Source organism: Variovorax sp. TLI9-5A (assembly GCF_056867935.1).
Window position 1 is genome coordinate 3,069,903 of the sequence record NZ_CP200310.1, and the last position, 57,671, is coordinate 3,127,573.

A 57,671-nucleotide genomic window follows, 5' to 3' on the forward strand; every position below is an offset into this window, starting at 1 on the left:
GGCACGTCTCGCAACGTGGTGGTCCAGCCCTCCAGCTACGGATTGGACAACCGTGTTCTCGTGGCCGGCCTGAAGGCGTTGGGCGACAGTGCCAGAGGCGTTGCCGTCGTCGATCCGACGGCAACCGCGTCGCAGCTGCGCGATCTCGAGGACGCTGGCGTCGTCGGAGTTCGATTCAACCTGGTGCAGGCCGGTGCCACGCACGAGCGCATGCTCGAAGATGTCGCCGGACTCATCCGGCCCTTTGGATGGCACATCCAGATCCATGCCCACGCAGCCACGCTGATCGGCCTCGCTGACCGTCTCATTCGACTGCCGGTTCCGGTCGTGATCGACCACTATGCGCGTCTCAATGTGTTCCCGGAGCTGAGGCCAAGCCTGGAAGACAGCGTGTTCCGACTCCTGTCCACCGGCTGCGCGTGGCTCAAGCTGTCGGCGCCGTACATTGCGTCGCCCCAGTCGACGGCCTACGAGGATCTTGAGAGTTTCGCGCAGAGGCTATCTGCCAAGTACCCCGACCGGCTGGTGTGGGGAACGGACTGGCCCCATGTGACCGAGGGTGGGTACAAGCCGGACGACGCTGTGCTCATGGGGCTGCTCTCGCGATGGTTCTCTGCAGGCGAGATCACCAGAATCCTGGTCGACAACCCACGCGCCCTGTACGGATTCGACATCTAGTTGAACGGCAGCCGCAAGAAGGTGCTCCGCAGCGCCTCCTGGCCCGCGCCGGGCTTGCTCCAGTCACACACGCCTGCAGGGAAGATGGTCTGCAGCCGCGCCAGGTCGGCGCCCGCAATGGTCACCGAGTAGTCGGCCGCATTGACAGGCTTGAGCTGGCACTTGAGCACGTCGTTCACCAGCGGCGAGCCGGCCACGATTCGCGGCGTGCTGAAGCGCGGATAGACCGCGTTGCAGGCGGCGGCCGGGTCGGTCGACGCAGCTTCGTCGATGCGCTTGCCGGTGGCGTCCCAGCAGGCATCGTTGGCGCCCGCGGGCTTGTTGCGCACCACCTTGTCGATGGACGGCGCGGACGTGTCGGCGGCCATGTTGTCCAGCCACTTGTTGATGAGGTCGAGCGAGGCCGACATGTAGTCCACCGGCGTCTTCGAGCCCAGCGTCCAGATGATCTGGTTGTCGCTGCGGCCGTTGGCGCGCTGCAGGCGGGCGCGGATGATCAGGTCCTGCATCGTGTCGTGGATGTCGCCCACCAGGTCGGCGTTGCCGCGCTGCGTGATGATCGGAATGTTCGCGAGGCCCGGCCCCTTGAAGCTGTTCTTGAAACCGCCCGAGTAGGTGAGCTTCAGTGCGTCGGGGTCGGCCTCGGAGCGCGCGGCCTGCGTGTTGCCGTCGCCGTCGTAGCCGCCGACCTTCTCGTTGAGGTCGAGGAATTCCTTCACCGAGATCGCGCCGCTGTTCAGCGCGGCCAGGCCGTACTGCACACCGATGTTGTCGATCGGGCGGCGCGCCTCCTGCGTGCCGGTGCGCTTGCCCAGCAGGTTCACATTGGTCTGGAACAGGTCGCAGCGGATGCCGTTGGGGTTGCTCGCGCGGTTGAACACGTTCGACGCGTTGGCCGGCTCCAGGAAGCCGCAGCCCGCCGCGTTGTCGGACTTGATGATGCTCGCGAAGGACAGGTCCCAGCTCGTGCAGGTGTTGGTGTTGAAGCCGTTCACCGCGTTCTGCTTGGCCGTGGTCCAGGTGGCGGTGTCGAGCTTGTAGACGTTGTTGAGCAGCCGGCACTCCATCACCTCGGGCATCAGCGTCTCGGGGAAGGACACGATGGGCTGGATGCCGTCGAGCAGGCCCGGGTAGAGCTGCGCGATCAGGTACTGCTGGATGGCGCCGCCCGAGCCGCCGAAGCCGACGGTCCACTTGGGCACGGTGCCGAATTCCTCGATGACGTGCTCCTTCAGCATCATCAGCGTCTCGCCCTGCAGGTGCGGGTTGGCGTGCTGGTTGTTCCACAGCTCGGTCGAGTTCATGAAGGCGAAGCCGCGCGAGAGTTGGATGTGGCCCGCGTCTCCGAGGATCGACTCGATGGGATGCACGCCCTGGTTGTACTGGGCGGAGCCGCAGCAGTCGAAGTACACGACCAGCTTCCTGTTCCAGCCTGGGCCGGGCTTCCAGGTGGCGGGAGCGTCCTTGGCCGGGTTGTCGAGCACCGCGAGCCGGTACACGCCGCGGTTGATGGTGCCGGACTCCACGCGCACGATGTAGGGCACGGTGTTGCCGTCGTTGGTGGTCGTGGTCGCGAGGTCGGCCGGCCGCGTGCCCGTCGGGTCTGAAAGCAGTTTGAAAGTATTGGAGGTGCTGCGGTAGTACCAGACCACCTGCGTCGCGGCCGAGCAGTCTGCATCGAGCGGCGAGCCCAGGCCGTTCTGCACCGTGCGGCATTCGTAGGGCGAGATGTGCGGACCCGAAAGTATCGGTCCGGTGATCGGGTAGTTGACCAGCTTGACCTCGGTGCGCTGCGCTGAGTTGTCGGCGTTGCTCACCACCAGCGAATTGCTGCTGCCCGTGGTGCTGGACGCATCGGTCGTGAGCCCGGTGACGAGGCCGCGCAGCACGCGGGCCGTGCTGTCGGCTACGGGCACCTGCGAACTCACGTCCTTGCCGTTGAGGCTCACACGCACCTTGTCGAGCGCAACGCCCACGGGCGCGGTGATCTCGAGCAGCGTGTCGCCGCCGCTGATCATGTCGGGCGACGACGAGAGCGTCTTCACCTGGAACGCGGCCGGCGTCGGCGTCGAGGGCGGCGGGCTGGCGCCGGGAATGAACGAGAACCCGGGGCCGCTGTCGGAGCCTCCCCGCATGCGGCGACCAGCAGGGCGCCGGCCATCGCGACAAGCCCGGCTGCAACGGCGCGGGATGGGCGAGGCCACGGAAAAACCCGCTTGCGCGGGTGGCGGGGTGTAGCGAACATGGACGTCTCCTGTGTTGTATGTCCTTGAAAGAATACGAATGGACGTTCCGGGCCGCGGTCGTTGCGACGACAGATGACGCGCGAATTGCTACAGGTAATCCCTGATCCCCCTGATCCGACCGGCGAGCCTGCCGCTCCGCAGGCGATGGAGGAGATGGTGCGGCGCTCCAAATGGGCGGCGGCGCTTTCGCCCGCCGATCTGGAACACGTGCTCGGCAGCATGCAGGAGCGGCAGTTCGCGCGCGGCGGCTGCATCGCGCGCGCGGGGCAGCTGGTCGAGCACTGGATGGCGCTGATCGACGGCTTCGCCAAGATGTCGGTGGCGTCGGAGGACGGGCGCGTGTCGACGCTCACAGGCGTGTCGGCCGGCGTGTGGTTCGGCGAGGGATCGCTCTTCAAGCACGAGGCGCGCCGCTACGACGTGTTCGCGCTGCGGCCCAGCCGCGTGGCGCTGATGCCGCGCCGCACCTTCGAATGGCTGCGCGGCACCAGCGTGCCCTTCAACCACTACCTGCAGGACCTGCTCAACGCGCGGCTCAGCCTCTTCATCGGCGCGCTGGAGCACGAGCGCCTGCTCGACACCGATGCGCGCGTCGCGAACTGCCTGGCGAGCCTCTACAACCCGGAGCTGTACCCGGAAGCACCGCGCTCTCTGGAAGTGGGGCAGACCGAGATCGGGCTGCTCGCCAACGTGTCGAGGCAGCGCGTGAATGTCGCGCTGCAACGCTTCCAGGCGCTGGGGCTCATCCGCCTCGAGAAGCGCGGGCTGACGGTGCTCGACCTCGCGGGCCTGCGCGGCTACCGGGCATCGTGCAGTTGCGCGCTGGCCGGGGAGGGCGGGCGCCCCGGGTCAGGTGCTGCGTAGCTGGCGCGTGCCGGCGGGCGTGTCGGGGCCGGTGCGCACGTTGCGCTCGATGAACTCGCGCGCGATCGCATCCACGTTGGCAGGTGCCGGCGTGTTGAAGGACATGCGGTACTTCAGCAGCTTGCCGTTGCGCACCGCGAGGTAGGTGAACGAGTCGTAGGCCTTGCCGTCGCGCGCGTGCACGAGGCGGAACGAGACGGTGCGGAAGGTCAGCCCTTCGATGCGCACGTCCTTCGTGGGGCCGATCCGCGCGCTGGCATACACGCCCTGCGCGGCGGCGCGCTGCACCTCGGCGATGGTGCTTCGGAAGTGATCGTCGAACTGCGGATCGCCGACGCCCGGCTGCCAATTGCGCTTCATGTCGTAGACGTAGACGTCGATCCAGCCGACATTGCTCTCGAAGCGATGGCTGTTGCCCAGGCCGGCGTTCAGCGCTTCGTACGACTTGGAATTGATGTAGCGCCACTGGACTCCGGTGGGCTGCGCCGGTGCCGGTTCGGCGATCGCCGCTTCCGTGGCTGATGGCGCCGTGCCCGGGGCGCTGGCGCATGCGCACAGAAGCGCGCAGAGGAACAGGGCGATCAGCAGCCTCATGAACTGGCTCCGGGAGTGAGGAAGCCGGATGCTACGTGATCGGGGAGGTCGGGTGAAGGCGTCTTCGCGACTCGCTAGGCGGCATGAAGTCCTCGCAGCGGCATCTCCTCTGTGCGCGCATCGCGGCGTTGCGTCTTCCGCCGTTCGATCGCTTCCGCGAGGAACTCCGCATCCCGCGCCACGCCCGAGAAGCGCCCCGACCCCCAGGTGTGCAGCCACGGCAGCCCGAGGAAGTAGAGCCCCGGCTCGTTCGTCACGCCGCGCAGGTGCACGGGTGCGCCGCGTCCATTGAACACGGGGGCGTCGACCCACGCGAAATCGGGTGAGAAGCCGATGCACCAGACCACGCTGGTGATGCCTGCCGCCGCGAGGTCGAGCCGCGTGCGCTCTTCCGGCGGCTCCCACACCGGCGTGTAGACCGAAGGAGGCGGCGCCTCGATGCCCTGCGCGGCGATGTGCCGGTCGATCGATGCGTTGATGCGGTTGTAGGTGTCGTCGGCCTGGTCGAGGTTGTCCCGCAGGTTGGGTTGGAACTCGAAGCGGCCGCCATCGAAGCCTTCCAGCAGCCCGTACAGCTCCATGCCTTCGAGCGCGAAGCGGCGCAGGTCGATGTCGCGGCCGCCGTCGCGGCCGGTCACATAGTGGTTGGTGTTGTCGCGCACACCCTCGCGCAGCGGATGCTCGGTGACGGGCATGTCGTAGTACTTCATGTCGGCGAGCCAGTCGACCACCTCGCGGCCCCGGTAGAAGCGCGCGCACCGCGGCGCATTGCCCGTTGCCAGGTGAACCTTGCGCCCGGCCAAGTGGAGGTCTTCCGCGATCTGCGCGCCCGACTGGCCGCAGCCCACCACCAGCACCGCGCCTTCCGGAAGCTGCGCCGGGTTGCGGTACTGCGCCGAGTGGAACTGCGCCACACCTGCCGGCAGCTTCTCCGCCAGGCGCGGCACGATCGGCTTGTGGTAGCCGCCCGAGGCCACCACCACCTGGTCGGCGGTGTAGAGGCCCGCGTCAGTCTGCACGGTGAAGCGCTCGTGTTCCCGCCCGCCTGTGCCCGGTACGCGGAACACGCGCTCCACGGTCACGCCCTCGATGGCGGGCGCCTTCACGTGCTCGACGAAGCCCGCGAGCCATTCGTTGATCTGGTCCTTGACCATGAAGCCGTGCGGATCGCTGCCGATGTAGCCCCAGCCCGGCAGCTGGCACTGCCAGTTGGGTGTGACGAGGCAGAAAGAATCCCAGCGCTGCGTGCGCCAGGTGTGGACCAGGCTGCGCTTCTCGATCACCAGATGGTCGATGCCGCGCTGCTGCAGGCAATGGCTCAGCGACAGGCCGGCCTGGCCGCCGCCGACGATGACGACGCTGTAGTGGCTGCGTCCGCCGTAAGGGTGTGACATGGGTGCTCTTTCTCTATCTCGGTCTCTGGATGTGGCGTGGGGTGAGTCAGTCGTCGAAGGCGACGACGGTGACTTGCGCATCGGCCGTCGCTGAAAAGCGCGCGGCGATGCCTTCGATCTCGGCAAGCTGGTCCATCGCCTGCGAACAGGCGAAGCCGTACTTCGCACGCACCCGCTCCGAGGCAATGCCCAGCGCCTCGCGTGTGCGTTGCAGAAAGTCGTCGAGGGCGTAGCGCCGGCCGGGCTCGAGGTAGTCCCGCACCACCAGCGAGGGCGAATAGCAGCGGGTCTCGCTGGCATCGGGCCAGCGCACGTGGAAATGCATCACGGGCATGGCTCGGTCTCCTGCATGGCGGTGCGGTACAGCGCGACGTGGCGTTCGGCGCTGGCCTGCCAGCTGAAGCGCTTCGCCAGCCGCGAGGCAGAGCGCGCGATGCGCTGCGGATCGCGCGTCGATAGCGCGTGCCGCAAGGCGTTGGCGATGGAGGCTGCATCGGCTGGATCGGCCCAACTCACGTCGCCTTCCGCCAGGTATTCGGTGAACGGTGCGATGCGCGAGGCGACCACCGGCACACCACTGGCCAGGCCTTCGAGCACCACCAGGCCGAAGCCTTCGCGAAGCGACGGCATCGCGACCACGTCCGCCAGCCGGTAGAGCGATGGGATGTCCTCGTCGGGCAGCGGGCCGGTCAGCCGCACCGCCTGCAGAGGGCCTTCGTCGAGGGCCAGTGTTTGCATCCGCGCGCGGAAATCCAGCGCATAGGCCGAGTGATCGAGCAGGCTCGCGCCACCGGCAATGACCAGTTGCGCCTGCGGATGCGTGGCGCGCAGCAACGCGAAGGCGGAAAGCAGCCGCATCGTGTTCTTGCGCTCCTCGACTCCGCCCAGCGCCAGTACCACCGGCGCGCCCGGACGGATGCCCAGCCGCCGTGCCAGCAGTTCGTCGGCGGGCTGCGCATTGGGCGAGAAGCGTGCGGTGTCCACTCCGTTGGGCACTTCGTGCGCCTCGATCGCATATTCGCGCGCCAGGTGCTCGCACCACAAATGGCTCACGCACAGCACCTGACTCGCGCTCGCGAAAGCCGTGTGCTGCCACTGCGTGAGCTGCGGCACGTCGAAGGTGTCGAGATGGTGCACGGTGCGCACGAAGCCGGCGATGTTGCCCGCCTCGCGAAGCTGAGCCAGCGCATTGCCGCCGATGGAATCGTGCGTATGCAGCACGTCGAATTGCCGGTGCCGCAGCAGCCCGCGCAGATGCTGCACGAAGGCCGCGATGCGCGAGCGCACCATCTCCACCGTGTCGCGCGGCGTGCCGTGCACCGGCACCAGATCGACCGCGCAGGGCGGCATACGAAACAGCCGCTGGCCCGGCGCCGCTGGTGCGAGTACGGTCACCGCATGGCCCGCCTCGTGCAGCGCGGTTGCGAGTTCGAGCGTGTGCACCACGCCGCCGCGCGGGTTGACAGAGTGGGTGAGCAGGGCGATCCGCAAGGGGCGCTCAGACATAGGTCGCCTCGCGCGTATCGCTTGCCGGCTGGATGAAGGCATCGCTGCCGAAGTCCCACAGCAGCGCCTCCTCGCCCCTGGCGCGCAGCCGTACCTGCCGTGTGGCATCGACCTCGCCGATCACGCCGCAGGTGATGTCGCGGGCCGAGAAGCGCGCCATTACCGCCGCGACCTGCGCGGGCGCCACGCTGAGCACGAAGCCATAGCTTGGAAACGAAGACAGCCACCGCAGCAGGGGGACGCCGTCGGGCCGCGGCAGCGCGCCGAGGTCGATGCGCGCGCCCACGCCCGAGCATTCCAGCAGCATCATGGCCGTGCCCACCGCGCCGGCCATGCTGATGTCCTTGGCGGCGCAGCAAAGCCCGTCCTCGGCGATGGCCGGCAGCAGCTCCAGGTCGGCGCGCAGCCGCGCGGCGGGCGCGCGCGTCGAGGCGTTCCAGTACGGAAACGGCTCTTCGTAGGCGCCGCGCAAATCGGCCGCCATCACGAGCAGGTCGCCCGGTTTCGCGTCGAAGCTGGTCAGAAGCCGGCGCGCATGCCCGAGGATCGCGACCGCCAGCTGCGGCCTCTCGCTGCGGTTGTTGCTGTGGCCGCCCACAATGGGCACGCCGTAGCGCACGGCCGCTTCGGCGAGTCCGCGCAGCACGTCGTCGGCCGGGTTCATGCCGGTGCTCCACAGCGCGTCGACCACGGCCGTCGGGCGCCCGCCCATGGCGTAGATGTCGCTCACGTTGACCATCACGCCGCAGTAGCCGGCGAACCACGGCATGCGCACGATGAAGTCTTCCACCAGCCCCTCGATGGCGAACAGCAGGTAGCCGCCGTGGCCGTCGGGGATGGCGGCGCAGTCGTCGCCGATCGGTACCGCCTGCGCCAGCGCGCCGTGGCCGCCGGGCAGCGAGCGGCCCAGCGCCGACACCACGTCGCTGATGTCGCGCTTGTGGGCGAAGCCGCGCGTGGCGCGAAGGGCCTCGGCGATGTCGTGGACGTGCTGCTGCGTCATGCCGGCACCTTCGCGCGCGTGACGAAGCCGCTCAGCGGATCGTGGCAGGGCGGATACCGGCCGAGGTCCGCCCGCATGCGTGCGTGCGGGCGGCCGTGCACGGCGGTTTCCTCGAGCGCGGTCCAGCCGAGCTTCTCGAACAGCGGCACGTTCTGCATCTGCACCTGCGCGAGAAAGATCTTGCAGCCCAGCGCATGGGCGCGCGACACCGCGAGCCGGATCAACGTCGCGCCCAGGTGCCCCTGGCTGCGGAAGGCGGGGTGCACCGCAAGGCGCGAGCCCCGCCATTCGCCGGCCGCTTCGCCGCGATGGATGCGCACCGTGCCCACGACCTGGTCGGGCATGCCGCCGTTGCACGACATCGCCACCAGCAGCCGTGCGTGGTCGTCGACCGCATCGCGGTCGTCGCGCGCAAAGATGCCCTGCTCGATGCAGAACACCGCGCGGCGCAGCGCCATCGCTTCGTCGCGCTCCCATTGCTGGGCGGCTTCGCGCACCAGGTACTCGACGGGCGCGTAGCGGTCCGCCATCTCGCAGAGGTCGTCGATGCACAGCATGGTCAGCTCTCGCTTTCTTTTTCGTAGATGGAGAGCGATGAGCAGGCGCCGCACTTGCCGCAGCCGGCCTTGATGTCTGCCGAGCGCAGGCCCGCCGCCACCACGCGCTCGCCCAGCGGCGCGAGAAGCGACTTCATGAATTCCGGCGTGGGCGCCGGGTGGTCTTCCAGCGGCGTGCCGCTGATGGGCACGAAGGGCACGACGAAGGGGTACACGCCGCGCGCCAGCAGCTGGTCGCATGTGTCGAGGATGGCTTCGCGCGTGTCCCCCAGCCCGGCCAGGATGTAGGTGCTGACCTGCCCCCGGCCGAACACGCCCACGGCCGCCTCGAAGGCGCTCATGTAGCGCGACACCGGCACGCTGGCCTTGCCCGGCATGATGCGCTCGCGCACCTCGGGCGTGACCACTTCCAGGTGCATGCCGAGCGTGTCGATGCCCGCGGCCTTCATGCGGTGGAACCACTGGTCGTCGTCGGGCGGCTCGCACTGGCCCTGGATGGGAATGTCGACCGCCGCCTTGATGGCGAACGCGCTCTCGCACAGCACGGCCGCGCCCCGGTCGGTGGCGTTGGGCGTGCCGGTGGTCATCACCATGTGCTTCACGCCGTCGAGCAGCACGGCGGCGCGCGCCACCTCCGCGAGCTGCTCGGGCGTCTTGCGCGCCACGGTGCGGCCGGCCGCGAGCGACTGGCCGATCGCGCAGAACTTGCAGCTCTTCCTGCGGCTCTCGTAGCGGATGCAGGTCTGCAGCACGGTGGTGGCGAGCACGTCGCTGCCGTGCAGCGTGGCGATGTGCGAATAGGGCACGCCGTCGAAGGTCTGCATCGCGTAGAAGCGCGGCTGCTTCGGAAAACTGATGCTCGCAATGGGAATGCTGCCGCGCATCACGCGGCTGACGCCTGCGGCGTCGGGCGCCTCGGCCGTGAAGGGCGAATGCCAGGCGGTGGAGGTGTGGACCGGCACCATGATCGTGTGGCCGTCCACCGTCACGGCCTTGTGGTCCGAGGGGCCCGCGCCGCCGCGTCGGCTCGCGACGCCGGCCGAAGGGTCAACCAGCCGCAACCCGAAGGACTGGAGTTCGGTCATCAGCTGCCGGCTGTCGGGCTGCTGCATCGTCGAGGGTGTGGTCATGGTCGTGGCTCCGGTGAACGAGGGGTTGCGTGGGGTGCATCGGCACGGTGGTCTGCGCCGGCCGGTCGTTGATGGCGAGCGACAGCAGTTCGGGCCGCGCGTAGTGGCCGACCGAATCCATCATTCGCTTGCGCTTGGCGATCAGCGCCATGTCGAGGTCGGCCACCACCATGCCTTCGCCTTCGGTAAGCGGCGGCGCGAGGTGCTTGCCCTCGGGCGAGACGATGGCCGTGTGGCAGCCGCCGCGCAGCGCCTTCTGCAGGTCCGCATCGGGCGTGACCGAGCGGATCTGCTCGTCCGTGAGCCAGCCGGTGGCGTTGACCACGAAGCAGCCCGATTCGAGCGCGTGGTGGCGGATGGTCACTTCCATCTGCTCCGCGAAGATCGGACCGACCAGCGAGCCGGGAAACTGCGCGCAATGGATCTCTTCGTGCTGCGCCATCAGGCTGTAGCGCGCGAGCGGGTTGTAATGCTCCCAGCAGGCCAGCGCGCCCACGCGGCCGACGGCCGTGTCGACCACCTTGAGGCCGGCGCCGTCGCCCATGCCCCAGACCATGCGCTCGTGATACGTGGGCGTGATCTTGCGGCGCTTCAGCGCCAGCGTGCCGTCGGCGTCGAACACCAGCTGCGTGTTGTAGAGGCTGCCATGGTCGCGCTCGTTCACGCCGAGCACGACGACCATGTTCCGGGCGCGGGCCCGCTCGGCCACCGCCTGCGTGACGGGGCCGGGCACGACCACCGCGCGCTCCGCCAGCCGCAGGTGCGGCGCGCCCTGCAGCACCGGCGGCAGCACGAAGCTGAAGTAGGGGTAGTAGGGCACGAAGGTCTCGGGAAAGACCGCGAGCTGCGCGCCCTTGGCAGCGGCCTCGTCGATGGCGCCGCACACCCGCTCGAGCGTGCCTTCGGGGCGCTCGAAGTCGGGCGCGATCTGGATCGCCGCGGCGCGCACGATGCGGTGAGAAGAGGTCATGCTCATCCCCTGTCCACGACGGCTAGCGCAGCGAAGCCAATTCGGGGAACACCGCAGAACCGGCTTTGCCGGGCTGCAGGTGTTGCCCCCGGCGAGGGGGGTGGCGAAGCGACACGAAGTGCGCGAAGACTGGGGGTGGACATTTACAGTGTCCAGGTGTCGATGACGACCGCGCCCGCCTTCTTGTGCAGCAGCACGAGGTCGAGCACGTCCAGCGGGTTGATCGGCGTGATGCCCTCGATCAGCGCGCCTTCCCCGTGGCCGTACAGCGCCTGCAGCGCGAAGCGGCAGGCATACACCTTGCCGCCTTCCTCGATGAACTTGGCGATCTGCTTGTTGAAGTTCTGGTGGCCCGGGAAGGCCTCGTCGCCCAGCGTGGGAAAGCCGCGCTGCACGCCCAGCGTCACGCCGGGGCCGTAAAGCAGGACGGAGGTGTCGTAGCCCTTGCGCTTGAGCCGCGTGGCCTGAAGCAGGTTCACGAAGCCGATCGAGCCTTCGAAGGCCACGGTGTGGAAGGTGACGAGCGCCTTCTCGCCGGGCTCTGCCTTGACGTCTTCGAACACCTTCTCTTCGTAGTCGACGAGGAACTCGCCTTTTTCGTTGCGGGGGCGGGTGACTTTGGGCATGGGGTACTCCGGGTTGGGTGGTGGGTACGCAGGTCTTGCGTGCCTTCTCCTTCGCAGGCGATGTGCCAGCGCCTCGGCGGGCGCGTGCGATCAATGCGCGATCAACACGCGGCGGCGCGGGCCGCGCGGGTGAAAAAAATCTTTGGCAGCCCCCGTGAAGGCGAGGGAGGCGGCCCCGGAAGGCCTTTCGCGCACCGTGACGACGCGCATTCCATGCAATCAATGCACCCGATCAATGGGGTTGATCGCACCTGATCGAAGCATTCCTCTCCCGAGGAGCGGGCGCGGTTCCTGCATGTTGATCGGTGGCCGGATGCAATCAATGGATGCAATCAACTTCACCGGAGCGCCCACCATGACCACGATCACCGCCCACTGGCGCAAGCAACTGCGCAACACCTCGCGCCCGGCCTACCTGCTGCTGGCAGACCTGATTGCGGACGACATCAAGACCGGCCGCCTCGGCGTGCGCGACCGCCTGCCCACGCTGCGCGACCTGGCCACCGAGCTCGAACTGAACTACACGACCGTGGCGCGCGGCTATGCCGAGGCGCGCAAGCGCGGGCTTATCGACTCGCGCGCCGGCACCGGCACCTTCATCCGCTCGGGCAGCCCCAGCCTGCGGCTGCGTGGCGGCAGTGGCGCCGAGATGACGATGAACATGCCGCCCGAACCCGACGACGAGCACCTGATGGCGCGGCTGCACGACAGCGCCAGCCGCGCCTTCGCACAGGTCGACTTCCACGACCTGCTGCGCTACCAGGACTTCGGCGGCACCGCGCACGACCGCGCCGCGGGCATGCACTGGCTGCGGCGCTTCGTGCCCGACGCCAGCGTCGATCGCATCCTGGTGTGCCCCGGCATCCACGGCGTGCTGACCGCGCTGTTCTCGCAGCTCGCGCGGCCCGGCGAGCTGGTCTGCGTGGAGTCGCTCACCTACCCGGGCGTGAAAGCCATCGCGGCGCAGCTCGGTGTGCAGCTGCATGCGCTGCAGATGGACGACGACGGTCCGATCGCCGATGCCTTCGAGCACGCCTGCAAGACGCTCAAGCCCAAGGCGCTGTATTGCAACCCCACGCTGCTGAACCCGACCGCCGCGACCGTGTCGCGCGCACGGCGGGAGGCGCTGGCCGACGTCGCGCTGCGCTATGCGGTGCCGATCATCGAGGACGACGCCTACGGCATGCTGCCGCGCCAGACGCCTGCGTCGCTCGCCACATTGGCGCCGGGGCTGACGTACTACGTGAGCGGCTTTTCCAAGTGCTTCGGTGCGGGGCTGCGCAGTGCCTACGTGTGCTCGCCTACGGTGGTGCAGTCGCAGCGACTGGCGGGCGCGATGCGTGCGACCACCGTGATGGCTTCGCCGATCACCAATGCGCTGACCACGCTGTGGGTGGAGGACGGTACGGCCGAGGAGATGCTGCAGGCCGTGCGCGCGGAATCGGTGGCGCGGCAGGCGCTGGCCGCGCGCTACCTGGGCGACAGCGGGCTGCAGGCGCACCCCGAGGGCTTTCATGCCTGGTTGCCGCTCACGCCGGGCTGGAGTCCGGTGGAGTTTGCCTCGTACCTGCGTACGCAGAACGTGGGCGTGGTGGCTAGCGCGGCTTTCTCCACCGACGGCGATCCGCCCGACGCGGTACGCATCTGCCTGGGCGGGCCGATGTCGCGCGAGCAGTGCGACCAGGCGCTGCGGCTGATCGCCGACACGCTGGCGCATCCGATGCATCCGCATGCCACGCTTCGGGACAGCAATCACGGCGCGTGAGCGGCACCGGAAGGGTGAACTCACACGGGATTGATCACTTGCTGCTGCATCACGATTCGGGGTACAGAACTTGCGGCTCGGCTAGGGCAGCGCCAGCGTGCCGGCCGTCCGCGTGCTCTCGCGGTGCGTGGATGCGAGCCGCTCCCACAGCGCGTCGAGCGCCGACTGGATGCTGTCGAAGACCCGCGACCGGCTCTTGGGCGAAGGCAGGTAGTGGTTGAAGTAGCGCAGGCCCTCGGTCGGCACGCCGAGCAGCGTGAGCTGGCGCACCGGCAGGCCTGTCGCGTCGACCGGATGCCCGAGAGCGTCCGTGCGCGGAACCGTCGTTCGTTCGTCCGCCGGAGGCGGCAGCGCCGAGCCGGCGCACAGGCCCGAGCGGCACAGCGCGGCGAGCAGTGAATCGTCCGCGGTGTCGATCGCGCCGTGCCCCGCGCGGCCGTGCACCAGTTGGTCGAGGCAGGCGACGAAGGGCGTCTCGAAGGCGCTCGATCGCGCCCGCCAGATGCCGAGCGCCGCGTCGCGCTCGAGCGTGGGGGCCGGGCCGAGGTCGACGCGCAGCAGGCCGGCACGCATCAGCGCCAGCCATTCGAGCCCGCGCGAGATCGGCGGTCCCACGACCAGCTGCGAGATCCGCGGCGCCACCACGTCGAAGAACCGGCGGCGGGATGCCGGCGCGAGCGTATCGAATTCCACCGCCTGGCGGATGAAGCCGCGCAGCACGCGCAGCATCTCCACCGCGTACTTGTACGGGCTGTGCGCCTCGCCCTTGCGGGCCTCGTCCACGTCGAAGCGCAGTCGCGCCGCAAAGGCTGCGCTGAATTCCGCGCCGCTGCGCGGCGAAGGCGTGGGCGGAGGGACGGATTCCGATGCGAGCAGCGTTTCAGGCGAGAACCCTACCATCGATGGCAGGGTCTTCTCGCACAAGGCCTTCACTTCGGCCGGCGCGAGCAGGGCGAGCACGCGCCGGCAAGCCGCCGCCGCGTCCGCGCCTTGCGACAGCGTCATCGCTCGCATCAGGTAGGCCGCGCGCATCTCGGCCGCGAGCACGGTCAACAGGTCTTCCTCGAGCAGCAGGCCTTCGGGGCCGCGTGCCGCGCGCCGCAAGGCCAGGTAGGCATCGGTGCAGAAGATCGGCGCGAAGTTGCCCGACAGGTCGAGCGATTGCGCCGGCCGGCACGCGAACGGCATGCCGCTGCGGGAGTGCACGAACATGACGGGCTCACGGCCGCTCGGCAAGTACTGCAGCATGCCGTCGTCCTCGCGCACGAAGCGCCCGCCACGGCCCGTGGTGAGCGCCGCCACAACGTCCACCGCCACCAGGCCGGTGCCCGAGATGCCGACCGCCGACCCGGCCTCGATGTGCGCCTGCAGCCGTGCCGGCGGGTACGGGGCCATCGGCCTTGCAGGCGATGCCGGCCGTTCGCCGCCGGAACGTGCCAGACCATGGCCGGTGCAGAGGAAGACGTGATCCACCGTGAGCGCCGAACCGTCGCCCAGGCGCACACACACTCGCTCGTTGGCCACGAGCGAGACATCGAGCGCGCGATGGCGCACCTCCGAGACCCGCAGATGCGAGGGCGCGTTGTCGCACAGCACCGCGTACACGTGCCGCAGGTAGGCGCCGAAGAGCGCGCGCGGCAGGAAGCCGTTGGGGTCGGCCTCGATGTCGCGTTCCTCGCGCAGCCAGTCGATGAACGACATCGCGCCCGTGAGCGGCGCTTCGTCGAAATGGCGTGCGCCGAAGCTGTCGAGCTGGCCGGTGACGGTGTTGAGCAGCAGGAAGTCTTCCTGCTGCGGCTTGTGCAGGCCCGGGCCCGGCTCGTCGGGGTCGATCACGTGCACGGCGAGCGCGAGCCTTGGCTGCCGGCGCGCGGCGGTGATCAGCCGGTCGAGCACCGCCAGGCCCCAGGGGCCGGCACCGACGATCGCGATCTCAACCCGCACGGCGCAGCTCCCTGTCGGGCCTGCCCGGCAGCGTGACGAGCATCACCCCGGCGACGATCAGCGCGCTCGCGGCCAACAGGCTCCAGTTCAGCGGCTCGGCGAGAAAGACCACGCCGAACGCCACGCTCACCAGCGCCCGCAGGTAGGCGTTGCTGGTGGTGGTGACCGGGCCCAACGTGCGGATCAGCCTGAAGAAGATCACGCTGGCCAGCGCGGTCGACAGAACCGCGAGGGCCAGCAGGGCCAGCGTGGCCTCGAGACCGGGTGCAAGCGTCCAGGGCCGGTCCATGGCCAGGCTGAAAGGCAGCATGGTGAGCCCGCCGCACAGCAGGGAGCCGGCCGCGGTGACCACTGCAGGCTGGTCGCCGAAGCGATGGCCGAACACGGCCCCGCACGCATAGGACGCGCTCGCGCCCAGGACAGCCATGACCGCCAGAAAGTCACTGCCGCCCAGCGCTGCGAGGGAACCGAGGCCGGCGATCCCGGCGACGCCCGCGAGGCCGAGCAGCACGCCCACGAACTTCGTGAGCACGAAGGGCGCGGAGCCGACGACGAATACCGACAGCATGAAGGCGAACAGCGGCACTGTGGCGTTGAGCACGCCCGCGAGCCCGCTCGCGATGTGCTGCTCGCCCCAGCCGATCAGCGTGAACGGCAGCGCGCCCTGCAGCAGCCCTTGCACCCAGAGCGCCCCCCAGCGGCCGATGCGCGTCGGGAGCGCGAAGCCCTTCGCCAGGGCCAGCGAGGTCAGCAGCGCACCGCCGAGCAGGATGCGAACCGCTGCCAGCGTGGTCGGCGGATAGTCGGCCACCGCCACCTTGATCAGCGTGAAGGAGCCGCCCCAGAGGACCGCGAGCAGCACCAGCAGCATGTATTCGCCCGGCGGCGCCGGGGCCCTTGTCCGTTGTTTTTCAGGCATGGCTCAGCGCCTCCAGGTGTGAGCAGTAGTCGGTGAAGCACTCCTCGATCTCCGAGGGCGAAAGCAGGCCGGCGCGGTACTGGAACTCGACGTGCGTGGCGTCGTGCCATCCGCGTATCAGCATAAGCAGGTCGTACTTCAGCCGGTAGCCGCGGTCGGCGTGCCGCAGCGTCGCAAGTGCGGGCGCGTCGCCATCGGCCTGGGGCATGAAGTTGAGCGAGAAGCCGGTCAGCGGGTTGCGGTCCGCGTCGAAGGGCAGGCCGAGTTCGTCGAGCATCTGGTCGAACTGGAAGTCCTGGTGGCGCGCGGCCAGCGCGATGCCGTCTCGCACGCGCTCGACGAGATGCCCGGGAGACAGCGCACCCAGCTCCGTGACGCGCAGCGGCACCAGGTTGATGAAATCGCCGATGGCCTGCGCGACCTGGGGATGGGCTCGGCCGGCCAGCGGCGTCACGACAACCAGGTCGTCGCATTCCGTCAGCGCCGCCAGCCAGCGGAAATACGCGGCCACGTACAGCACATAGGGCGTGCACTTCAGGCGCCGCGCCGCCGCCACGACCGCATCGCGCAGCGTGCCGCGCACGGCGGCCTCCATCGCATGGCAGCGTTGTGGATCGTCGCAGCGCAGCTTGTCGGGCAGGTAGCGGTGGCGGTAGGGCGCGGCGAGCAGCTCGCGGAAATGCGAGCGTGCGGCCTGCGCCGAGGCGTTGCGCGCGCCGGCCCAGGCCGCGATGTCGCGCATCGACGGCGAGGCATCCGTCGTCCAGGGCCGGCCTGCGAGTCGGGCGGCCAGCTCGCGCCCGAGCAGCCCCTGGCTCGTGCCGTCGCTGACCAGGTGGTGAACGGTCCACAGCAGCCGGCGCCGCCCGTCGGGCAGGACGAGCAGGGTCGCTCGGAACAGCGGCGCGTCGGAGAACAGCGCGATCTCCGCCTCTCCCTCGGCCATGCGCAGCGCGTCGATGCGGCGCGCCAGTGCTTCCGCGTCGAGAGCACCCAGGTCGCACAGGGCCACCGGAAGGTCTTCCGTCGGCACGATCGACTGGCGCATTGCGCCTTGCTCGTCATGGCCGAAGCGCAGGCACAGGCTGTCATGGCGCAGCGCGATCTCGGTCAGCGCGCGGCCCACCGAGTAGGCATCGACGCCGTCGGGCAGCTCGAACAGCGCGACCATGTTGCACCAGTTGCGGTTGCCGCCCGCGCAGAAGGTGCGGAAGTAGCGTCGCTGCTGCGGGCTCAGCGCGAACCAGCGGGTGCGCGGAGCGGGCGGGATCGGCACCGGCGCGGCCGGATCGGCCTCCTGCAGCTGCCGCGCCAGCTCGCGCGCGGTGGGCGCGTGCATCAGCAGCAGCGGCTGCGCATGCACGCCGAACCGCGTTTCGAGCTCGGCGCACAGCCGCATCGCCGCGAGCGAATCGCCGCCGAGCGCGAAGAAGTCCTCGTCGATGCCGACATGCGACTGCCGGAGCACCCGAGCAATCGCTGCGGCCACGCCGAGCGCGAACTCGCCGGCATCCGCCTCGCATGCGGAGGCGGCGGTGTCCGCGCGCGGCGGAGGTACGGGCAGGCGCGCGCGATCCAGCTTGCCGTTGGGCGTGAGCGGCAGCGCATCGAGCGCGATCAGGTGGCTCGGAATGGCCGCCGCGGGCAGTCGCTCCGCGAGGAAAGGGCGCAGGCTCCGGCGCACGGCCTGCGCATCGGCCTGCGTGCTGAAGTAGCCCACGAGCTGCGCGCCGCCTTCCTCGTTCGTCACGCACACCACGGCCGCATCGGTCACCGACTCGTGCGACTGCAGCACCGCCGCGACGCCCGCGGGCTCGATGCGCGTGCCGAGGATCTTGACCTGGTGGTCCTTGCGTCCGCGCAGGTGCAGCGCGCCTTGCGCGTCCAGAAAGCCGAGGTCGCCGCTCAGGTAGGCCGGTTGCCTCTCGAGCACGATGAAGCGCGCGGCGGAGGGTTCCTCCGGGTCCAGGTAGCCGAGCGAGCGGTGCACCGTGCGGATCGCGACCTCGCCGAGCTCGCCCGGGCCGAGCGGCTGCAGCGCCTCGTCGAGGATGCGCACGTCGACCCCGGGCAGCGGCAGGCCGCAGCACTGGATGCCCTCGGGCGCCGGGTCGGGCACGCGGGCGCAGAACTTCGCGAGCGTGGTTTCGGTCGGCCCGTACAGGTTGTAGACCGCGCTCGAGGGAAACGCCGCGCGCCAGCGCCCGACCAGCGCACCGCCCAGCGGCTCGCCCGCGAACAACGTATGGCGCAGCGTGCCGTTGCGGGCGCCCGCGGGCAGGGCCGCCAGGCAGGCCTGCGCCAGCGAAGGCACCGCGTGGAGCACGCTGACGCCCATCCTGGCGAGCCAGTCCGGCATTCCGGCCGGTGTCAGCGGCGCGTCGGGCGGTGGCAGGCAGCCGGTCACACCCGCGACGATCGGCAGCAGCAGGTCGCGCAGCACCACGTCGAACGACAGGCGGGTGAGCACGCCCACGCGGTCGCCGGGCTGGAGGCCGAGCATGCCGGCTTCCCAGGCCAGGAAATGCGCGAGCCCGCCGCGTCGCCCGAGGATGCCCTTGGGCCTGCCGGTCGTGCCGGAGGTGAAGAAGATGTAGCAGCCGGCGTCGGGCGCGATCTCCGGCAGGCCCAGGTCGTCGAGCGTCCATCCGGCCTGCGGCGACGACGCGCCCGCGATGTGCCGGATGCCGTCGGCCCCGAGCGGCGACCGCATCGCGAACTCGATGGCCAGCGTGGCGGCCGACGCGTCCAGCATCGCCTGCTTGCGCACCGGCGGCAGCGCCGCGTCGACCGGCACGGCGACCACGCCCTCGAGCAGGCAGCCCGTGAGCATCGCCGCCAGTTCGCGCGAAGCCACGCCATGCAGCAGCACGCGCTCGCCGGCCTTCACGCCTTGCCGGCGCAGCAGCGACACCTGCGCGACGACGAGCGCCGCGAATTCGTCGCGTCTCATGGTGCCTTCGTCGTCGATCCAGAGCGTCGCCGCCCCGGTGCGCAGGCCGTCTCGCAACAGCGCGGTGAGCGATGGTTGCGGCGCGTTCACAGCGTCACCTCGAACACGTCGGCAAAGCGGCGCGGGTGGTAGAGCGTGTGCATGGCGTGCGGGCGTGCCTCCAGCGCGCAGGCCACGGCCTCCGCGACGGCCGGCGACTGCGCGAAGCCGCCGGTGTTGTGGCCGCCGCTGAGCACCAGCTTGCCGCCTGCGTCCGCTTCCTGCACCTCGAGCACGCCCAGGCCCGATGGCGTCCAGGGGCGCACGCAGAAGCCCGGACGCTCGTCGAGCATGCCGGACTCCCGGGCACGCCTGAACTTGTCGCCGAAGAGCTCCTCCGCCGTCTCCATCACGCAGCGCGCGAGCTCGGGCAGGTCGGCCAGCCGCACGTCGTCGGCCGAGGCGCCGACGAAGCCGTGCCCCGAACTGCAGTGCAGCACCGGCCGGCCGGCGGCATCGCGGCCGGGCACGACGTTGGCGCCCTGGGCAGCCTCGCTGCTGCCGAAGGCGCGCCGGCGCACCTTGAGCGGCGTCTGCAGCGGCGCGCCGTCGTTCGGCAGCGTGACCCACATGCCGACCATCGCACCGATGGCGGTCAGCCCCGTCGTCCTCGCGGCAAGGGTGTGCGCCTGCGCGCCGGGGGAGAGAACATAGTGGTCGGCCCGACGCAAGGCACCGTTGACGACGATGCCCGTCACCGCGCCCGAATCGGCATGCCGCACTTCGCTCGCCTCCTGCTGCCAGTGGAAGCGCACGCCGAGGCGCTCCAGCAGCCCGATCAGGTTGCGGCAGAACGAGACGATGTTGAGCGAGAACCCGTGCACGTCGAGCGCTCCCGCGATGGCTCCGTCATCGATCGCGCCGCCCAAGGCGGGCTCGCGCTCGCGCAGCCGCTGAAGCGGGACCGTGCCGGCCAATGCGCCGATCTCGGCCTCGGCCGTCTGCGCCGCGCGCAGGGAAGCCTCGCTCGGGTAGATGCGCAACAGCCGGCCGACGTGGTGAGTCTCGCGCAGCAGCTCCGGATAGAGGCTGAAGAGCTCGCGCCACAGCCGGTGGCTCTGCCGGTTGAAGCCGACGATGTCGTTGCCATAGAGTAGCGCCGCCCAGGGCGGCACCTGCTCGAGCTGGTCGATCCAGCGGCGGTCGGCGTCCGACATCGTCCGGTAGTCGCGCGACAGCCAGCCGTCCCGCGCAATCCCGAGGCGGAAGCGCGGCGTGTCCTGCGGTGTGTAGAGCGGCGAACAGGCCAGGTGATGGCGCGACTCGTTGTACGAGAAGATGCGTGCGTCCCTGCCGCCGAAGGTCGCGCCGGCGCGCTCGGCATGCGGCGTGTCGCCCCGGCGCGGATCGGCCATGCGGTCGTACACCGACACGCGATGGCCGCGCCGGCACAGCGTCAGTGCCGTGACCAGGTTGACGACGCCCGCGCCGACCAGCATCACCTTCCCCGGCGCACCGGCTGCGGCTGCGGCGGCCAGCCCATGCCTCGGCCGGCACATGGATTCCGCAAGCACGAAGGCTTCGTACTCGGCGCGCTCCCAGCTCGATCCGGTCACGAAGGCGCAGCGCCCTTGGAGCGCCGATGGATCGATGGCGACCCGCGAGGCCGCGAGGCCGCAGAAGACGAAGCGGCAGCCGGGGAGCCCGGCCGCGATGGCCGAGACCGCCTCGTACTGCGCCTCGCGCGCGATCAGCACGTCGGGCGCGAGCGCGGCGAGCTCCGCTGCGACCTGGTGCGGCGCCTTGGCCGCGAGGTCGGGCCGCAGGACGATGTTGCGCGCGATGAAGACATCGGCCGATGCCCGCGCGAGCCAGCACATGACGACGATCTTCACGCGCCACCCTCCCGGTCGACCAGGTGGCACGCGACCCAGCGGTCGCCGGCGACTCGCGCGAGCGCGGGCACCTCCTCGGCGCAGCGGCGCGTGGAGCGCGGGCAGCGCGGGTGGAAATGGCAGCCGCGCGGCGGATTCAGGGGAGAGGGAATCTCGCCCCGGATCGCCACGAACGTCTTCTTGCGCACCTCCAGCTTCGGCGCCTCGGCCAGCAGGCCTTCGGTGTAGGGGTGCAGCGGCTGCTCGAACAGCGCGTCCGCGCCGGCCGATTCGACCACCCGCCCGAGGTACATCACGACCACCCGGTCGCTGATGTGCCGCACCACGCCGAGGTCGTGGCTGATGAACAGGTAGGTGAGGGCCAGTTCCTCGCGCAGCGCCATGAACAGGTTGATCACCTGTGCCTGGATGGACACGTCCAGCGCCGCCACCGCCTCGTCGCAGATCAGCAGCCGGGGCCGCACGGCCAGCGCCCTGGCGATGCCGATGCGCGCGCGCTGGCCGCCCGAGAACTGGTGCGGGAAGCGGCGCATGAAGCCGGCATCGAGACCGACCTTGCGCATCAGCGCCGCCACGAGTTCTTCCTGCTCCTTCGCGTCGACCAGCCCGTGCGCCACGGGTGCCTCGCCGATGATCTGGCGCACGCGCATGCGCGGGTTCAGGCTCGCATAGGGGTCCTGGAAGATCATCTGCACGCCGAGCATGTCGCGCCGGTGCTCGGCGGCCGAGAGCCGCCGCCTGCGCAGCTCGGCGTTCTCTCCCTGCCACCAGCGCTCGCCCTCGCTCAGCGCCTGCAGGCCCGCAGCCATGCGCCCGAGCGTGGACTTGCCGCAGCCCGACTCGCCCACCAGCCCGACGACTTCGCCGGGACGCACCGCGAGCGAGACGCCGTCGACGGCATGAACGGTGCGCGCCGGCACCGGTGCGCCGAACAGGCGCGCGATCTTCGCCGCGGCGTCGGGCTTGCGGATGAAACGCTTGGAGCTGGCACGCAGCTCGAGCAACGGGGTGACGGATTCCATGATGTCAGTTCGCGATCGCGGCGGAGGAGAGCAGGGGAGTCGGATGGAAGCAGCGCAGCCGGCGGCCGTCGAGCGCCACCAGCGGTGGCTCGTTGCGGCAGACGGCATCGGCGTTGGCGCAGCGCGCCTGGAATGCGCAGCCCTGGGGCAGCGCTAGCAGCGAAGGCGTCATGCCGGGAATCTGCTGCAGCGGGCGTCCGCGCGGGTTGCGAGACGGCGCGCTGGCGATCAGCCCTCGCGTGTACGGGTGGCGCGGCCGCTCGAGCACCTCGGCCACGGGGCCCTGCTCGACGATGCGCCCGGCGTACATCACGCTGACCGTGTCGGCCAGCCCCGCCACCACCGACAGGTCGTGCGAGATCCAGATCAGCGCGGTGCCCGACGCCCGGCACAGGGCCTGCATCTCGGCGAGGATCTGGCCCTGCACCGTGACGTCGAGCGCGGTGGTGGGCTCGTCCGCGATGATCACGTCGGGCTCGTTGAGCAGCGCGATCGCGATCGCCACACGCTGGCGCATGCCGCCCGAGAACTGGTGCGGGTAGGCCAGCAGGCGCTCGTGCGGCGACGCGATGCCGACCTTCGCGAGCGCGGCGGCCGCGCGTTCGCGCGCCACGCGCTCGCTGACTTTGTGGTGCGCGCGCACCGCCTCGATCATCTGCGTGTCGATGCGCAGCACAGGGTTCAGCGTCATCATCGGGTCCTGGAAGATCATCGCGACGCGGTTGCCGCGCACGCCCTGCAGCGCGCGCGGCGACAGGTTCCGCAGGTCGAGGACCTCGCCGGTGCGAAGCGCGAGACGCAGGCGGCCTGCCACCACGCGGCCCGGCGGGTCGATCAGGCCGATGAGCGAGTAGCCCGTCATCGACTTGCCGGAACCCGATTCGCCGACCAGGCCCATGATCTGGCCGCGCTCGATGGAAAAGGACACGTCGTCCACGGCCTTCACGACGCCGGCGCGCGTGGCGAACTGAGTCTTCAGGCCCTCGACGAGCAGGACGGGGTGAGAGGCGTTCGTCATTGTTTCTGCAGCCGTGGGTTCGATACGTCCCGCAGCTGGTCGGCCACGAGGTTGATCGCCAGGATCGTGAGCAGCAGCAGGATGCCCGGATAGAGCGACATCCAGTACTTGCCCGCGAGCAGGTACTGCTGGCCGTTGGCGATCAGCAGCCCGAGCGAGGGCTCGGTGATCGGCACGCCCAGGCCCAGGAAGGACAGCGTGGCTTCCAGCGAGATCGCGTTGGCCACCTGCAGCGCGGCCACCACGATCACCGGCGGCAGGCAGTTGGGCAGCAGGTGGCGCAGCACGATGCGCGCATCGCCCAGGGCCAGGCCCTGCGCCGCCTCGATGTACTCCTTCCTGCGCTCGACCAGCGCGGCGGCGCGTACGGTACGCGCGTAGTAGGCCCATTGCACCGCCACCAGCGCGATCGCGACGTTGCCCACACCGGGCTTGAGCAGCGTGATCAGCACGAGCGCGACGAGGATCGCGGGAAACGACAGCTGGATGTCGACGATGCGCATGAGCAGCGCATCGAGCCGCCCGCCGGTGTAGGCCGCGAGCAGGCCCAGGACGGTGCCCAGCGACAGCGCCGCGATCGTGGCGACCACGCCGATGCCCAGCGAGATGCGCAGCCCGTAGAGCATGCCCGAGAGCATGTCGCGGCCCTGGTCGTCGGTGCCCAGCAGGTAGAGCTTGCCGGGGCCGGAAGCGTCGTCGGCGCCGTGAGAGCCGGGCGGAAGGCGCGAGTCGAGGATGTTGAGCTGCGCGAGGTCGTACGGGTTCTGCGGCGCGAGCAAGGGAGCGAGCAGCGCGGCGAACAACAATGTCAGCAGCACGGCCGCGCCGAGCACGGCGAGCTTGGAGTGGGCGTACTGGCGCAGCAGCCGGCGCAGCGGGGATTCGTCGTCTTCGATCATGGTCGTTGTCGTCATGCGCCTTGTTCGTCGAGGCGAACGCGCGGGTCGAGGCTCGAGTACGCGATGTCCACGAGCAGGTTGAGCAGGGTGAACATCGACACCACCACCAGCAGGTAGGCGACGATCACCGGGCGGTCGAGCGAGGAGATCGACTCGATGATCAGCTTGCCCGCGCCAGGCCAGACGAAGATGGTCTCGGTCACAGCGGCGAACGCCACCAGCGCGCCGAACTCCAGCGCCACCACCGTCACGATCGGCACGAGGATGTTCTTGAGAACGTGCACGCCCACCACGCGTGCCGGGGCGAGACCCTTGGCGCGTGCGAACTTGACGTAGTCCTGCGTCAGCGCCTCGTGCGTGCTGGCCCGGGTCAGCCGGGTGACCAGCGCGAGCTTGAAGAGCGCGAGGTTCACCGCGGGCAGCAGCAGGTGCTTCCAGCCCTCGAGGCTGAAGACCGACAGCGACAGCCCGAGCACTTCGCGCGTCGGTCCGCGTCCGCCCGCGGGCAGCCAGGCCAGTTGCACCGCGAAAACGACGATGAGCATCAGTCCGACCCAGAAGGTGGGCAGCGAAAAGCCCAGGATCGAGCCGGTCATGATGCTCCTGCCGATCCACGACTGCGGCCGCAGCCCCGCCCACAAGCCCAGCGGCACGCCGAGCGCGATCGCGATCAGCATCGCGACACAGGCGAGCTCCAGCGTGGCGGGCAGCCGCTCGAACACCAGCGCGATCGCGGGCACGCCGTGGACGAAGGAATTGCCCAGGTCCCCGTGCAGCGCATGGCGCAGGAAGTTCCAGTACTGCAGCGGCAGGGCCTGGTCCAGGCCCATGGCTTGCACCAGCCGCGCTCGCTCGGCCTGATCGGCGTCCATGCTGATCAGGATGTCGGCCGGATTGCCGATCAGGTAGACGCTGGCGAACACCAGCATCGACATTGCCAGAAGCACGCCGACGCTCTGCGCCAGGCGGCGGATCACATAAGCCAACATGATGGTCCCGTGGTGATGGAGGCGCGCGGCCTAGAGCGCATGCGCGGGCACGCGCTGCATCAGGTAGCCGAGGCAGTCCTGGCGGATGGCGCGCAGGTCGCGGGTGAACATCGCGGCGACGGCCTGCGTCGAGAGACAGACGTCGGCCCCCTTGCGAACCAGCATGCCCGCGATCGCCTCGCCGTCGAGCCGGTAGGCCCGCAGCGGCTCGACATCGGGATGCGAGAGCGTGGTGGCGATCACATGCCCGGGCTCGAGCGCCTGGAAATTGAAGGACTCGATCTCGGGCGGCAGCTGCAGATCGGCGGCCTCGCCGTCGCAGCTCAGCGTGAGGCCCTCGGCGACCTTGAGCATCGCGAAGGCCTGGAAGATGTCGAGCGCCTTGGCGTCGTCGTGCGCCGTGCCGTCGCCGAAATCGTCCGCGAGGCAGCGCTCGATCAGCTTCGCAGCCTGCGCCACGCCCTGCGCGTTGCCGATTTCGCCACACTCGCAGCACACCGTGGGACAGATCGACGTGAAGGCGGCGCCCAGCGACTGCGGTGCCTGGATCAGGACGGCCAGCGGCGAGAACATGCGCGCGAGCCGCAGGTGCTCGGCGCCCGTCGCGCTCAGGCAGGAATAGAGCGGGTTGCGTCCCGAGTTGTTGTGCAGGTCGATGGCCAGGAAGACCTCGCGCGCACGCATGGCGTCCATCACGCGCGCGGCCATGTGCTGGTGCGGCGTGGCCGGCGCCGAGCGCGGCCAGATGCGGTTGTAGTCCGGCTGGTCTTCCAGCCGGCGAACTCCGGCCCGCGCTGCCTCGACGTTGCCGACGAAGATCGAGAGCGCGCGCGGCAGCGGGCGGTCTCGGTACTTCGCGAGCACCGATTGCAGCGCGAGCAATCCCGCATCCTCGTTGCCGTGCAGCAGCACCGAGACGAAGATGGGCCGCGGCTGCAGGCCGGGCAGGTGGATCAACGCCGGGGAGGGCACTACCTGATGGAGCGTGCGCGCCGAAGCGCTCATGAATCCGGGGGGCAGGTGATCGAGCACCAGCGGGAGGCTGGACAGCTCGCTCACTTGCGATCCTCCACCTCGGCGCGGACCTGCTGGGCCAGCGTGAACTCGTCGACGCGCGGCACCATCGCCAGCCCCTTGCGCGCGGCCCAGGTCGACACCTGGTGATAGAGCGGGATGATCGCGTAGTCCTTCTTCAGCGCGAGTGCGGTGGCCTTCTGCAGCAGGGCTTCGCGCTTCGCGTCGTCCACCGTGTTGAGCGCTTCGTTCAGCAGCGCGTCGAACTGCGGATTGCTGTAGCTGCTCCAGTTGGTCGCGCCCATGCCGCGCTCCTTGTCGGGCGTGGCGAGCAGGCCGCGCAGTGCGCCCGAGGGCTCGCCGCCACCCACGCCCCAGCCGAGCAGGCCGAAGCCCAGTTCCTTCTTCGAAGCGCGCCCGACGTAGGTCGCCATCGGCGAGACCTGCACCTTGGTCACGATGCCGCCGCGGGTGAGCATCTGGCCGATGGCCTGCGTGACCTGCTTGTCGTTGACATAGCGATCGTTCGGCCCGAAGAGCGTGAGACCGAAGCCTGCCGGATAGCCCGCCTCTGCGAGCAGCTTCCGTGCGCCCTGCACGTCGACGCTGTCGGGCTTGAGCTCGGGGTTGAAGCCGAACATGCCGTTCGCGGCCAGGTTGCCGGTGGGCACGCCGAGCTGATCGAGCACGCGCTCGGCCAGCACAGCGCGATCGATCAGCAGGGAGATCGCCTGGCGCACGCGCGCATCCCTCATCGGATTGCGTTCGAGCGGCTTTCCGTCCTTGTCGGTGACGAAGGGCGAGGTCTCGCGATGATCGGTATACAGGAACATCACGCGGCTCGATACCTTGGTGAAGACGCGCAGGTCCTTGTTCTGGCGGAACTGGGAGACCAGGTTGGCCTGCACGTTCTCGACCAGGTCCACGTCGCCCGAGAGCAGCGCCGACATGCGCGCCGATTCGGCCGGCAAGGCGCGCAGCGTGACGCCGGACCACATCGGCTTGTCGCCCCAGTACCCATCGAAGCGGGTGAACTGCACGCCGGTGCCGGGCGTGAACTTCACCAGCCTGAACGGGCCCGTGCCGGCCTGCACCTTCGCCTGGTTGAAGTCGTCGCTGGTGGCTTTCTCGGCCGCCTTCTTCGAGACGATGAAGATGCGCGTGAGGTCGTTCGGCAGCAGCGGCGCGGGCGTGGCGGTCGTCAGCTGCAGCGTGAGGCGATCGACTATCTTCTTGCCGGTGATGGAGCGCGTGTAGGCGGCGAACGAGCTCGGGCTGTTGACGATGGTCGCGGGACGCTCCAGCGAGAACACCACGTCCTGCGCGGTGAGCGGGCTGCCGTCGTGGAACTTCACGCCGTCGCGCAGCTTGAACTCCCAGGTGGTGTCGTTGATGGCGCGCCACGAGGTCGCGAGCGCGGGTGTCAGGCGCGCGTCGGCGTCGAGCGCGACGAGGGTCTCGTAGGCATGGCTCACTACCGCGCTGATCGCATCGTTGTTCACGAAATGCGGATCGACCGACGAAGGATTGCTGCTCAGCCCGATGCGCAGTTCCTGCGCATTGGAAAGGCATGCGAGGCATGCGAGAAGCGCACCGCACAGCAGTGCGCGCCAGTGACGCAGGGTCGGTCTCATGGGTTCTGTCTCCGTTGGAATTACGGTTGTCGCAACGGATGGGGATTCATAGAATCCAGCCCGCCATCGACACACATTCATGCGCTTGAATCGTTGGATCCGTGTGCGCAAATCGATGCCGGGACATTAGCAAGCGGCGGCTTTCCCGCCATGTAGATTCTTAGCTTCCATGGAACTTCTTGCATCTTCCTATTGGCGCGACAGAGAGTTGGCAGGCCTGCAGTTCACCGCCAACCGATTCGTTCAACGAGAGATCCGGGCGCACCGGCATGGTGGCTACACGCTGTCGGTTTCCGACACCGAGTTGCATGTGAGAACCAGCGCCGGAGTCACCGTGGTGCCACCCGGTGCGCTGCTGCGCATCGGCCCGCAGGTCTGGCATTCGATCAAGGCGCGAGGCACGCCGTGGCGCGAGGACGCGATGTACTGCAGCGTGGCGGTGGCGCGCTGCGTGAACCCGGTGCACGAGGCCGACGGCGGCATGCCCGGGCTCGAGCCCGAGCCGGTCTCGGTGTTCGCGCGCGATCCGTGGGGGCGCGAGTTCGCCGAGTGCCACCGGCTGTTGCACGAGATCGCGGACACGGGCCGCGAGGACGCAGGCATCGCCGCGCGCGCTCTGGTGCGCCGCCTGCTCGCGCAGTGGATCCCGCTGCAGGCTGGCAAGACGCCCGAGTCCGGCGGGGCGGACGATCGTCTGCGGCGCTCCTATGGCCTGATCGCCACCGGCTTCCAGCAACGCCTGACGCTCGACGACCTCGCCGAGGCGGTCAACTGGCACCCGATCCACCTGCATCGCCGCTTCAAGGACGCGTGGGGCTTCACGCCGCACGAGCTGCTGGTGGGGCACCGCATCGAATACGCGCGCGACCTCATGGCCGGCGGCGCGCGGGTGACCTATGCGGCGCACGCGGCCGGCTTCAGCGACCAGAGCCACCTGCACAAGACCTTCATGAGCACCTACGCGGTGGCGCCCAGCGAGTACCGGCGGCTGTCGGCGCTCGATGCGCTGCAGCCGCCGGCGGCGAGGAACGGCATCGTCGACTGACGCTGCACGGCCCCGCTCGGGCCGAGTGCGCGTCAAGCGAGCAGTACGTCCGAGGCCTTCGTTCGCTGGGCGTGGCCCGGGTCGATGTTGAGGAAGCCTGCCAGCGCCGGGTTGACAGGCTGCAGCGGGTCGTGCGCGGTGCCCGCGTCGAGCATTGCCTGAAGCGCCACGGCAGTGGGCTGCATCGTATCGACGACGAAGCGCACGCCACCGTGCTGGGGTGGTGACGGCTTCGGGTTCGGTGTCGGGTTGGGTGTCGCCGTGGACCTCGGTACCGGTGTCGGAGTGAACGTCAGGGTAGGGGACGGGGACGGCATCGGCGGGGTCGTCGCCGAAGGTGTGGGCGTCGGAGTCTGCGTCGGCGTGGGGGTGGGGGTGGGCGTCGGTGTGGGAGCCGGCTGGTTCTGCTGCGGCTTCTTGTTCTTCTCGTGCATCGACCATTCCTCGGCCGCCACCCGCGCGGCAACGGCCACGCCCAGCAGCACCAGCGGCGCCGCGCCGCGGCGGATCCAGCCGTGCGAGGTCTCGGTCGGATTCGTCCTGGCCTCGCCGAGCGGCGCGTTGAAGTAGTTCGTCAGGCGCGAGTGGTAGACCATCGGCCCCATCTGGCGGTTCGAGCGGTACTCGTCCAGATAGTCCTTCTGCGTGCCGCGGAAGATGCCCACGTCGCTCGCCACCTTCAGCAGCTGCGGTGCGGCGAGGTCCCATTGGCCGGCGCGGATGTACATGTAGGCCTGGATGCTGTCGGAGATGGTCAGGCCGATCGTGCCGCTGGAGTCGCCCCAAGACGAGAACTGCGCCAGGCGCTGCGTGAAGGTGCGCTTGACCATCGGGCCGCCATCGGGCGCCACGCCGTCGTGCGTGACGGCCTTCGGGTTGCCCAGGCCGATGAGGAAGCGCCTGAACCACGAGTAGCCGTTGGTGGCCTTGTAGACCGGCATCGGATTGCCGTCCTTGTCGAGCGGCGGCGTCGTGGCCTTGGGAGGCGGCGCCTGCCCGGCCTCGGGCGCGGGGGCTTCGGTCGATCCGCGCTCGCTCATGACGTGCCCACCGCGCGCCTGCGCGATCGATGCATAGCGGTTCGCCACGCTGGCGCCGAGGCCGGTTGCGTTGCCCACCGCATAGTGCAGGCTGCCTTCGTTGCTGATCCACTGGCGCACGCCGTCCAGCGTGGTGGCGTCCCATGTCCACTGGTGGCTCGGCGCATCGAAGAAGGGGTTCAGATACAGCCGTGTGCCCGCCGAATGGCTCAGGCCGAAGCTCAGCACGCGCGCGCCGAAGAGCGTGCGGCCCACTGGCGAGTTCGGCGATGTGAGCTTGCCGGGGCTCTGGTCCAGCACCGCGCGCGAGCGTGCATCCGAGGGGTTGACGCGCAATGTTTCCGCCGCCATCGCGATGGTCTGGCGGTCGGCCTTGGGAATGCCGCGGAATGCGCCGCGGGCTCCCGTGGTCTGGCGCGCGACGGTGTCGAGCGGAATGCCCTCCAGAGTCTTGAACGCGGCATTGACGTCGCCGCTTTTGGTCGCCATGGTCTGCACCGCATCGCGGTAGCGCGCGCGGTCGGCGCCCGGCACGTTGCGCAGCAGGCGCCCGCGCACGACGCCCGCATACTGGGTGCCGCGTCCCACTTCCGGAGCGGTCATCAGCAGCGCGGCGGCCTGGGCGTCGCGCGGGTCGGCGTTGAAGGCCTTCAGCGCCTGGGCGTACTCCTGGCGAAGCGCGGGCGGAATGCGGTTGAACAGTCCGCGCTTGCCGATCACCGGGCGTGCGCTGCGCTCGATCGCGCCCTTGTAGAGCGTGTCGAGGGCTGCGGCATCGTCGGGGTTCCTCGCCAGCACCTTCAGCGCTTCGCCATAGTTGCTGCGGCCCTGGATGCCGCGCCGCGCGGCGTGCCAGCTGTCGAGCTGGCTCTTGAGCTGGAAGAGCGACGCCTCTCGCTTGGCCGGGTCGGCGATGTCCTTGATCAGTGCGAAGGTGTCCTGGTCCTTGGGGTTGAGGTACTTCTGCAGCCGGATCTTGCCGCCTTGCTTCAGGCCGGCGATGCTGCCACGGTAGAAGAATGCCTCGTAGGCGTAGCGCAGGAACACGGCGCGCGCGCCGACGTACCCGCCCAGCGATGCGCCGGCGACGCCGAGCGCGGGGTTGGTCATGCTCAGGCCCAGTGCTCCGCCGCCGAGGCGGATCGCGCCGTAGAAGGCCGCGCCGGTGCCGACCATGTAGCCCACCGACTTGGCGAAGATCTTCCTCTTCTGCGCCGGCGTCATGACCTGCTCGTTCTGCTCCATCGTCTTGTGCGGATCGACGAAGACCTCGCCGGGCTTCGGCGCGTGCGCGGCCTGGCGGTTGCTGATGCTGACCGGGTGTATCGCACCGTCGGGCCGCACGCCGACGATGCCGTCGACCTGCGCCTGGGTGAAACGTCCGGTGGCCGCGACCTGGGCCATCTCGGTCTTCGGTCCGATCAGCCGGACCACGCCCACGAGGCTGCTGCCTTCGGCGTTCGCGTGAGCCGCGGCCGCCGCGCGCGCGGTTTCGAAGCTGGAGTACACGTGCGAGCGGTCGAGCAGGGAGAAGGTGGCATCGGGCGCGCCCTGGTTGATGGCCGCGCCGTCGCTGGCCAGCACGTAGCGCCCGCCGACATAGTCCGGCGCACCGATGAAGGATGGCGCCTGGCCGCGCGCCCATTGCGCGAAGCGCGTGCGCAGCGGAATGTCGCGCGCGGCATGGCCGTCCGGAGAGCCGGCGCCTGCGAGGTAGTGCGTCTGCTCGACGTCCTCGGGAGTTGCGGCGGCCTTGCTCCCCTGCAGTTCGCGAAGCGTGGCCGGGCCCGCATAGGCGGGGCGCGGCTTGGTGTAGTCGCTCGATCCTTCGAGCAGCGCGTCCATGTCGGGCTCGACCATCGCGAGGCCGGTGGATTCGCCGGCCTGGTGGTTGCCCGCCGCTCTGCTCGGTGCGGCGGGCGCGGTGGCGCCGTCGCGCCACGCGGCCGAATGCACGTTCGGAATGCCGACAGGCATCGGCTGGCCGTCCGCGCCGACGTGCACCGAGCCCATGATTTCCTCGGGCGTCGCGCGGCCGCGCTTCGTCAGCGGCGCCATGGTCCCGTCGGGATGGATGCGATACACCCAGGCGCCGCCTTTCTGCTGTGCCGCGGCGGAGGCCTCGGCGAAGGTGCCGAAGGTGTTGTTGCGCTTGGCACGCACGCCGGTGCCGCCGTACATGGTCTCGCCCGGCGCCATCGGATGAACCGCGAAGCGCACGTTCGAGCCGGCGGCGGGCTCCTCGGTGATGCGGGCCGTCACAGCGGCCTCGTCGGGCGAGGGTTGCAGCGGACGCAGCCCCGAGCCGGGCTCGCTCGCGCGTTCGTGGAACGCGACGAGCTTGCCGCCGCGCAGCGCGACCTGCGGCCAGCTGCGCCCGGTGCCGAGCGTGGTCGGCGGCAGGGGCATGCCGTGCGCGTCCACGCCGGTGGCGGCGGGATCCTTCGGCAGGCCAGCCGTCTTGACAGAGGGTGTGTCGGTGTCGCCGCGGCCGGTGCCGCTCGCCCGCGGCCGCTCGGCTGCGATCGGCCGTGCCGCGCGCGGAGGCTCCGGCATGGCGGATGCGGCACGCGGCGCGCCCGGCTGCGCACCGGCCGGCTCGATCGGCAGGCCCGGGCGAAAGCGCGCGTAGACCGGCGGGCCTTGCACCGGGATGTCGTCGTAGACGGGGCGGCCGTTCTCGCGTATTCCGACGATGGGCAGCGACTGCAGCGGCTCGGCCTTGAGCGCGCCTGCGTTGTAGGAGCTGCCTTCGTTCTGCAGCGAGATGCTCCGGGTGTAGACGGCGTTCGGTACGTTCTGGTCGCGGTTTTTCATCACGACCGACTCGGTCGCCGCGTACACGTCGTTGCCCAGCAGCGTGGCCAGGCGCTGCGCCAGCGGCACCGCGCCATCGCCGCTCAGGCACGACAGCATCAGCACCGGCTGGCCGTGATAGTTCTCGTGCGCGACGATGGCTCGCGCCAGCCCTTCGGCCGTGAGCGGATTGCCGTCCGCACCGGTCATCATGCCCTCGAGCCCGTGCCCGTTGACCGCGAAATAGCCCTCGGGAATCGGGACCGCCTCGCTCGCGGGCTTGCCGTCGCCGCTGCGCACGGGGCGCTCGCCCAGCGCGAAGATGTCGAGGTCGGGCACGCGGCGGCGGAACGCGTTGATTCCCATCTCGCTGCGGCCGGGCTGCGTGTTGAGCAGGTCGACGCGCCGGCCGTTGGCACTGGTGTAGATCAGCGGCTGGCCCGGCGCATGGCCCTCCGGATAGGCGATGCGCAGGGCGGGCCTGTCCGGATGGGCGGTGACCTGCGTGGCCTTCGCGGGGCCGCCTTGCGTGGTTTCGACCTTCACGGTGGCCATCACGGCGGAGGGCGGGACGCTGCCGTCCGGCGCGATGCTTGCCGCGTGCACGATCGCGATCTCGTCGCCCAGCGCGACGAAGCCCTCAGGCTGCACCGTCGCGAGCGCTTCGTCGAGGGTGGTGTAGTGAGCGGGCAGAACATTGGAGAAGTCGCCGCTGCTTTCGCCCCGTGCATGGTCGCTGGCGCGCTGAGCGGCACTGGGGCTGTCCGTGCCGGCAAGCAAGCCGTCGCGGTGCGCGGCGAAGACGAAGCCGTTGTCGTCAACGGTGCGCGGATAGACGTAGTAGCGCACGCCCTCGGCCTCGCCGCCGGCGGCGAACACTGTCAGCAGCGAATCCGACCAGTTCGTCTTGCCCAGACGCTCGGTCGCCGGCAGCGGATAGCTCGTGGGGCCGCCGAGCTCGGGGTCCTGCGCCGGTTTGTAGGCGGGGAAGCTGCTCGTCTCGCCCTGCTCGCCCTTGGCGGACGATGCCGGCGTGGACTTCACGCTCGCCAGCTCCCTCGAGCCCGCGTTCTGCTTCTGCTCGATGCGTTGCGCCGAGCGCACGAAGGGTGCATTGGCGAGCGGCGCGTCGTCCGCGGCGTTCGCAATCTCGCTCCCGCGCTTCTCCTGCGGACTGCGTGAGCCCGCCGGTGCGCGAGCGGTTCCCGGCGCGTCGGCGCTGTCGCCCGCGCGCCGCACCGAGGCGATGACCGGGTTGAACGAGGCATCGGTCACGATGGACGGCAGCGCCGCTGGTCCGGCCACCTCGGCGGGTACCGTGCGCGGCGTCGACGGCCACGCGATGCTCACGCGTGGCGGCTCGCGGAACGGGGTGAGCGCATCGGGTGCCTCCGCTGGCTTCACGGTACCTGCCGTATCGGCCGCATCGGCAGGCTTGGGCGACGCGGACTGTGCCGGCCGCGCCGGCAGTGCCGCATCGGTGGGCGCCGTGTTCGGCGTGTCGTCGGCCACCGTGCCGGCCGGCCGGTTCGCGACCGCCGGCCTCGCCGTGTTCACGGCCGGTGGCTTGATGGCGTTGTGCACGCGCACATAGCCCTTGGCGAAGATCGGCGAGGCAAAGCCTGCCGCGTTGACGCCGAGCATCATGATCTGCTGCTCGCGCTCGGCCGGGGTCATGTGGTCCCAGTTCTTCGCCAGCGAGTACACGCCTTCGCCGGTGGCGTAGACGCTGCCGGCGGCAAGCGGCTTGGAAGCCATCGCCGCGGGCTTGCCCCAGGCCTGGGCGGTCTGCGCGTAGCGCGCGAAGTCGGCTGCGCGCGCCTGTGCCGCCACGGCGTCGCCGGCGGCTTCCGCGGCCGTGGCCGCCTTGGCGGCGCGGCCCGCGCGCAGCGCGGCCATGGTCGCGCGGGTGGAGGCACCCACCACCGGCACGCTGACCGTCGACAGGCCGAGGTTCAGCCAGTCCATGCGCGCCTGCTCGCTGTTCGCGGGATTGATGCTCTGGCCGTGGGTGCTGAGCTTGTTCAGGTCCTCGACCGAGGTCGCGACGCCGTAGCCGGCCGCGAGCACGGTGAATGCGCCCGCGGCCAGCATCACGCCAGGCGCCGCGAGCGTGCCGAAGGAGCCGACGGTCAGCGCCACGCCGGCCACGAGGCCGACGCCTGCGACCACCAGGTCCAGATGGGTCTCGCGCCTGAAGGTCTCCCAGCCGGTCTCGGTGCGCGCGTCGCCGGCGAAGAGCTTGACGTTGCCGTTGGCGTCGAGCGAGTAGCTGGCGTCCTCGGGCGTGACGAGCTTCACGCCTTCGACCGGCAGGCTGTTGTTGGCGCGGTAGTCGGTGAGGTTCTTGTAGGTCCAGGCCTGTTCGTCGATGAGCTGCGTCTCGCCGGGCTTGTCCTTGCTCTCCACCTTGAAGATCGCCGTCTTGATGATGCCGCCGTCGTCGCTGTCGAGCGCGTAGACCACGGGCAGCACGGTCACGCGCGCGTGCTCGCCGCCGACCTCGACCACCTTGTCGACCATCTTCGAGAGCAGGTCCTTCTGCGCGTCGCCGAGCTTGCCGAAGAGGCGTTCGTTCTGGCGGATGCGGTCGCTGTCGGCCTGGGTCGCTGCATCGAGGGGGCGGTCGGGGTTCCAGCCGAGCGCCAGGCCGATCTCGTTCTCGATCTGCGTGCGGCTCTTCATGGTGATCGGGCCGCCGCCATACTGCACGAACTGGTCGTTCATGATGGCCTGCGCCATCACCTGCGGGTTGCGCTCGAACAGCCGATAGAGCGCGCGCTTGTCCTCGCGCTGGCTGAACGGCAGGTTCTGGATGGTGTAGCTCTGCTGCTGTGCGTAGGCGTTGTCGCGTGCGCCGGCGGCCTGGTAGCGCACGGCCGTGTCCGACTGGGTCTGCGCCGCCTGCAGCTTCTTCCAGGTGTCGCTGCCGGTCTCGGCCAGGCCGGGGTTGGTGCTCTTCCATTTCTCGTGCGCCGACTTCGCCGCGGCCAGATCGCGCGCGGCGGTGTCGGCGTGGAACTTGTTGACCGAGCTGAGCCAGTCCTTGCGCGCGGCGTCCGCCTTGTCGCGCGCATCGTCGGCAGTCTGCTGCGGCGAGGTGGCGTAGCACATCTGCGCGCGGCCCGCGCGCTTGTCGGCTTCGATGCGCTGGCGCGCGTGGTTGGCCTCCTGCCAGGCGATCGCGGCATCGACCGCGGTCTGCTCGTTCTTCGCGATGACGACGCGCGCCTTGGCGTCGTCGAGTGCATTGCCCAGCGCCGTGCGGTCGCCGGTGCCGGCGTCGTAGTCGGCCTGCGCGTTGTCGAGCGCGGTGGTTGCGTCGGTGAAGTTCTTGTCGACCGTCTTCTTGCGCGGCGCGAGGTCGTCGCCGAAGTTCAGCGTGGGCGCGGGCTTGCCGTCGGGCCCGGGCGCCGGCTGCGCGCCGGGCTGCGGCGGCGCGTCGGCCGCGGCCTGTGCCAGGCGCTTCTCGACATCGGCGCGGTCGCTGCGCGCCTTGGCCAGGCCGCCGTCGCCGAACTCGGAGGTCTTCCAGCGCGCGGCCGTGGCCGGGTTCATCTTGTAGGTGCCGGCGCGCACCGAGAAGTCGACCATCTTGCCCTGGTCGGACTGCTGCCAGCCGAAGACCTTCGAATCCTTCTTGATGGTGACGTTGTAGCCGCCGTTGCAGTCCGCGTGCACCTCGATGTCGTCGGGCGAGAGGCCGCGCGGCAGGCCCTCGGCGCTGACCTTGCCGTCCTCGCCGCGCTTGATGTTCCAGGTCGGGTCGTAGTTCTTCGGGTAGACGTCGCCAGTCGTCGACTTGTCGCCGTTCATGAACATCGTCAGCTGCGGCTTGACGAAGCTCGTGCGGTCGTACTGGTAGCGCGCGGCATACCAGGCACGTTCGGCGTCGATCTGGCCGAGCTGGGTCTCGATGTCGCGTTTGGCGAGGTCCAGCGCGTCGAGTTCGTCGAGCGCCTTCTGCTGCTCGGCTTCGGTGGCCTTGCTGCCGGGCGCGGTGAGTGTCTTCACCTCCGCAGCCTTCTCGTCGTAAGCCTCCCGCGCCGCGGGCAGCTGCGTCTCGCGCATCTTCTTCTCGTCGTCGCCCGAGAGCTTCGGCTGCGCGGCATCGGCTTGGCGCTGCGCCTCGCGTGCCGCCACGCGCAGGTCGTCGAGCTTGCCGCCGTCCACGGGCTTGCCCGCGGCCTGGTCGCGCTCTGCCGCGCGCAGGTCCTGCATGGCCTTCAGCGCCTTGGCGTCGGCCTGCGCGGCACGCTGCTGCTCGAGCGCGCGGCCCAGGTTCTCGGGCTTGGCGTTGGCGACGGCGTTGTTGGCGTCGTTGAGCTGCTGGTTGATCTTGTCCGCGCGGTCGAGATAGCCGGCCTCGTCGAGTTTGGCTCGGCTGCCGTCGGCGCCGCCGAAGAGATCCTCCTTGACCGCGTTCAGCGTGGTCGCGGTCTGGTCGCTGCGGGCCTTGGCTGTATCGTGCTTCTCGTTGGCGGCATACAGCGCCGCGGTCAGCGGATCGAGCTCGGTCTTCTTGTCGCCGTCGACGTAGAAGTACTTGCCGTCGATGTTCTTGACCTTCTTGCCTTCCTCGCTGCCGGGCTTGGCCCAGAACGCGGGATCGTAGCCGTCGGGGTCGATGTTGCGCGTGCTGGTCTTGTCGCCGTCGTGCTCGGTCACCGTGACGCGGGCGGGGCGCTGCAGCGACGCCGTATTCCATGCGCTTTCGGCGTCGGTCTTGGCGTTCTCGGCGTCGCTGGCACCGAGCTTGGCGTCGAGGTCGTCGCTGAGCGCGTGCATGTAGCGCTGGCCCTGCTGCGCATCGCGCAGGGCCGCGTCGGCCTTCTGGATCTCCTTGGCATCGCCGCCGGCGACGGCCTGGTCGTACTTGACGCTCAGCTCCCTGACCTCGGCGTCGGCGACGCGCGCGTTGTAGTCGGCATCGACCGTGCCGAGAGTGTTCGTCTTCGGATTCTGCGGGTCCGCCGGATCGGTGGTGCCGAAAGCCTTCTCGGCGCTCTGGAGTTCGGACTTCGCACGGTTGGCCACGGCGCGCAGGCACTCGGCTTCGGCCTTTGCGTTCTGCTGGGCGGTGATGAGCGTGTCGTTGCGGCCACCGTCGGTGCCGAAGCTGGCGGCGTATTTCTCGGCCTTGGTCGCGGCCGCGTCGGTGTCCTGCGCATGGCTGCGCGCGTCGGCCACGCGTGCCTTGCCGGCCTGGCTCGCGTCGTACTGTTCGCCGCGCAGTTGGCGCACTTCGGGCGAGTCCGCGCGCACGCCGTCGCGCGCCTTGTCGATGTAGGTGCCGATGCCCTTCGGGTCGAAGACGCCGCCCTTGTCGAGCGCATCGCGGGCGTCGGCCGCGACCTTGTCGATGGCGGCGTTCGGATCCTTGCCTTCGGCGATCGCCTTGAGGCTGGCCTTGCGCATGTCCTGCTCGGCGGCCTGCAGCCAATCCGTCATGGCGGCGTTGAGCGCGGCCTTCTGCTGCGCGGTGCCGTCGCCGCCATTCGCCTGCGCCTTGAACACCGGCTTGGCGGCTTTCTGCGCCTTGTCGAGCAGGTCTTGCGTTCCCGGGCTGGTCGCAGGGGGATGGTCCTTGGGCTGGTTGGCGGGCGGGTCGAAGATGGCATTCATCTTCTGCGCCGCATCGACCTCGCCCTGCGCGGCGCGCGTGGCCTCCGACGGATTGTTGTCCGCGCGGCGCTGCCGGATGTCGTCGAGCTTGGCGTCCGCGAGCGTGGACTGCTTGTCCTTGAGATTGCTCGCCGCTTCCTGCTTGAGCGCATCGCGCTCGGCCGCGTCGCTGGCGCTGCGCGCCTTCGTGGCTTCTTTCTGATCGGCCTCGGCCTTGCTCTTTTCGGCCTTGGCCTCGGCGGCTTCCGCGGCCTTGCGTGCTTCCTCCGCTTTCCGGCGTGCGGCCTCGGCCTGCTTGCGCGCTTCCTCGGCCTGCCGCCGGGCTTCCTCGGCCGCGCGTTTCGCGGCGGCTTCCGCCTGGCGGCGCAATTCTTCGGCGGCCCTTGCGGCGGCCTGGGCATCGATCGCTGCCTGTGCGGCGGATCTCGTTCCGGACCCATCACTGCTGACTGCTAGAACCATAAGATCTTGGATGAAGTTGCAGATTGAAGGAAGGGCGCACGGAACAGTCCGGCCGACCCCGATGCCGCGCGAACTCTAAGTGGCGCCTTGTGCGTGGGCAACAACGAGTTCTCGTAGACGGGAGTGCTCGCGAAGCGAATTCGATGAAGCTTTCCCTGCATGCAGGAGCTGAAGAAGCATGCGTGGAAGAAGGTCATCGGTACGACAGTACGAGCCCGTGCACCAGCCGCGTCCAGCCGTCGAGCATCACGAACAGGAGCAGCTTGAAGGGCAGCGAGATGGTGGTGGGCGAGATCATCGACATGCCCAGCGCCAGCAGTACCGTGGCGACGATCAGGTCGACTACCACGAACACCAGGTAGATGATGAAGCCGATCTGGAAGGCGCGCGTGAGTTCGCTGAGCGTGAAGCTCGGCACCAGCACCATGAAGTCGTCGTCCTTCAGCTGCTCCGCGCGCGCCTTCGGCCAGATGTTGGCCGCCGACTTCAGGAAGAACTGACGCTCACGCTCATGCGTGTGCTTCTGCAGGAACTCCTTCACCGGAGCCTTGGCCGCATCGACGACGGCCATGATGTCGCCGAGCCCTTCGCCCTTTGCGCCGAAGCTGCGGCCGCGCAGCGCATCGCCGATGTCCATGCCCACCGGCGCCATGATGTAGACGGACAGGATGATCGCGATGCCGTTGAGCACCATGTTGGGCGGCGTCTGCTGCAGGCCCAGGGCGGTGCGCAGCAGGCCGAACACGATGACCAGCTTGGTGTAGCTCGTCACCATCAGCGCCACGAACGGCGCGATGCCGAAGGCGACGATCAGCGCGACCAGCGTGAGGGGTTCCGGAAGTCCGCCTTGCATGGGTATGGACCGGTTGAGGGGGGCCCTTCAGACCTCGCCGGGCGCGAATTCCGACACGCGCACGCCCAGCCGGTCGCCCACCGCGACGAGATAGCCCTTGCCCAGCACATTGCCGTGCGCAAGGATGCGCACGGGGCTGCGGTTGAGCGGCTGGCCCAGGTCGAAGACATGGCCTGCGCGGATGCTCCTGAGTTCGCCGAGCGACACGGACAGATCGCCGACCTCGAAGCGCAGCGTGACCTCCAGCGCGTCGAGCCGGTCGATCGGCAGGTTGGCGTTGTCCGCGGTATCGGCCGCGAGGGCGGGTATGTCTGGCTTCATGGCACTGTCTCTCGATTGCTGAACGGTGATGCGCGAGCCTTCGGCGAAGGCGGAAAGATGCCGCCCGGCGGAACCTCCCAGCTCCGCCGTGACCACGATGGCGGCTCCGGAGGAGCTCCACTGCTCGATGCCCACGATGTCGCCGGGCCGGATGCTTCCGACCTCGCGCAGGCGGATCGGCGTGCTGCCGAGGCGAAAGCTCACGGGCAGGCGCAGCGCGTCGAAGGCGTCGGCTGCGTAGGCGTTGTGACGCGGGCCGGTGGCTGCGGGCACCAGGGCGTCGAGCGTGGCCGTGTCCTCGAACTGCACGAAGCCGCGCAGCACGGTGCTGCCTTCCAGGGGCATGGCGACGAAGAAGGCCGCGTGCTCGGGATCGCCTTGCGAAGGCAGCGACTGATGGCCGCGCTCGTGCATGTCGTGCGTGTCGCGCATGTCGCGCGCCTCGGTCTCCGAAGGCTGCCACTCGAAATGCAGGCGCAGCGCTTTCTCGAGCGCGTCGATCAGCGGATGCAGCGCATCGGCGAGCAGGATGTAGCGCAGGTCGCGCGGCAACAGGTCGATGCGGCGCTCGCCCAGCAGTGCCTGCAGGCTTGGGGCGTCCATCGCGAGATGCCCGACGTGCGAGCCCAGCCTGAAGCGGAAGCTCTCGCGTGCGGTGCGGGCGAAGGCCGCGTCGTGGTGCCAGCGGACGCGGTAGCGCGCACCGCGTGCGGCCGCGATGTCCGGCAGCGGCGCCGCGCCGTACAGGCGGTTGAGCGCGCGCACGTTGGCGGCGTCGGCACGCGGCAATGCGCCGGCTTCGCCGAGTTCCATGACTGCGTCGGCGCTTGCGTCAGGCATGCACGCTTTCGTTCGATGCGCCGATGCGGGCGGCTCTGTTTTTCTTCACCTTCTTCACGCCTTGAAGCAATGCGAGTCGGTTCGCATCGGGACCGGCAGCTTAGCCAGAGGTGTTGCGCGAAGGTAGTCCGCAAACACGTAGTGCCGCGCGCGCCACACACCGCGGCGATCTACGAAAACTCGTGGTTGCCGCAAATGGAGGGCGGCGCATAGAGTCCGTCGCGACGCGACATTCCTCGCGTTCGACGACGAAGCGAAGCGGTGCGACAGGCATCGCCCGGTACTTCGGGACACCCGCAAGACAAAGACACCATGGCGAGTTCTCCGCGATCCTTCAGCGCCTACCGCGGCGGCGTGCGCGACCTTCTGGGCAGCGCCGGCCGCTACAACGATCTGCTGCTCGCGGGCCTGCTGGTGGTGATCGTCGCGCTCTTCGTGCTGCCGCTGCCGACGCCACTGCTCGACCTGCTGATCGCGAGCAACCTCGCCATCAGCCTGGTGCTGCTGATCGTGGCGATGTACGTGCCGTCGGCACTGTCGCTGTCGACCTTTCCCTCGCTGCTGCTGTTCACCACGCTGTTTCGCCTCGCGCTGAACATCGCTTCGACCAAGCTGATCCTGCTGCATGCGCACGCGGGCCACATCATCGACACCTTCGGCAAGCTGATCGTCGGCAACAACGTGGTGGTCGGCGGCGTGGTGTTCCTGATCATCGCGATCGTGCAGTTCATCGTGATCGCGAAAGGCTCCGAGCGGGTGGCCGAGGTGGCGGCGCGGTTCGCGCTGGATGCGATGCCCGGCAAGCAGATGAGCATCGACGCCGATGTGCGCGCAGGGGTGCTGTCGTCGGCGCAGGCGCAGAAGCGCCGCCACATGCTGGAGCAGGAGTGCCAGCTCCACGGTGCGATGGATGGCGCGATGAAGTTCGTCAAGGGCGACGCCATCGCGAGCATCGTGATCGCGCTGGTCAACATCCTCGCGGGCATCGCCATCGGCACGATGATGCACGAGATGAGCCTGGGCGGCGCGCTGCAGCGCTACGCGATCCTCACGGTGGGCGACGGCATGGTCTCGCAGATCCCGTCGCTGCTGGTGTCGATCGCCGCGGGCATCGTCATCACGCGCGTGAGCACGGGTGAGCGCCGCGACACGCAGCTCGCGAGCCAGATCGGGCAGCAGCTCATGGCGCATCCGCGCGCGCTGATCATCGCGGGCCTCGCGGTGGCGAGTTTCCTGGTGGTGCCGGGCTTTCCGAAGTGGGTGTTCGGCCTGCTGGCGGCGGCGCTGCTGGGCCTGGGCTTCGCGGTGCGCATGCGGCGCCGCAAGAACCAGACGCCGGGCTGGATCTCGCACCGCGAAGGCGATGCCATGGAGGACGTCGACGGCGACCACGCCATCGCGGCGCCGCTGGCGGTGCGGCTGTCCAGCGGCCTGCGCGGCGGCATCGACCGCCATGCCCTCGACCTGCAACTGGCCAGGGTCAAGACGGCGGTCGAATCCGATCTCGGCCCGGTGTTTCCGCGCCTGCAGCTCGCCTACGCGGACGGTCTGGCCGAACACGCCTACCAGGTGCTGGTGCACGACGTTGCGGTGTCGCAGGGCACGCTCAGGCCCGGATGGCGCATGCTCGATCCGGCCGAGGCCGCGGCGCCGCCGGCCGGTGCCGAGGTGGCCGAGCCCTTCGGCCCCTTCGCCCGGGTGGTCTGGGTGCAGGGCGAAGCTGCCGGCTCCACGAGCCGGGATAACGAGGAGGTGGTGGGCCTTCACCTGGACCACGCGGTGCGTCGCAACGTGCGCGAGCTCATCGGCCTGCAGGAAGTGCAGCGCCTGCTGCATTCGGTGCAGCGCGACGCGCCCGAGCTCGCGGCCGAGGTGGCGCGCGTGGCTTCGGGCCAGCGCATCGCCGAAGTGCTGCGCCGGCTGCTGCAGGAGGGCATTCCGATACGCAACCTGCACGCGATCTTCGAGTGCCTCGCGACATGGGCGCCGAAGGAGCAGGACGCGATCGCGCTGACCGAACTCGTGCGCATCGACCTCGGCCGCTACATCACCAGCCGCTACGTGGGCCCGAACCGCCAGCTCGAGGCCATCCTGTTCGAGTCCAGCCTGCTGGAGCGGGTGCAGAACGCCATCGAACGCTCGCCTCGGGGCAACCTGCTGCTGCTGAGTCCGGCCGTCACGCAGGACATCCGCGAGCAGGTGCGCCGCATCCTCGGATCGGCTGCGACCCGCGTGGTGGCCATCGCCTCGTCGGACGTGCGCCGCTACATCAAGACGCTGATCGAGCCGGTGGCGCCGCTGCTGCCGGTGCTGTCCTACCAGGAAGTCGACGAAGACGTGGCCCTGCAGCCGGTGGGCTGGGTCACCAACCCCCAGGCCCATTGATGAACATCCCATTGCCTTCGAAGGCGCACCGCGAGAAGAACGCCATGACTCCGCAGAACATCCTGGACATCACACGCGAAGGCCTGCTCCTCGTGCTGTGGATTTCGCTGCCGGTGGTGGCGGTGGCGACGGTCACGGCACTGGTGGTGGCCGTGCTGCAGGCCGTGACGCAGGTGCAGGACCAGAGCATCGGCCAGTCGATCCGCCTGATCGCGGTGATGGTCGCGATCATCGTAACCGCGGGCTGGATGGGGCGCGACGTGATGCGCTTCGCGGAGCGCGCCATCCAGGCGCTGAGTTCCCTGCCGTGAAGAAGTATTTCTCCGGGATGGCCGCCGCCCCGCGCCTGAAAGCCTTCTGCCACCGCCGCCTCTTGCTGTGGGGGTGCGCCGCGCTCGTGCTGCTGGCCGTGTGCGCGCAAGCTCGCGCGGCCGAACTGCGCTGGAGCAACCGGCCGTTCCAGATCGTTGCCAACGAGAAGCCGCTGGCCGACTTCCTGCGCGAGCTGGCCTCGTCGCAGAACATCACAGCGGTGATCGACTCCAAGGTGGCCGGCACCATCAGCGGCAAGTTCGCCGGCCCCGCGCTGGGCACTCTCAACAGCGTGTGCGCGGTCAACGGACTGACCTGGTACTTCGACGGCGCCTTCCTGTTCATCGACCTGGCCGCCGACGCGAAGAGTGAAGTGCTGCCCATCGCGGCCGAGAACGCGGGGCGCATCGCCGAGACCCTGGTACGCCTGCACATCTCCGACGAGCGCTATCCGTTGAGCATCAGCGAGCGCGATGCCAGCGTGTATGTGACGGGGCCGCGCCGCTACGTCGAGATGGTGCGCCAGGCGGTGAAGCTGGCCGACCAGAAGAGCGCGATGGCCGAGGGCGCCGAGATACGGCTGTTCCCGCTCAAATACGCCTGGGCCTCGGACTTCCGGATCAACCGCTCGGGCAAGGAGACGGTCATTCCCGGCGTGGCCAACGTGCTGCGCAGCCTCTATGGCCGCAGCGGCGGGAATGCGCCGGCCGGCAGCGGCGGCCCGCGGGGCATGAGCGGCGGCATGTCGCTCGGGCCGAACCGGCAGATCAAGCTGCGCAGCGGCGAGACCATCAACGCGCCCAAGGTCGAGATCGCCGGTGCCGGCAGCGAAGCCGTCGCGCAGGGCGGCATCGCGAATCTGGCGGGCGGCGAGCTGCCGCAGTTCCAGGCCGACACGCGCATGAACGCGGTGCTGGTGCGCGACATGCCGGACAAGATGGCCCAGTACGCGAAGCTGATCGAATCGATGGACGTGCGGCCCCGGCTGGTCGAGATCGAGGTGACCATCATGGACATCAGCTCCGACACGCTCAACAGCCTGGGCATCGACTGGCGGCTGCACGGGCGGCATGCCGACTTCCAGACCGGCCGCGGCGATCGCGGGCAGCTGACCTGGGGCGGCACCGGCAGCGAGGCCGGGCAGATCGGCAGCAGCGACGGCTCGGGCAATCCGCTCACGCCGCTGGGCGGCATGTTCACCGCCGCCATCGGCAACAGCGCGCGCAACTACCTGCTGGCCCGCGTGACCGCGCTGGCCACCAACGGCAACGCGAACTTCGTGGCCCGCCCCAAGGTGATGACGCTGGACAACACGGAGGCCGTGCTGGAGAACCTCAGCGAGTTCTACGTGCGGGTGGACGGCTTCCAGGATGCGGGCCTGTTCAGCATCACCGCCGGCACCGCCGTGCGCGTGACGCCCCTGGTCATCGACGAGAAGAGCTCGCGCGGCGTGATGATGTCCATCGACATCGTCGACGGCGACCTCAGCCCGATGTCGGTCGACAAGATACCGATCGTGCGCCGCCGCACAGTCAACACGCAGGCGCTCGTGGAGGAGGGGGCGAGCCTGCTGATCGCCGGCTACTCGTCCGAGGAGAAGAGCAATGCGGTCACGGGCGTGCCGCTGCTCAAGGACATTCCCGGCGTCGGCGGGCTCTTCAGGTCGACCGAGAAGAAGCAGTCCAACATGGAGCGCTTCTACCTGCTGACGCCGCGCCTGGTGCTGCCGGGCGCCACGGCGAACGTGCCGGCGCTGCCCTTGCCGGAAGTGGGAGGCTGAGCGTGCACGACCCGCAAGAGATTTCCTTCGACGACGGCGACGTGCCGGCGGAAGCGGCCGGCACGGCACGGCCGGAGCGCCCCGCGCTGGGCGACGGCTGGTGCCTGCGCTTCCTCAGCGGCGCTGTGAAGGGCCGCACCATCGCGCTCAAGCCCGGGCTCAATGTGCTGGGCTCGGGCGGCGACTGCGAGGTGATGCTGCCCGGAGGCGACGTGCTGCCGCGCCACCTGGCGTTCACCGTGGGCGAACTGGTGGTGTCGATGCAGCGCCTGGGCACGGCCTCGGCGCGGCTCAACGGCGAGGACATGCGACAGGCGCGCAGGAGCGTGGTCGCGGGCGACGTGGTGAGCCTCGGGCAGATCGACTTCCAGCTTGACCGCAGCTACGTGCCCGACGTGCGCGAGGACCGCATGTTCGCCCCCGAGCATGAGGTGCGGCCCGGCGAGGGCGCGCTGGCGGGCCCGTCGGAGGCTTCGTCGCGGCTGCGCCTCGGGTATTGGGCGGGTGGCGTGATGGCCCTGCTGGCGGTGATCGGCCTGGCCGCGGTGTCGCTCGGCGACGCGGGCGCGAGCGCACGCCGCACCGGGCACGTGGACCTGGCCGCGGTGGAGAAGGCGCTCGTGCCTTTCCCCGAGGTGGAGGTGGTAGCCGCGCAGGGCGGGCGGCTCGGCGTGAAGGGCTACGTGGAGTCGAGGCAGCGCCGCGAGGCCCTGCAGCAGGCGATGGAGCCCTTCGGCAGCCAGGTCGGCGTCAACGTGCATTCGGCCGAAGACATGGTCGAGCAGGCGCGCCGCTATGTGGGCGACCCCGGCGTGGCGGTCGCGTACACGGGGCAGGGCCGGCTGGTGCTCACCGGCACGGTGGAGGACGCCGCGGTGCGCCAGAAGATCCGCAGGCTCAGCGAAGACCTGCATCCGTCGGTGCTGGTCTTCGACAAGGTCCAGTACCGGGAGAAGCCGGTGGCCGAGAACAAGGACACCGACGTGCGCGCGCAGTGGGACGGCTGGCAGAGCGTGCTGCCGGCGCGCATGGTGAGCATCACCGAGGACGGCAACGGACTGCGGCACATCCAGCTGTCGAACGGCAGCCGCTACTACGAAGGCTCGGTGCTGCGTTCCGGCGCCGAGCTCAAGCGCATCGACGCCGACGGGCTGGTCCTGAGCGGCGGCGTGCCCGACAACAACAACAGGCGCGGGAGGTGAAGGCATGGCCATCGGCAGAGCCCGCCTCGCGCGCACCCCGGATTTCATGCGGCGCCGCATCCGCGCGCCGCGTGGAATGGCTTCGTCCCGCCGGGACGGGGCGCTTCAACCCTCGTAAATCAATCCTTTCTTGACCAGGAGATACACATGGCAGGCGCAGTTGACAGCTCTATCCAGCAGATGAACCAGGCCGCAGCCGACAACGCGCGGCTGATGTCGGCCAGCATGGCCGCTTCCACCAGCATCCAGGGCGCGGCATCCACCGCGCACACGGTCAACGGTGCGAGCGCCGCCGGCGGCGAGGTGGCCAAGTCCACCGGCAACGACATCCGCCAGTCGGCCAAGTCCTCGTAAGCAGGTCCGCGCGATGCCCTGGCGCATCGCGCGGCCTTTTCCCCAGGAGGTGAACCATGACCGATCCAACCGCGCTGGTCGCGGCCGGCGCGCCGCCGGCCGGCGTGTCCGCGGCCGCCGCGCAGCAGCAGGCAGGCGCGTCCTCGCGCCTCGATCCGGGCGAGACCCGGATGTTCGCCAACATGATGCAGGGCGTGCAGGCGCCGCCGTCCTCGGTGGCCGCCCCCAGCGCGCTGGGCGACGCCGCCAGGGCGCTCGCGGCCCAGTTCTCCGGCAGCGTGCGCTCCTACGAGGAGATGCGTCACAGCATGCTCGAGTCGATCGACATGTCCGACCCCATCAAGACCATGTTCGCGATGACCGACCGCGCCATGGAGGCGCACATGATGTTCGCGAAGATGCACATTTCCACGGGTCTGGCGAGCGCCGCCACCAGCCTGTTCGGCACTCTGTTGAAGAACCAGCAATGAGGATGCCGTGAAGCTGCTGTCCCGCACCTTTTCTTCATTCTTTCCGCGCCGCGGCCGCTGGCTCGCGGCGCTGGCCCTGCTGGCGGCACTGGGCGGCTGCAAGGTCGGCCTGTACTCCAACCTCAACGAGCAGGAGGCCAACGAGATCGTCGCCGCGCTGTCGGCCGAGGGCATCGACGCGGCCAAGAGCCGCGTGGAGGGCAGCAACTGGCAGGTCGAGGTGGACGAGAGCCGCATGGGCGCCGCGCTCGACGTCCTGCGCGCCCAGGGCCTGCCCCACGAGCGCTTCGCCACCATGGGCGAGGTGTTCCAGAAGCAGGGCCTGGTGTCCACGCCCTCCGAGGAGCGCATGCGCTACATCTACGCGGTCTCGCAGGAGCTGTCGCAGACGCTGCGCAACGTGGATGGCGTGGTGTCCGCGCGCGTGCACGTGGTGATACCGGCCAACGACCCGCTGAGCGAGAAGATGCGGCCGTCGTCGGCCGCGGTGTTCATCAAGCACCGCCCGGACGTGGACATCCGGCTGCTGGCGCCGGCCGTGAAGGACATGGTGGCGCACAGCATCGAGGGGCTGAGCCACGACCAGGTGTCGCTGTCGCTCTTCGAGGCGCGCCGGCCGGTGGCGTCGGCTGCGGCCCTGGCGGGCGGCACCAGGGAGCGTGCGATGGTGCTGGGCCTGTTCCCGGCGTCGACGGCGATGGTGCTGCTGGGCTTGCTGCTGCTGGCCGCGATCTGCCTGATGGTGCTGCCGGTGCTGCTGCGCAGGCAGGGCGTGGACTGGCGCAGCTGGACGCGCCGCCAGGTGTTCAGGCGCTGACCCGGAACAGGAATGCCGGCACCGACTCCCGCCACCCACGAGACCCCGCAGGCCGGAACCGGCCCGATGGACCTCGTTCGCCTCGTGGTGCGCTTCAACCTGCACCCCGAGATCGATCTGCACCCGAGCTGGCTGCCTGCCGAGTGGCCATCGCGCCACCGCGTCCCGGCGCGGCTGGGGGAGGCGGGCCGCGCGGTGCTCTCCAACCAACTGCGGCGAGCACAGGGCTTCGACGTTGGCGGCGCCGACTACAACTTCGACGCCCGCTTCAAGCGCGTGGCGCTGCTCGATGCCGCAGCGCTGCGGCGGCTCGCCGCCTACCTGGGCTTCTGCGTGCACTTGCCACTGTTCCGGCTGCGCGGCGGCGCGGGCGCGCAGATCCGCCGCCAGGCCCGCCGCTTCGATGCCGATGCGGTGGATTTCGTGCTCGACCGGGTGCCGCTGCTCACCGAGCTGCGCATGGACAACGCGCTGCTGCAGCAGCGGCCCCTGTCAGCCGGGCGGGTCGCCGTCGAGCGTGGCCACCGGCTGCTGCTCGCCACGGCCGCGGCCGAAGGCGAGGTGGTCCGCCGCCGCCTGGGGCACAAGCTGCCGCGCCGCGTCTCGGCGCTCGGCGTGCCGCAGCTGCAGCGGCGCCAGCTCCAGCAACTCAACGAACTGATGCTCTCGTGCATCGTCCCCGAAAGACTGCCGCAATGGGACTGGCTTTTCTGATCACCACCGAGAACCTGCAGCTCCTGAGCGAGCGCAAGGTCCTGAAGGAGCACGAATACGCGGCGCTGCTCGACGCATCGACCGTGGTCGAGACGGCCCGGCGCGAGGCGCGACGCATCGTGCAGCAGGCCACGCAGGACGCCGAGGCCGGCCGCAGGCAGGGCTACGAGGAGGGCCTGCGGCGCGCCAAGGAGGAATACGCGACCCAGCTGGTGACGGACACCATGGCCACCGAGCGACAGCTGCATGCGCTGCGCACGTCCATGGCGCAGGTCGTCGTCAAGGCCGTGGGGCAGTTCATCGCCGATGCGGACCCGGCAGCGCTGTTCGAGGCGGCGCTGCTGCGCGTCGACACGCTGATCCGCCAGGAGCCCTTCATCACCGTGCGCGTGGCGCCCGCGCAGGAGGCGGTCCTGCGCGGGGTGATCGCGCGCCTGCGCAGCGAGGCCAACTGGAGCATGACCGTGCATTTCGTGACCGATGCGGCGCTGCCCGTCGGCGCCTGCGTGGTGCAGACGGCCTCCGGCGTGCTGGACATCGGCGTGGACGCGCAGCTCGCCGCGTTCCGGCGCGCGGTGGAGCGCGGCGGCCTCGCCGAGACCCGGGAGGGGTCGCAATCGTGAGCCCGGTGTCCGACGCGGCGCTGGGCATCGTCGCCGAGCTGGAACAGGCGCTGGGCCGCGTCACGCCGGTGGCGATCCGCGGGCGCGTCAGCAAGGCGGTGGGCATGCTGATCGATGCATCGGGCATCCAGGCCCATGTGGGCGAGCTGTGCGAACTGGTCACGCCGGGCGAGCCGCCGCTGCTGGCCGAGGTGGTCGGCTTCCGCGACAACACCGCCGTCCTCACGCCGCTCGGGCCGATCACCGGCATCTCGGCTTTGACCGAAGTGCTGCCTACTGGGCGCGGCCACGTCTGCCCGGTGGGCGCGGGCCTGCTGGGGCGCGTGCTCGACGCGCTGGGCCAGCCCATCGACGAACGGGGGCCGCTCAGGACCCGCACGCTGCTGCCGGTGCACCGCGACCCCGTGAGCCCGCTGGCGCGCCGGATGATCGACGCGCCGCTGGCCACTGGCATCCGCGCGGTCGACAGCCTGCTCACGCTCGGCGAAGGGCAGCGTGTCGGCGTGTTCGCGCCGCCGGGCGTGGGCAAGAGCACCCTGCTGGGCATGCTCGCGCGCGGCGCGACGGCCGACGTTAACGTGATCGCGCTGATCGGCGAGCGCGGGCGCGAGGTGAAGGAGTTCATCGAGCACAACCTCGGCGCCGAGGGGCTGGCGAAGACTGTGATGGTGGTCTCCACCTCCGACCGGCCGCCGATGGAGCGCATCAAGTCGGCCTATGCCGCGACCACCATCGCCGAGCATTTCCGCGACCAGGGCAAGAAGGTGCTTCTGCTGGTCGATTCGCTCACGCGCTTCGCGCGCGCCCAGCGCGAGATCGGCCTGGCCAGCGGTGAACCGCCCACGCGGCGCAGCTATCCGCCGTCGATCTTCTCGATGCTGCCGCAGCTGCTGGAGCGCGCGGGGCAGGGCAGGACGGGCTCGATCACCGCCGTCTACTCGGTGCTGACCGAGGGCGACGAGGAGAGCGACCCCATCGCCGAGGAGGTGCGCTCCATCCTCGACGGCCACATCGTGCTGTCGCGCAAGGCCGCTGCGGCCAACCGCTATCCGGCGATCGACGTGCTGGCGAGCATCAGCCGCGTGATGCCGCTGGTGACTTCGCGCGAGCACCGTGCCGCGGCGGCGCACTTTCGCAGCCTGCTGGCCAAGTACCAGGAGATGGAGCTGCTCGTGCAGATCGGCGAATACAAGGCCGGCGGCGACGCGCTGGCCGACGAGGCGATCGGTGCGCGGCCGGCGATGCTCGACTTCCTGTCGCAGCCGCCGGACGCGAGCCTGCCCTATGCGCAGTCGATCGAGGCATTGCAGCGGTTCGGCGCTGCCTCATGGGAGCCAGGGCGATGAGCGCAGGCATCGACTGGAAACTGCTGGTGGGCGTGCGCGAGCGCCAGAAGACAGTGGCCATGCGCATCGTCGCGCGCGACCGGGCCGCCGCCGAGCAGAGCCGCGCCGGACTGCAGCAGGCCCAGGCGTGGCAGCAGCAGCAGGTGCAGAACAAGGCCGCGCACTGGCAGGAGACCGCAGGCGCGCTGACGGACGGGCAGTGCAGCGTGGCGCAGCTGCGCCACGCGGGTGCCTGGAGCGCCGCGCTCGATGCGCGGATCGCCGAGGCGAGCCGGCTTGCCGCGCAGGCCGGGCAGACCCACGCGCTGCGCGAGAGCACGCTGGATGACAGCCGCCGCAAGCTGCGCGCCGCCAGCGCAGAGGTCGAGAAGGCGCAGCAGATGCAACAGCGCAGCCGCGGCGAGCGACTGCGCCTGCAGGAGCAGCGGCTCGACGAAGCGACCGAGGAAACCACGTCGCAGGCGTGGGCCGCGCGGCGCTCGGCCTAGGCGCGCAGGAACGCACGGATCGCCATGGACCCCTCCATCGAACTGGCCAGCTTCGAGAGATTCTTCTCGTCGGTGGTGCTCACCCTGCCGCGCCTCTTCGCGATCTTCGCGGTGGTGCCCTTTCTCTCGGGCGGCATGATCACCGGCACCGTGCGCAACGGCCTGCTGCTGATGCTCGCGCTGTTCATGTCGCCGGTGGCGGGCGACATGCCCTCGGCTTCCATCGGCACCTGGGTGCTCATCGCGGGCAAGGAGGCCTTCATCGGCCTGATGCTGGGGCTGGGCTTCGGCATCTTCATCTGGGCGGTGCAGAGCGTGGGCGACCTGATCGACTTCCAGACCGGTTCCAGCAACGCGTCCTTCTTCGATCCCGTGGCGGGCCATGAGAACGGGCCCACGGGCGAGTTCCTCGGCTGGATGGTGATCACGCTGTTCGTCTCGGCCGGCGGGCTGCTGGCGATGCTGGGCGTGATCGTCGACTCCTACCGGCTGTGGCCGGTGGCCTCGTTCTTTCCGAACCTGGGCCTGGTGATAGAACAGTTCGCGATCCGCCAGGGGGACACGCTGTTCCTGTGGATCGTCAAGCTGGCCTCGCCGGTCATCTTCGTGCTGCTGCTGGTGGAGCTGGGCATGGGCCTGGTCAGCCGCGTGGCGCCGCAGCTCAACGTGTTCGTGTTCTCGCAGCCTCTCAAGAGCCTGCTGGCGCACCTGATGATGCTGCTGTTCGTGTTCTTCGTGTACGAGTCGCTGCAGGAATTCCTGCGGCCCGAGAACGGCGTGCTCGACTTCCTGCGCGCCACGCTCTAGCGCCCTTCGGCCATGGCGGAGAAAGACCAGGACCCCACTCCCAAGCGGCTGCGCGACGCGCGCAAGCGCGGCGAGGTGGTCTTCAGCTCAGACGTGGCCTCGACCGCGGTGTTCGCCGTGGTCGTGGTCTGCATGTGGCTGGGCGGCGGGGTTCTCTACAGCCTGCTGCGCGAGCTCTGGCTGCACGCCACCAGCACCAGCCTGCTGACGCGGCCGGAGGACCGCTTCGACGAGCTGCTGCTGCACACCGGGGAGGCGCTGCTGTGGGGCACGCTGCCCATCATGGCCATCGCTGCCGTGGCCGGCATCGTGGGTTCGCTGGCCCAGGTGGGCGGCGTGGCGGCGTGGGAGCGCCTAAAGCCCGACGTGAACCGCATGAACCCAGCCCAGGGGCTGCAGCGCATCTTCTCCACCCGCAACCTCATCAACCTGCTGAAGATGAGCCTGAAGACGCTGCTGCTCGCGGGCCTGATGTTCGTGATCGTGCGCGGCTTCGTCGATACCGCACTCAAGCTTGGCTACGCCAGCCCCGCGGCCACCATGACCGCCGCGGCGCACATGGTGCTCGTGGCCTTCGGCTGGGCGACGGTGATCTACGCGCTGATGGCCGCGGTGGACTACACGCACGAGCACTACGAGTTCATGAAGCAGCAGCGCATGTCGATCGACGAGATCCGGCAGGAATACAAGGAGGTGGAGGGCGATCCGGTCAACCAGTCGCGCCGCCGTTCCGCGCATTTCGAGGCGGTGTACGCCAGCCTGGGCGACCGCGTGCGCATGGCCTCGGCCGTGATCCATTCGGCCCGTACGGCCGTCGCGCTGCAGTACCTCGGCGAGAACGACCTGCCGCGCGTGATCGCACGCGGCGAGGGCGAGGTGGCCGCGCAGATCCGGCGTTTTGCCGGCGAGGGCCTGGTACCGATGGAGTTCGAGCCCTCGCTGGCCGAGCGCATCTATGCGGAGGTGCCGGTGGACCAGACCATTCCACGTTCGCTGTATGCACCCGTCGCCAGGCTCCTGCGTTGGGCGCAGGGCATCGGATGAAGCCGGCGCGGCGAGTTAGCCGGCGATGCCGTTCCTGGCCGAGGGTGGCTGCAGCGCATCGAGCGCGGCGAGCCTGCGGTAGTCGCCCGGCAGCACGGCATAGGTGCTCATGAAGGTCTTGTGCAGATGGCTCTGGTCGGTGAAGCCCGCCGCGTGCGCCGCATAGGTGACGTGGGCGCCGCCGGCGATGAGGTCGCGGGCATATTCGATGCGGTGGCCCACCAGCATCTCGTGCGGCGTGAAGCCCCAGGCGGCGGTGAACCGGCGCTGCACGTGCACGGGGTGCCAGCCGACCGCATCGGCCAGGCTGTCGAGCGTCATGCGTTGATGGAAGCCCGACGCGATCAGGGCATAGAGCCGGTTCAGGCGCTCGTCACCGCTGTCGGGGTGCGGGCGCTCCGTGTCGAGGGCACCGTCCTCCGTCGGCGACGGGGCGGGAAGCCATTGCGAGAGGCGCCGGCGCAGCAGTGCGCGGCCCGCCGCGATGTCCTCGGGGTCGCCGGTGCTCGTGGGGACGAAGAGCAGGCGATGGCATTCGAGGAATTCGAGCGCCGCGCAGGCGTCGATGAAGACCGAGACCCCCGCATCGTCCTCCAGCCGTGCCAACGGCGGGGCGTCGTCCGCGGGGCTGATGCAGCGCGCCACGGCGAGGCTGCAGAAGAGGGCGTCTTCGCGCCAGGCATGCGTGCGCGCCTGCACCGAGTGCCAGACATGCGGCGCGATTCGAAACAGTGCGCCCGGCGGCACGACGGTGACGTGGGTGCCGCTGCGTACCTGGAGTTCGGTGTCGGCCACCGCGAGCGTGAAGCCCACGTGCCGGTGCGGCCGGACTTCGCGATGGCGAAACCGGTTGGTCGTGAACTGGAGACCTGCGAGATCCGTGTCTCGCCAGTACTGGGAGGCGGGCAGTGCCATGGGACGGGGTATGTGCGGAGGTCGGGCGTTTGCCTCGCGCTGTGTGCAGCAAGCATGCCAGCGCCATCGTCATCTGTGAAGCCTCGGCCGGGCGAGGACCGCGAAGGCCGTGCATTGTTCAGGCGAAGGTACTCAGTTGGATGCACGAGCCCGGGCAAATGCGTCGGAAGCTAAAAATTTACAAGGCGATGACAACGCCCTTGCGGTACTTTGACCCAGGTCCGTCGTCCTCTCCGGCATGGCGGCACACCCATCAGGCCTTCCATGATTCTGTCCACCTTGTTTCATCGTGCCTCGCCTGCGTCGGCCTCCGAGGCGCAGGGATTCGATCCGGTGTCGCGACCGCAAGCGGAGCTGCAACCCGCGAATCCGGTTCCGCAGTTCTATGCCGAAGAACATCTGTACCTGCCGCGAAGCGTGCCGCCTCATGCCGGCGGCGTGCCGGCCATCGTCGGCAATCTGATGGACGCACCCGGCAGCGAAGCCCGCGCGGCGCTGGTGCGCAGCATGCTCCATGCGCTCGATTTCGACTGGCTGGGCTACGGCACGGTGGCGTACATGCGGGGCCACTGGTGGCCGCTGAGCTTCTTCACCGCCTACGCCAACCCTGAATGGACCAGGCGCTACTTCGCGCACAACTATTGCGGCGTCGACCTTCGGCAGCAGGGCGTGCCCGCGTCGAGCCTTCCACTGGCTTGGGACGTGGCCCGGCTCGAGGCGCTGGCGGCGGAGATTTCGGACGAGCTGAGCGAAGAGCGGCAGCGGTTCCTCGACGACCTGTATGCCAGCGGCATCCGCAGCGGGCTGCTGTTCCGCTTGGCGTCCCCCACGCACGTGAACCAGCACACGGTGATCAGCCTGCTGTCGCGCAGGCCCGGGAGCGACTGGATCAGCGACAGCGTGATCGGGCAGGGCCTGATCCTCGGGCTGGGCGTGCACGAATACGTGTCGCGCCACACGCGCATCGTCGGTGCGCCGGGCGCGGGCCGCATCGAGATCTCCGCGACGCAGCAGGACATCCTCCAGCAACTGCTCCAGGGGCGCAGCGACAAGGAGATCGCCAACCGGCTGGACCTGTCGTCCCACACCGTGGACTACCACATGCGGCAGCTGCGGCGCCGCTTTGCCGCGCGCAATCGGGTGCAGCTGGTGAATGCCGTGCAGCAGGGCGACAGCGATTTCGGAGTGCTCGGCGAGAACTGAGTTCGCCGGGAGGCTGTCCGTGCCTTCAATGCCCCAATTCGACTTGCCAGCCGGCGCGTCGACCGGACGCTGAACGCGCGATCCCGGACGGGCTGAAGCCCAGGCGGCGGCGAAACATGGTCGAGAACGCACCAGGGCTGTCGTAGCCGAGTTCGAGTGCGACGGCCGTCACCGGCTGCCCTTCGGCCAATCTGGAAAGCGCCGATATCAGGCAGGCATGCTGGCGCCACTCGCCGAAGGCCATGCCCGTCTCGGCGCGGAAGAAGCGCGTGAACGTGCGCTCGCTGCGGTGCAGTTGCTGCGCCCACTCGCCAGCAGTGGCGCGGATGTCGGGCGCGTAGAGAAACTCCACGCACAGGGCGTGAAGCGTGCTGTGCCTGGGCAGGGGCGCGAAGATCGGGAGCGTGGCCGCACGCGCGATCTCCGCGAGCGCGAGGCGCATCAGCAGGCCATCCCTGCCTTGTTTGTCATAGAGTGCCTGCACGTCCGTCGCCTCCAGCAGCAGTTGCCGTAGAAGGGGCGGGACGAGCAGCACTTCGCAGCGAGATCCGTCGCGCGGCGCTGCCTTCGGCTCGATGTAGAGGCTGCGTGTGCTGACGCCCACCATGCGTACGCGGTGCGGCTTGCCCGCCGGAATCCACACCCCGCAATGCGGAGGAACGACCCACGCGCCATCGTCCGTGCCCACCTCCATGAGGCCAGTCGCGCCGTAGAGGAATTGCGCTCGCCGATGCTGATGCATCTCCAGGAGCGTCCCGCGCGCGTAGTCGGTGCCGATGGCGAGCACTTCGCGCTCGAGTGCATCGACGCTGTCCAAAGGTACGTTTCTCATTGCTGTCCGCGGGTGTCCGCTGTTGGCTGAAACGCGAACATTCTTGTCCAGATTCCGAAAGCCGGACAGCGCCTGCAGCCATAACCTTTCAGGCATTGAAGGACGGATTGCGATGGAACTCTATCTTTGGCTTGTTGCCTGCGGCACGCTCGCCGGCGTGACTACGGTGCTCTTCGGTTTCGGTGGTGGCTTCGTGGTGGTTCCGCTGCTCTACCAGCTGCTGACGCACATGCGCGGACCGGAAACACCGGCTGCATCCCATGCGATGCAGATCGCGGTTGCTACCTCGACGTGCGTGATGATCTTCGGGTCGGCGATGGCAACGGCGAAGCACCAGCGCGCAGGATCGCTGGATTGGTCAGTCATCAAGCCGCTGGCCGTCGCCATCGCCGCCGGAAGCGTGCTCGGAGCGGCCACCGCGGCAGCAGTGCAGGGCAGTTGGTTGCGCTGGGCTTTCATCGCCTACGTCAGCCTGACCGTTCTGGACTGCTGGCTTCGGCCCGGCTTTCTCCTGCAGCCGGCGCAAGAGGCCCGGCCTGCCCGGGCACGAACCGCATTGACGGGCATCGTCATCGGCTGGATCGCGGCATTGCTTGGAGTGGGGGGCAGCGTCATGACGGTCCCGCTGCTTCGCCGCAGAGGGGTGAGCATGACCGGCGCGACGGCCATGGCCAATCCGCTGACGCTTCCCGTCGCCTTGGCCGGGACGGCGACTTACGCGGTGCTTTCCTGGGGTGGAATGACGTCCCTGGGGGCCGGGTATGTAGGCTATGTGGACCTGCGGGCGTTCCTTGCCCTGGTCGCCGGCTCGTATGCCGGGATACGCATGGCATCGCCGTTCATCGGGCGGATTCCCGATCGGGTACACGCCAGGGTGTATGTCGGGCTGCTGATTGCAGTAGTGGCGTCGATGTTGATCGGCTAGGCGAGGTGCCGGAGATCAGCCAAGTAGGGGCCCCGTCCGATCGGATCGGATTTAGTGAGGACTTCTTGAGAGCCTTAGGATCGCTTGGGACCCTTGGTTGGAGCGGGTGAAGGGAATCGAACCCTCGTATGAAGCTTGGGAAGCTGCCGTTCTACCATTGAACTACACCCGCATCTCGCAAACCGCCGATGGCAAGGCTGCAATCGGCGACAGGCGGGAGTATAGATGCATGCCATTCGAGGTTCGCGCCGCCGCGCGGACCAGCCGACCCAACACGCCATACCGAGCATGAAATCCAAGCCCACCCGACTCGCCCTCCATGCCTTTTTCGCCTTGGCAGCAGGCTCGGCCTTTGCCGGAACGATCACCTGCGTCCCCGCCCCAGGCGGCACAGGCCCGGCCCCCTGGATCCGCAAGATCGCCATCGACGAGCACTCGCGCACCGTCAACATGGACATCGTCCGTCACAGGACGAAGGACACGGACACCATGGGCAAGATGAGGGCCGATCTGCTGGGCATGGAAGAGACCCAGGGCGGCGAGCCCGCCTACGTCTTCAACGCGATTCCGGCCGCGGGCGACGAGGTCACGAACCTCTTCAAGCTGTTCAAGGCGGGTGAATGGCGGCTGATCAGCGCCGGGGTGGTGTTCATCGGCAAGGTGCCGACGCTGCGGGCGATCGAGCCGGGCAGGGTCTTCGATTGCAAGCGGTCGGACCTGGGATAGCCCGTCGGCAGCCGCCCTCGAAAATATTTTCGGGTGCTGCCTCTTTGGCGGGCATCGTGTTGCAGGCCACGCCAGGCAAGGCTTGCGAGCGATGCGCACACAGTTTTCCACAGCATTGTCCCCACCGAGGCGGGAAAACCTGTCATG

The 57,671-nt window shown here is 69.3% G+C and carries 45 protein-coding genes and 1 tRNA gene (1 of these 46 only partly in view); 20 read left to right on the forward strand and 26 right to left on the reverse strand.

Annotated elements, in window-relative coordinates; all coding sequences use genetic code 11:
• Positions 1-678, forward strand: the 3' portion of a protein-coding gene (locus AC1VNX_RS14585) for an amidohydrolase family protein (protein ID WP_483157332.1). 213 nt of this gene lie to the left of the window's left edge; 678 of the gene's 891 nt are visible here — the last part of the coding sequence; its start codon lies beyond the left edge, outside the window; its stop codon occupies positions 676-678.
• Here the strand turns inward: AC1VNX_RS14585 and AC1VNX_RS14590 are convergent.
• The gene (locus AC1VNX_RS14590) at positions 675-2,813 is read right to left on the reverse strand and encodes a DUF6351 family protein (RefSeq protein WP_483157333.1); all 2,139 of its coding nucleotides are present in this window, start codon (positions 2,811-2,813) and stop codon (positions 675-677) included. The two genes, AC1VNX_RS14585 and AC1VNX_RS14590, sit on opposite strands and share 4 nt — an antisense overlap.
• A 264-nt stretch (positions 2,814-3,077) precedes the next feature.
• On the opposite strand from AC1VNX_RS14590, the gene AC1VNX_RS14595 reads away from it, so the two are divergent.
• The gene (locus AC1VNX_RS14595) at positions 3,078-3,788 is read left to right on the forward strand and encodes a Crp/Fnr family transcriptional regulator (RefSeq protein WP_483161955.1); all 711 of its coding nucleotides are present in this window, start codon (positions 3,078-3,080) and stop codon (positions 3,786-3,788) included.
• Here the strand turns inward: AC1VNX_RS14595 and AC1VNX_RS14600 are convergent.
• The 9 genes from AC1VNX_RS14600 to AC1VNX_RS14640 form a co-directional block, all read right to left on the reverse strand.
• Complete coding sequence (locus AC1VNX_RS14600; RefSeq protein ID WP_483157334.1) at positions 3,774-4,382, reverse strand: hypothetical protein; 609 nt, start codon at positions 4,380-4,382, stop codon at positions 3,774-3,776. The genes AC1VNX_RS14595 and AC1VNX_RS14600 overlap by 15 nt on opposite strands.
• A gap of 74 nt (positions 4,383-4,456) precedes the next feature.
• Entirely contained in the window at positions 4,457-5,776 is a 1,320-nt protein-coding gene (locus AC1VNX_RS14605; RefSeq protein ID WP_483157335.1) for an MSMEG_0569 family flavin-dependent oxidoreductase, read from the reverse strand.
• A gap of 46 nt (positions 5,777-5,822) precedes the next feature.
• On the reverse strand, positions 5,823-6,110 hold the full coding sequence (locus AC1VNX_RS14610) for an MSMEG_0570 family nitrogen starvation response protein (protein ID WP_483157336.1): 288 nt from the start codon (positions 6,108-6,110) through the stop codon (positions 5,823-5,825).
• Complete coding sequence (locus AC1VNX_RS14615) at positions 6,101-7,282, reverse strand: MSMEG_0565 family glycosyltransferase (protein WP_483157337.1); 1,182 nt, start codon at positions 7,280-7,282, stop codon at positions 6,101-6,103. Before AC1VNX_RS14615 ends, AC1VNX_RS14610 begins: the two co-directional genes overlap by 10 nt.
• Entirely contained in the window at positions 7,275-8,285 is a 1,011-nt protein-coding gene (locus tag AC1VNX_RS14620) for a sll0787 family AIR synthase-like protein (protein ID WP_483157338.1), read from the reverse strand. The genes AC1VNX_RS14615 and AC1VNX_RS14620 overlap by 8 nt, the downstream gene beginning before the upstream one ends.
• Entirely contained in the window at positions 8,282-8,842 is a 561-nt protein-coding gene (locus tag AC1VNX_RS14625; RefSeq protein ID WP_483157339.1) for an MSMEG_0567/Sll0786 family nitrogen starvation N-acetyltransferase, read from the reverse strand. Before AC1VNX_RS14625 ends, AC1VNX_RS14620 begins: the two co-directional genes overlap by 4 nt.
• A 2-nt stretch (positions 8,843-8,844) precedes the next feature.
• Complete coding sequence (locus AC1VNX_RS14630; protein ID WP_483161956.1) at positions 8,845-9,927, reverse strand: MSMEG_0568 family radical SAM protein; 1,083 nt, start codon at positions 9,925-9,927, stop codon at positions 8,845-8,847.
• On the reverse strand, positions 9,890-10,942 hold the full coding sequence (locus tag AC1VNX_RS14635) for a Nit6803 family nitrilase (RefSeq protein ID WP_483157340.1): 1,053 nt from the start codon (positions 10,940-10,942) through the stop codon (positions 9,890-9,892). The genes AC1VNX_RS14630 and AC1VNX_RS14635 overlap by 38 nt, the downstream gene beginning before the upstream one ends.
• 143 nt (positions 10,943-11,085) lie before the next feature.
• Complete coding sequence (locus tag AC1VNX_RS14640; RefSeq protein ID WP_126022040.1) at positions 11,086-11,568, reverse strand: MSMEG_0572/Sll0783 family nitrogen starvation response protein; 483 nt, start codon at positions 11,566-11,568, stop codon at positions 11,086-11,088.
• Between the two features lie 355 nt (positions 11,569-11,923).
• Between AC1VNX_RS14640 and AC1VNX_RS14645 the strand changes: the two genes are divergently transcribed.
• Positions 11,924-13,333, forward strand: coding sequence for an aminotransferase-like domain-containing protein (locus AC1VNX_RS14645; RefSeq protein ID WP_483157341.1), 1,410 nt, complete (start codon positions 11,924-11,926; stop codon positions 13,331-13,333).
• Positions 13,334-13,414: 81 nt separating this feature from the next.
• Here the strand turns inward: AC1VNX_RS14645 and AC1VNX_RS14650 are convergent, their stop codons facing one another.
• Genes AC1VNX_RS14650 through AC1VNX_RS14695 form a run of 10 tightly spaced genes read right to left on the reverse strand, consistent with a single transcriptional unit; the run spans position 13,415 to position 27,599 of the window.
• Positions 13,415-15,277: an FAD/NAD(P)-binding protein gene (locus AC1VNX_RS14650; RefSeq protein ID WP_483157342.1), complete on the reverse strand. Its 1,863-nt coding sequence runs from the start codon at positions 15,275-15,277 to the stop codon at positions 13,415-13,417.
• A complete protein-coding gene (locus AC1VNX_RS14655) occupies positions 15,267-16,196 on the reverse strand; it encodes a DMT family transporter (protein ID WP_483157343.1) in 930 nt (309 codons plus the stop codon). Before AC1VNX_RS14655 ends, AC1VNX_RS14650 begins: the two co-directional genes overlap by 11 nt.
• Positions 16,189-19,239, reverse strand: a complete 3,051-nt coding sequence (locus AC1VNX_RS14660; RefSeq protein ID WP_483157344.1) for an AMP-binding protein — start codon at positions 19,237-19,239, stop codon at positions 16,189-16,191. The genes AC1VNX_RS14655 and AC1VNX_RS14660 overlap by 8 nt, the downstream gene beginning before the upstream one ends.
• Positions 19,236-21,023 (reverse strand): NAD(P)/FAD-dependent oxidoreductase, encoded by a 1,788-nt coding sequence (locus AC1VNX_RS14665; RefSeq protein ID WP_483157345.1) that lies wholly within the window; start codon positions 21,021-21,023, stop codon positions 19,236-19,238. Before AC1VNX_RS14665 ends, AC1VNX_RS14660 begins: the two co-directional genes overlap by 4 nt.
• Positions 21,020-22,045, reverse strand: coding sequence for an ABC transporter ATP-binding protein (locus tag AC1VNX_RS14670; protein WP_483157346.1), 1,026 nt, complete (start codon positions 22,043-22,045; stop codon positions 21,020-21,022). Before AC1VNX_RS14670 ends, AC1VNX_RS14665 begins: the two co-directional genes overlap by 4 nt.
• 4 nt (positions 22,046-22,049) lie before the next feature.
• On the reverse strand, positions 22,050-23,063 hold the full coding sequence (locus AC1VNX_RS14675; protein ID WP_483157347.1) for an ABC transporter ATP-binding protein: 1,014 nt from the start codon (positions 23,061-23,063) through the stop codon (positions 22,050-22,052).
• Positions 23,060-23,977, reverse strand: a complete 918-nt coding sequence (locus AC1VNX_RS14680; RefSeq protein ID WP_483157348.1) for an ABC transporter permease — start codon at positions 23,975-23,977, stop codon at positions 23,060-23,062. Before AC1VNX_RS14680 ends, AC1VNX_RS14675 begins: the two co-directional genes overlap by 4 nt.
• Positions 23,974-24,951: an ABC transporter permease gene (locus AC1VNX_RS14685; RefSeq protein ID WP_126022049.1), complete on the reverse strand. Its 978-nt coding sequence runs from the start codon at positions 24,949-24,951 to the stop codon at positions 23,974-23,976. The genes AC1VNX_RS14680 and AC1VNX_RS14685 overlap by 4 nt, the downstream gene beginning before the upstream one ends.
• Positions 24,952-24,981: 30 nt before the next feature.
• A complete protein-coding gene (locus AC1VNX_RS14690; protein ID WP_483157349.1) occupies positions 24,982-26,010 on the reverse strand; it encodes a M14 family metallopeptidase in 1,029 nt (342 codons plus the stop codon).
• Entirely contained in the window at positions 26,007-27,599 is a 1,593-nt protein-coding gene (locus tag AC1VNX_RS14695; RefSeq protein WP_483157350.1) for an ABC transporter substrate-binding protein, read from the reverse strand. Before AC1VNX_RS14695 ends, AC1VNX_RS14690 begins: the two co-directional genes overlap by 4 nt.
• A gap of 169 nt (positions 27,600-27,768) precedes the next feature.
• Between AC1VNX_RS14695 and AC1VNX_RS14700 the strand changes: the two genes are divergently transcribed.
• A complete protein-coding gene (locus tag AC1VNX_RS14700) occupies positions 27,769-28,644 on the forward strand; it encodes a helix-turn-helix domain-containing protein (protein ID WP_483157351.1) in 876 nt (291 codons plus the stop codon).
• 32 nt (positions 28,645-28,676) lie between these two features.
• Here the strand turns inward: AC1VNX_RS14700 and AC1VNX_RS14705 are convergent, their stop codons facing one another.
• The 3 genes from AC1VNX_RS14705 to sctQ all read right to left on the reverse strand — a co-directional run bounded on the left by AC1VNX_RS14705 (position 28,677) and on the right by sctQ (position 40,581).
• On the reverse strand, positions 28,677-38,474 hold the full coding sequence (locus AC1VNX_RS14705; RefSeq protein ID WP_483157352.1) for a DUF4781 domain-containing protein: 9,798 nt from the start codon (positions 38,472-38,474) through the stop codon (positions 28,677-28,679).
• A gap of 286 nt (positions 38,475-38,760) precedes the next feature.
• Positions 38,761-39,420, reverse strand: a complete 660-nt coding sequence (gene sctR / locus AC1VNX_RS14710; protein WP_483157353.1) for a type III secretion system export apparatus subunit SctR — start codon at positions 39,418-39,420, stop codon at positions 38,761-38,763.
• 27 nt (positions 39,421-39,447) lie between these two features.
• Complete coding sequence (sctQ, locus tag AC1VNX_RS14715; protein WP_483157354.1) at positions 39,448-40,581, reverse strand: type III secretion system cytoplasmic ring protein SctQ; 1,134 nt, start codon at positions 40,579-40,581, stop codon at positions 39,448-39,450.
• Between the two features lie 312 nt (positions 40,582-40,893).
• Here sctQ and sctV point away from each other — a divergent pair, with 312 nt between their 5' ends.
• The 13 genes from sctV to AC1VNX_RS14780 all read left to right on the forward strand — a co-directional run bounded on the left by sctV (position 40,894) and on the right by AC1VNX_RS14780 (position 52,923).
• Positions 40,894-42,966, forward strand: a complete 2,073-nt coding sequence (gene sctV / locus AC1VNX_RS14720; protein WP_483157355.1) for a type III secretion system export apparatus subunit SctV — start codon at positions 40,894-40,896, stop codon at positions 42,964-42,966.
• A 44-nt stretch (positions 42,967-43,010) separates the two neighbouring features.
• Positions 43,011-43,277 (forward strand): type III secretion system export apparatus subunit SctS, encoded by a 267-nt coding sequence (gene sctS, locus AC1VNX_RS14725; RefSeq protein ID WP_483161957.1) that lies wholly within the window; start codon positions 43,011-43,013, stop codon positions 43,275-43,277.
• A gap of 17 nt (positions 43,278-43,294) precedes the next feature.
• Entirely contained in the window at positions 43,295-45,058 is a 1,764-nt protein-coding gene (gene sctC / locus AC1VNX_RS14730; RefSeq protein WP_483157356.1) for a type III secretion system outer membrane ring subunit SctC, read from the forward strand.
• Between the two features lie 2 nt (positions 45,059-45,060).
• Complete coding sequence (locus AC1VNX_RS14735) at positions 45,061-46,260, forward strand: FHA domain-containing protein (protein ID WP_483157357.1); 1,200 nt, start codon at positions 45,061-45,063, stop codon at positions 46,258-46,260.
• A gap of 147 nt (positions 46,261-46,407) precedes the next feature.
• On the forward strand, positions 46,408-46,614 hold the full coding sequence (locus AC1VNX_RS14740; RefSeq protein ID WP_021004014.1) for a hypothetical protein: 207 nt from the start codon (positions 46,408-46,410) through the stop codon (positions 46,612-46,614).
• Positions 46,615-46,670: 56 nt separating this feature from the next.
• Positions 46,671-47,084, forward strand: a complete 414-nt coding sequence (locus AC1VNX_RS14745; protein ID WP_483157358.1) for a hypothetical protein — start codon at positions 46,671-46,673, stop codon at positions 47,082-47,084.
• 7 nt (positions 47,085-47,091) lie between these two features.
• A complete protein-coding gene (sctJ, locus tag AC1VNX_RS14750; RefSeq protein WP_483157359.1) occupies positions 47,092-47,901 on the forward strand; it encodes a type III secretion system inner membrane ring lipoprotein SctJ in 810 nt (269 codons plus the stop codon).
• A gap of 12 nt (positions 47,902-47,913) precedes the next feature.
• The gene (locus AC1VNX_RS14755; RefSeq protein ID WP_483157360.1) at positions 47,914-48,615 is read left to right on the forward strand and encodes a type III secretion system protein; all 702 of its coding nucleotides are present in this window, start codon (positions 47,914-47,916) and stop codon (positions 48,613-48,615) included.
• Positions 48,597-49,238 (forward strand): type III secretion system stator protein SctL, encoded by a 642-nt coding sequence (gene sctL / locus AC1VNX_RS14760; RefSeq protein WP_483157361.1) that lies wholly within the window; start codon positions 48,597-48,599, stop codon positions 49,236-49,238. The genes AC1VNX_RS14755 and sctL overlap by 19 nt, the downstream gene beginning before the upstream one ends.
• Positions 49,235-50,584, forward strand: a complete 1,350-nt coding sequence (locus AC1VNX_RS14765; RefSeq protein ID WP_483157362.1) for a FliI/YscN family ATPase — start codon at positions 49,235-49,237, stop codon at positions 50,582-50,584. Before sctL ends, AC1VNX_RS14765 begins: the two co-directional genes overlap by 4 nt.
• Positions 50,581-51,072 (forward strand): serine kinase, encoded by a 492-nt coding sequence (locus AC1VNX_RS14770; RefSeq protein WP_483157363.1) that lies wholly within the window; start codon positions 50,581-50,583, stop codon positions 51,070-51,072. The genes AC1VNX_RS14765 and AC1VNX_RS14770 overlap by 4 nt, the downstream gene beginning before the upstream one ends.
• Positions 51,073-51,096: 24 nt before the next feature.
• On the forward strand, positions 51,097-51,879 hold the full coding sequence (sctT, locus tag AC1VNX_RS14775; RefSeq protein WP_483157364.1) for a type III secretion system export apparatus subunit SctT: 783 nt from the start codon (positions 51,097-51,099) through the stop codon (positions 51,877-51,879).
• 12 nt (positions 51,880-51,891) lie between these two features.
• Positions 51,892-52,923 (forward strand): EscU/YscU/HrcU family type III secretion system export apparatus switch protein, encoded by a 1,032-nt coding sequence (locus AC1VNX_RS14780; RefSeq protein WP_483157365.1) that lies wholly within the window; start codon positions 51,892-51,894, stop codon positions 52,921-52,923.
• Between the two features lie 15 nt (positions 52,924-52,938).
• Here AC1VNX_RS14780 and AC1VNX_RS14785 read toward each other — a convergent pair whose 3' ends face one another.
• Positions 52,939-53,838, reverse strand: coding sequence for a helix-turn-helix domain-containing protein (locus tag AC1VNX_RS14785; protein ID WP_483157366.1), 900 nt, complete (start codon positions 53,836-53,838; stop codon positions 52,939-52,941).
• Positions 53,839-54,171: 333 nt separating this feature from the next.
• Here AC1VNX_RS14785 and AC1VNX_RS14790 point away from each other — a divergent pair, with 333 nt between their 5' ends.
• The gene (locus tag AC1VNX_RS14790; protein ID WP_483157367.1) at positions 54,172-55,041 is read left to right on the forward strand and encodes a helix-turn-helix transcriptional regulator; all 870 of its coding nucleotides are present in this window, start codon (positions 54,172-54,174) and stop codon (positions 55,039-55,041) included.
• Positions 55,042-55,066: 25 nt separating this feature from the next.
• On the opposite strand, the gene AC1VNX_RS14795 is transcribed toward AC1VNX_RS14790, so the two are convergent.
• Positions 55,067-55,873, reverse strand: coding sequence for an AraC family transcriptional regulator (locus AC1VNX_RS14795; protein ID WP_483157368.1), 807 nt, complete (start codon positions 55,871-55,873; stop codon positions 55,067-55,069).
• A gap of 112 nt (positions 55,874-55,985) precedes the next feature.
• Between AC1VNX_RS14795 and AC1VNX_RS14800 the strand changes: the two genes are divergently transcribed.
• Positions 55,986-56,798 carry a sulfite exporter TauE/SafE family protein gene (locus AC1VNX_RS14800; protein WP_483157369.1) on the forward strand — a complete coding sequence of 271 codons (813 nt, stop codon included), beginning with the start codon at positions 55,986-55,988 and terminating at the stop codon, positions 56,796-56,798.
• 98 nt (positions 56,799-56,896) lie between these two features.
• Here AC1VNX_RS14800 and AC1VNX_RS14805 read toward each other — a convergent pair.
• Positions 56,897-56,970, reverse strand: a tRNA-Gly gene (locus tag AC1VNX_RS14805).
• 116 nt (positions 56,971-57,086) lie between these two features.
• Between AC1VNX_RS14805 and AC1VNX_RS14810 the strand changes: the two genes are divergently transcribed.
• Positions 57,087-57,524, forward strand: a complete 438-nt coding sequence (locus AC1VNX_RS14810) for a hypothetical protein (RefSeq protein WP_483157370.1) — start codon at positions 57,087-57,089, stop codon at positions 57,522-57,524.
• Positions 57,525-57,671: the final 147 nt, after the last annotated feature.

Coding starts and splice junctions, on each gene's coding strand:
- AC1VNX_RS14800 (WP_483157369.1), top strand. CDS start 55,986: ATGGAACTCTATCTTTGGCTTGTTGCCTGCGGCACGCTCGCCGGCGTG.
- AC1VNX_RS14785 (WP_483157366.1), bottom strand. CDS start 53,838: ATGGCACTGCCCGCCTCCCAGTACTGGCGAGACACGGATCTCGCAGGT.
- AC1VNX_RS14630 (WP_483161956.1), bottom strand. CDS start 9,927: ATGACCGAACTCCAGTCCTTCGGGTTGCGGCTGGTTGACCCTTCGGCC.
- AC1VNX_RS14640 (WP_126022040.1), bottom strand. CDS start 11,568: ATGCCCAAAGTCACCCGCCCCCGCAACGAAAAAGGCGAGTTCCTCGTC.
- AC1VNX_RS14625 (WP_483157339.1), bottom strand. CDS start 8,842: ATGCTGTGCATCGACGACCTCTGCGAGATGGCGGACCGCTACGCGCCC.
- AC1VNX_RS14635 (WP_483157340.1), bottom strand. CDS start 10,942: ATGACCTCTTCTCACCGCATCGTGCGCGCCGCGGCGATCCAGATCGCG.
- AC1VNX_RS14680 (WP_483157348.1), bottom strand. CDS start 23,977: ATGACGACAACGACCATGATCGAAGACGACGAATCCCCGCTGCGCCGG.
- sctS (WP_483161957.1), top strand. CDS start 43,011: ATGACTCCGCAGAACATCCTGGACATCACACGCGAAGGCCTGCTCCTC.
- AC1VNX_RS14700 (WP_483157351.1), top strand. CDS start 27,769: ATGGAACTTCTTGCATCTTCCTATTGGCGCGACAGAGAGTTGGCAGGC.
- sctC (WP_483157356.1), top strand. CDS start 43,295: ATGGCCGCCGCCCCGCGCCTGAAAGCCTTCTGCCACCGCCGCCTCTTG.
- sctL (WP_483157361.1), top strand. CDS start 48,597: ATGGGACTGGCTTTTCTGATCACCACCGAGAACCTGCAGCTCCTGAGC.
- AC1VNX_RS14590 (WP_483157333.1), bottom strand. CDS start 2,813: ATGCGGGGAGGCTCCGACAGCGGCCCCGGGTTCTCGTTCATTCCCGGC.
- AC1VNX_RS14740 (WP_021004014.1), top strand. CDS start 46,408: ATGGCAGGCGCAGTTGACAGCTCTATCCAGCAGATGAACCAGGCCGCA.
- AC1VNX_RS14745 (WP_483157358.1), top strand. CDS start 46,671: ATGACCGATCCAACCGCGCTGGTCGCGGCCGGCGCGCCGCCGGCCGGC.
- AC1VNX_RS14670 (WP_483157346.1), bottom strand. CDS start 22,045: ATGGAATCCGTCACCCCGTTGCTCGAGCTGCGTGCCAGCTCCAAGCGT.
- sctR (WP_483157353.1), bottom strand. CDS start 39,420: ATGCAAGGCGGACTTCCGGAACCCCTCACGCTGGTCGCGCTGATCGTC.
- AC1VNX_RS14685 (WP_126022049.1), bottom strand. CDS start 24,951: ATGTTGGCTTATGTGATCCGCCGCCTGGCGCAGAGCGTCGGCGTGCTT.
- AC1VNX_RS14770 (WP_483157363.1), top strand. CDS start 50,581: ATGAGCGCAGGCATCGACTGGAAACTGCTGGTGGGCGTGCGCGAGCGC.
- AC1VNX_RS14620 (WP_483157338.1), bottom strand. CDS start 8,285: ATGACGCAGCAGCACGTCCACGACATCGCCGAGGCCCTTCGCGCCACG.
- AC1VNX_RS14645 (WP_483157341.1), top strand. CDS start 11,924: ATGACCACGATCACCGCCCACTGGCGCAAGCAACTGCGCAACACCTCG.
- AC1VNX_RS14755 (WP_483157360.1), top strand. CDS start 47,914: ATGCCGGCACCGACTCCCGCCACCCACGAGACCCCGCAGGCCGGAACC.
- AC1VNX_RS14810 (WP_483157370.1), top strand. CDS start 57,087: ATGAAATCCAAGCCCACCCGACTCGCCCTCCATGCCTTTTTCGCCTTG.
- AC1VNX_RS14600 (WP_483157334.1), bottom strand. CDS start 4,382: ATGAGGCTGCTGATCGCCCTGTTCCTCTGCGCGCTTCTGTGCGCATGC.
- AC1VNX_RS14615 (WP_483157337.1), bottom strand. CDS start 7,282: ATGTCTGAGCGCCCCTTGCGGATCGCCCTGCTCACCCACTCTGTCAAC.
- AC1VNX_RS14655 (WP_483157343.1), bottom strand. CDS start 16,196: ATGCCTGAAAAACAACGGACAAGGGCCCCGGCGCCGCCGGGCGAATAC.
- AC1VNX_RS14795 (WP_483157368.1), bottom strand. CDS start 55,873: ATGAGAAACGTACCTTTGGACAGCGTCGATGCACTCGAGCGCGAAGTG.
- AC1VNX_RS14595 (WP_483161955.1), top strand. CDS start 3,078: ATGGTGCGGCGCTCCAAATGGGCGGCGGCGCTTTCGCCCGCCGATCTG.
- AC1VNX_RS14780 (WP_483157365.1), top strand. CDS start 51,892: ATGGCGGAGAAAGACCAGGACCCCACTCCCAAGCGGCTGCGCGACGCG.
- AC1VNX_RS14605 (WP_483157335.1), bottom strand. CDS start 5,776: ATGTCACACCCTTACGGCGGACGCAGCCACTACAGCGTCGTCATCGTC.
- AC1VNX_RS14695 (WP_483157350.1), bottom strand. CDS start 27,599: ATGAGACCGACCCTGCGTCACTGGCGCGCACTGCTGTGCGGTGCGCTT.
- sctQ (WP_483157354.1), bottom strand. CDS start 40,581: ATGCCTGACGCAAGCGCCGACGCAGTCATGGAACTCGGCGAAGCCGGC.
- AC1VNX_RS14675 (WP_483157347.1), bottom strand. CDS start 23,063: ATGACGAACGCCTCTCACCCCGTCCTGCTCGTCGAGGGCCTGAAGACT.
- AC1VNX_RS14610 (WP_483157336.1), bottom strand. CDS start 6,110: ATGCCCGTGATGCATTTCCACGTGCGCTGGCCCGATGCCAGCGAGACC.
- sctV (WP_483157355.1), top strand. CDS start 40,894: ATGGCGAGTTCTCCGCGATCCTTCAGCGCCTACCGCGGCGGCGTGCGC.
- sctT (WP_483157364.1), top strand. CDS start 51,097: ATGGACCCCTCCATCGAACTGGCCAGCTTCGAGAGATTCTTCTCGTCG.